Below are 57,028 nucleotides of genomic sequence, written 5' to 3' on the forward strand. Positions count from 1 at the left end.
AAACCAGTAATCGCGGTACGTCAGGCAGACCGCGTCAGCCGGACTCACGACTGCTATGCAGCCGAACGCAGCCTCGCAGGCTCGGCAGCTGCTACAGATCGCATTACCGCTTAACTGACTGGCATTAGCCATATGAGCCGGTTTCTTTGACTTCCTGATACCCACGCGCACAAAAAACCCCCTCACAAGGAGGGGGTTTGATGTTTGAGCGGTTCAGACGATTTCAACCGTCCTTTCCCGGATTCTCGTCAGCTCAGCGCAGCGCAGGAATTCCCGCAAACATCCAGGTAGATTCCTGAACCGGCGTTGCTTCGTTGCGCTTACGCGCCCACTGGGTCAACGCCACCATCATCGCAAAGCCGAGCACGATCAACACCGGATAGGCCATCAGCAACTCGGTCAGCGAATACTTCCAGGCCAGCGGTCGACCGACACCAAGCATGGCGGCATACAACCAGGACACGCCCGACAGTGCGCCAGAGAACAGGGCAAACATTCGTACATTGACCTGAAGATCAAGCAAAGAACCGGCCTTCAACATTGCAGGCAATACATAACGGTGCAACAACATGCCGTTGAACGTCAGCAACAATACAATAATAACTTTTGCTTGAAGTTTCGGATTGGCAAAATAGGTCATGCCTTTATCAAGGTAATCAATACCTATAATCGCAGCGCCCGTCACCCACAAGAATATCAACGCATTGGCAACAGACTTCTGCAGACTGGCCATATGTTCATTATCGTGACCCGACGACACGCGACCTTTCAATAGATCCTTGACCATGGCGGCATCGCTCGCAAACACCAGGCCAATGGCCACGCAGCACGCCAACAGATGAACGTACACAACACCTAAACGCAAAAACTCCATGGATTCTTTCTGGCCGATCAGGCCAATCATTGTATTAATATCCAAAACTACATCTCCACTTATAGCAGCAGTGCAAATTGACCATGCCCCAGGCAGGCGAATTATTTATTCGCACCTGCAAGGTCAAGTTGGCAAAGATTGAAGCAACTAAATAATTTGGTATTACAAGAGAGAGCGACTCGCCCAGCGAGTCAGTGATGACGGCATACTATCACTCCAGGTCTCAGGTAAAAAAAATCCCCATGCGCATTCCATTCAATGCAGATGAGGTATACGTCCATTTTTCTAGTGAGTGCAGCGCGTCCCGAAGGATCCGCCTGCTGGAAAATCAGAGCCCAGCATATCCCGATCGTTCAATTTTTGAACAAAAACATCGACAAACGGTACTGTTTCCAGGACCTGGGGACGCCTGCCTCTTTGGCTGAAACCCGCGTTGCTACGCCGCTGAATCGTTTCTGGTCGTATGCCGAAAAAAAATCGCTATTTCGCTGAATTTTTGTCTCCAGACCCGATCAACGGCGAAATTTCTTACCACGAAGACCTGCGCAAATTTGCGAAAACGGGCCCGCTGGACGTTTTCGACCAGGCCGTCGGCAAGTTCTCCATCGCCTACGCCAATCAAATTGCGAAAGACCATGCCGCGCTGATAACCGTGGAAAATCAGGGCGTATCTATGATCAGCGCCCTTCCAGTTTTTTCACGACCTCATCGGTGGTCATCAGGCCGTTGGCGATGTAGCGGAAACTGACCAGCGCGCTCCCGTATCCGTCGCCGTCAGGCAGCCACAGGAACTGCGTCGCAGCGCCCGTCAGGCAAAAGGCAATGGGTCCGGGAAAAAGGTCGATCCATCGCCCGCGTAAGGGCAGACACGTACACATCCCGGACCTGGCTCAAGCCAACAACTCGGTAATCCACCGGGCCTGCCGCGCGATGTCCTGCACCGTCTCCTCGGGCACGGCCTGCTGCGCCCGGGCGAAGTGGCTCAGGGTCTTGTGTTTCTGGCGCAACTTGCGCTGCCACTTGACCAGGAACGCTGGAGTGCGGGCCTGCATCTGCAACGGACCGAAGTACAGCTCTTGGGCGGTGTAGATCACCGGTCCGGAGCGCTCGGCGACGATGATTTCGTAGTCGAAACGATTTTCCCGCAGCACTTCCTCGCAGAGGATGCGGTAGCCATTGTCCATCAGCCATTGGCGCAATGGCTGCTCGCCGCCGTTGGGTTGCAGGATCAGGCGCTCCTGACCGCTCAGGTACGCCTTGCCGCTGTCGAGGATGTCGCGGATGGTTTCGCCGCCCATGCCGCAGAGGCTGACCGCCGTGATCCCGTCTCCCGGTTCGATTGCCGCCAGGCCATTGGCCAGGCGCACGGTGACCTGCGAGTCCAGGCCGTTCTCGCGCACGGTGCGGTTGGCCGCGTGGAACGGCGTCAACGCCACCTCGCCGGCCACCGCCGCCACAATGGCGCCACGGCGAATCAGCGCCACCGGCAGGTAGCCGTGATCCGAGCCGATATCGGCCAGGCGCGCACCGGCTGGCACATGTGCCGCCACGCGCTCCAGGCGCATGGACAATGTCTGTTCGTTCAACTGCGGCCCCTTTTCACCACGAACGTCCGGCGCCTTTGGCCGGATCGGGGCGTGATTCTGTCGAGCAATGCCGTGCATTTCAAATTTATGTGACCAGGGTCATGGCCCCCTTTACGCAATCACTCGCGCATACACCGACCTGTCGACGTTGCCACCGGACAGAATCACCCCCACCCTTTTTCCCGACATGGCTTCACCCTCCGAGATGAGCGCTGCCAACGCCGACGCACCGGCCCCTTCGGCAAGGTTATGGGTATCGGTGTAATACACACGCATGGCTTCGGCGATCTGGTCATCGCTGACCGATACGATCCGCGCCGCACCCGCCGCGTAGACGGCAAAGGCTTCTGGAATCGGCTTGCGCACGGCCAGGCCGTCGGCAAAAGTGTTGGCCGAGGCGGTTTCGCATATCACGCCAGCGTCAAACGACAACTGTGCGGCCGCGGCCTGCGTGGAAACCACGCCAACCACCTCGGTTTGCAGACCCAGCGCATCGCGGGCGGCGATTACCCCGCAAATCCCCGATCCACAGCCAATCGGTACATAAACGGTGTCCAGGTCCGGCGCGGCGTTGAACAGCTCCAGCGCATAAGTGGCGACACCTTTGACCAGTTCGGTGTGAAACGGCGGAACCAGGAACAGGTCATGCGCCTGCGCCAGGCGGGCAGCCTCTTCACGGGCCTCATCGAAATCCCGGCCATACTCGACCACTTCAGCGCCAAAGCCGCGCATGGCGTTGTTCTTTTCTACCGAGTTGCCTTGCGGCACGACGATCAACGCCTGCAGACCCAGTGTGCGAGCCGCCAGTGCCAGGCTCTGGCCATGGTTGCCGCGGGTAGCGCTGACAATGCCCTTCGCGCCTGGGTGCTCGCGTTTAAGCCAGTGCATGAACGTGATCCCGCCGCGCACTTTGAAAGCACCGGTAGGCGTGTGATTTTCGTGCTTGACCCACACCGTGCAACCCAACCGTTGAGCCAGCAAGGGCCAAGGGTACTGGGCGGTGGCGGGCATGACCTGGTAAACCTGGCGAGCGGCCTGTTCGATATCGTCGCGAGTCAGTCTGTGCATGGGTGGTCCCCCTGAGATTTTGCCCAGTCTGAACAACGGCGCCGTATTGCGGCTTTCAAAAAACCGACCTGACTTTTGTCCCCTCTCTTCACTACTATGGTGTCCATGAGTCATCGAAACCGCCCGCCGCCACCACTGCTGTCCGAACCGGTCCGTCGTATCGAGGCCGGTCCCTGGACGATCGAATTGCTCCCCGGTTGCGCCTACGCGACCCGCTATGTCGCGACCCAGGCGGGAATCGGCTTTGCCTTTGACAGCCAGCGAGGCCTGCACGCCATCGGCAGTGACCGCATACGCCCCTTCGATGCCGTGCCCAACGGCCTGGCGTTCGTCCCCGCCGGATGTGACGTGTTGTCCGAATCACCCCAGGGCGGTGAATACCTGCGGGTGATTCGCACCGACGGTATGGCGTTGGAGGGGGATCGTGCCTTCAACAATCGTATCGACCAGCAGGCCACTGCCCTCGCCTGGCGAATGCGCGCAGCGCTATTGCTGCCCTCCATGGAGGATGATTGGGAAGTCTGGGCACTGGCATTGTCCGAGCGGGCGACCGGTAGCGAAGCGGTGTCGACAGCAGCCCATGGCGCGATAACCGGCAGCCGGATGCGCTTGCTCGATGAGTTCATTGATGCAGGCCTCGAAGGCCCAATGAGCGTACCGGCGATGGCGGGCCTGCTTGGATTGTCCGAAGGGTATTTCATGCGGGCCTTCAAAAACGCCACCGGCAAAAGCCCCCACAGTTATCTGATCGACCGACGCCTCGCCAAGGCCCGCGCGCTGATGCGCAATCCGACCGCCACCCTGACGGAGATCGCCTACGCCTGCGGTTTCAACTCCCAGGCGCACATGGCGACCACCTTCAAGCAACGCCTTGGCGTGAGTCCGGCGCAGTTGCGTCAGTCTTTGGGGGTTACGTTAGCGTCTGGCTAACAGCCGGCTTTTTCGCCGCCTCATGAGACAGCCTTACCTGCAATCCCTGGCCCGCTTGCGCGCGGCCTTAGCAAACAGCCAGTAGAGGACGAGGAGCAAGGGTGTTGGCAGGACCAGCAGCAGCAATGCGCGAGTAACGTTCGACAGGTCATTGCCAGCGAAATTATTGTCGAGTTCGGCCAATGGAATCATGATCATCACAACCGCTCCCAGGTTGCACATGCAGATGGCCATGACCCTATAAAAGATTCGCCATGGTTTGGAGGGATGGTCGATGTTCCTGGTAGATGGCGGGATAACGCCGGGGCTGGGCATCACGATACAAGTAGCAATGCCCCCGGCAATGGACTGAAAGAAAAAGACGAACATTGTCAGTGTCATGAGGGGTCAATCAAGTAGGTGAAAGCGCGCATAAAGAAAGCGCATTCGGTCAGAACACAACGACAGGGACATGTTCTGTCATGACCCTGTAGCTGTATTTTCAGAATTGCTTACCAGCGCATGCCTTTAAACGGGTTCCATCCCTGTTCGCCCTTTTGTTCCTTGAGGTAGTAGGCGTAGTTGGTCGAGAGGGCATAAAGCAGATTGAAAGCGAAGCCCACGGCAAAGTTGACCTGCTTGGCGAAGCCAAAGTCGACCAGTGCGAATACAGCGTCCAGAGCGAAGGAAATGGCAACCATGATCGCAATCAGCGTCAGGTTCTTTTTCCAAAGTCCCAGCACAAACAGGTAAATCGGCCCGAAGAAGAACGCAATGATGTTTGCGTTGATGCTCATCTTCTGTTTCAGGGGAAGTTGCTGCAGTGCCGGTTTGTAACCCGGTGCATTGGGCGCACCGTGAGCATCGAAGAAGGCAAAACGCGCCTGCCATTTTGCGCTGTACTTGCTGCTGCCTTGCACTTGATCTGTAGTGTTCATTCGATAAGTCCTTTAGTCCCTGAATGGTGTGTTGCTTCCGGATTTCCTTGGTGTTGCTCCATGCCTGGCGAGGCAGGCATGTCGAGTGGCCACCAGGACAGCCTATGGAGGCGATTTGCGAAGTAAAGTTCCCACGCCAAAGCGATTTTATTAAACACCCGTTACAGTTAACAGCGTAAACGTGCCGCTGTCGGCCAGGCACGGCCTTTCAGGCGATGTTGAAAATACTCTGGAACCCAGGGAATCGAACGGTGTCGTTGCGGTCCAACACGCGGCAGGACAATGGGCGCAAGATGCCCAACGTATCGCCTGCCGACCGCCATTGCCCTTTGGAGAACCGATTGTCAGCTGTATTTTTGCGTCAAGTTTTCCGGTTAGCGATCGTGCTCCTTTGCGCAGGCACCTCGTCCTCGGTTTTCGCCTGCCCGGCCGGCCAGTCCCAGATCTGCATGGTCGCTTGTTTTTGTGCCCCTGGTTCCGAAGAGGAAGCTGGAACGATCTTCGACGACATGAACAAGATGGCGGCCTCTGGATTGCAGAACTGGATTGTGCAATCGCGCAACTCCGCGGCAACGGGCGATATCCGGCCAATCCCGTTGAATATCCGGGCCCAGCTCGAACCCTGGTATGACATTCAAGTGCTCGATTCGGCGCGCTACAAGGTCGGCGATGATGTGGAGCTGAACGCCGCACACACCATGCTGCAGAATCCCGATGTACGTGCGGTCACCCTGATAGACATCATCGTCTTTCGAAATCCCGAGGATGCACTGAACGATGTCGCGCTGTGGGCGCACGAGTTGAAGCACGTGCAGCAGTACCAGCAATGGGGTGATCGCGAGTTTGCCACTCGTTATACCCGTGACTACGAAGCCGTCGAGGCGCCTGCCTACGAGATTCAAGCCCAGGTCTCCAGAACGCTGCGAGCCAGCCAGGCTCGGGCAGAATCGACTCGACTTCCCTGAGTTCAAAGGGTCAAGCCTGGTCAGGTAACCATGGAAAGCTGGCACCGCCCCCCTCTCACGCTGATTGTCTGCGCCAGGTGCCGGTGGATGTGCCGAACTGGCGTTTGAATGCGCGACTGAACGCGGCTTCGGGCAGCGAAGAAAGCAGCGGACTGAAGGGTGTTTGATAACCAAGGAATCCGCACAGCAACTGCGTGGCCTCACCGCTCCCGCCGTACTTGATCCGTGAAATGGCGCCGAATTCTGGCGGCTGGATGACGTCCCTCGCCGGCATGGGCGCAATACCCAGGTCGCTGCCAAAAGAATGTACGTCGTTGCGAGGAAGCAGAACGAGTTCGCCAGCCCTTACCTCGGTGCCCGTCAGTCCTCTAAACGCCCCGCGCGCGCTCGATCGCGCTCGTAGTGTCGGGTGAGCGCGAACGCCGGCAACCAGGCCTCTCGTCGCACAGTCCAGATTTCGTAGGTTGGCGTCAGCTGGTCAGGGGTATCCAGGGATCCGAGGTTCACTTCGATTTCGTCTGCGCTGCGTGAAAACACCGAGGAACCACACAACGGACAGAAATGCCGCCCGGCGTAGTCATGGGTTTCACCTTCGATCGTCACGGCATCCTGATGAAATATCGCGGACGCGTGGAACAGCGCCCCATGATGTTTGCGGCAGTCGAGGCAGTGACAAACGCCAACCCGGAACGGGCGCCCCGACGCGACAAGGCGCACCTTGCCGCACAAACAACCGCCGGTGAATCGGTCCATGGGGTGCCTCCTCCAGGCCGTGCGAAACGGCGTATCAGCGTGGAAACAGGAACGTCACGGCGGCGCGAAAGCCCCAGCCTTGCGGGCCGTCCTCCGGGCTGTCGAGCCAATAGCGCGGGCCGGCCTGCACCGTCAGCGGTTGACCGCCGATCCTCAGCAGTTGGGTGACCGTCAGGTTGACCGGTACCGACCATTCGCGCGATTGCCAATTGTAGGTCGACTCGGTGTTTACCCCGTAGGTCGTGTACGTATGAGTGGTGTACGAGAGGAAGGGTTGCAGGAAGGTCTGGTTGACCTTTTCCTTGTCGTCCGGCGGGCTATCGTCCAGGCCCCAGATATGGTTGGCCAGAATGCCTCGGGTCCAGCCATTGGACTGTTTCAACGCCACCGCCGTCGGGCCCAGTCCCCATTGCTCGCTGCCGAGCAATTCATCACTGCCGGTCGGTATCAGCAACGCCGGGCCGCCACCGAGTATCCAGCCACTTTCCGTGGGTTTGGTCGGCGAGAAGAAAAAACTCTGGGTGATATCGCCGGTGCCGGATTTGTCCGCCGCGCCATCGGGGGCCAGGCCGTGCTGGTCGATGATCGGTAGAATGGTCCGGGAAATGAGGTTCCAGTCTTCGTTCAAGGCGAACGGCAGCACAGGCTGGATATTGGTGACGCTGTGCATGCCCTCCCCGGTAGGCCCCATTTTCTGGTCCCAGTTGTACTGCACCGGCAGGCTGTACATCGCCGCTACCGGGTTGAGGGCTTTCTTTGCCAATTCTGCCGAATCATCGGCCTGAGCCATCGGGATGAAGCCCAACGCAACGAAGAATGTCGACGCGGTACCCATCCATTGTTCTCTCAAATCCATTTCACTCACCTGTAGACGCCAAAGCCGGCATTGCTAAGGGTTAGCGTAGGCAACAGTGATCGATGTGCAATTTTACCGGCCCCGTGTTTGACAGTTTTTGAGAGTTATTGATTCGGATTATCCCGCAACTACGGGCAGCATTCGGCCCGCATTGTCCGGCGTGCAAGCACCTGCTTTGCGTAACCGACCGGCAAGTATCAGTGCCTGAAAACAAGGCGTGCGGACCAATGCCCGGGGCCAGGTCGGAACCTGAATGACAACTTTCATCACTTGAGAACCAAAAACATGGGCATGTCGAATAAATGGATTGCGGGTATTGCTTTGAGCTGTGTATTTCAGGTCGGCTGTGTCTCGAAAGTCGCGCAGCAAGAGCAATACTCGGGCTTCCTGGGCAATTACCAGGGCCTGGAGGAGCAAACTACGCCGAGTGAGCAGAAAGTATTGCGCTGGGTATCGCCAGGGTTCGATCCTCGCGCGTATTCCACGGTGGTGTTCCGGCAGGTGGAGCTGTATCCATCGCCGCAGCCGACCGCGCGCGTCAGCCTGAAGACCCTGCAAGACCTGCAATTGATGACCAGCAACAGCGTCAAGACCGCCTTTGCCCGTCGCTATGCGATCATCCCTTATCCGCAGCTGGCGCCGACCGATTCGCGGTCACTGATCCTGCAGGCAGCGATCACTCACGTCAGCGCCAACAACGAAGGCATGCACTGGTATGAGGCTGTTCCAATCGGGGCCATTGTCGGGGCGACACAAGCAGCCACCGGGCATCGGGACCAGACCGCCGAGATGTACATCGAAGCCAACCTGATCGACGCCAAGACCGGTATGCCGGTCGCGAAGATCGTGCGCAAGGTATTCGGCGAGACCATCAAGAATGCCGAACAGCCGATTGTTGCCAATGACTTCAAGGTTGCACTCAAAGGCATGACAGACGATATGGAGGCCCTCCTCCTCAAGCGTTGACGTTCAGGTAAACCCCATCGCAAGCAGACCGGCATGGGGTTTCAATGTGATACCCCGCCGCGCTTTCCCTCTGACAAACCGTTAGCCGTACCAACGCCTGACGCGAGACTCAATGATGAAAATTCCGGCCCAAACTCTGGCGATACTGATGCTGTTGCTGAGCACCAGCGCCCTGGCTGCAACAGTGATTCCCCTCAAAGGCCAGACCTCCCAGACCATCCAGCAGGACACCAGTGCCTGCCAATCCCAGGCCAACGCGCAACATCCGGTGCAAAGCACCGTGCCTTCCGGTGGTCGGGTCAAGGGCGCCGCAACCGCCGCGGTAGCCGGTGCGACCGCGGCAGAAGTTCGCGGCCGCCAACATGAAAACCTCTATGACCAGATTGACGACGATACCCAGCAAGACTATCGCCAGAACCGCGCACACAGTGCCGCGGTTGCCGGCGCCGTCGTGGGGGGCTCCAGGCAACGTCAGGATCGCCGGCAGAATATGAATGAGAGCGAACAAGACATCACCGCCAACAACTCCGTCTACAGCAGCTGCCTGCAACAACGTGGCTACGATGTCTTGCCTTGATCGGCGACGACAATGGCATGACGTGTTTATGTCCTTGTCGTTTTGCTCGCGCCCTGGCTTCTGGCCAACTTCGTCCGCTCAAAAAAAGCCCCGGGCCCTTCATGAAAGGACCCGGGGCAAAGCCGTAGAACGAGAGGTGAGGATCGTTTACGCCGCGACAAACAAATCATGAACGCGATGTGCGTCAACGCTCCTCGAGAGCCATTTAAGTCGGTAACGCCCCCGGCTCAAAGCTAATAAGAATCAAAAATAATCTTTAGCAAGCCAAGTGCGCAAAAATACAATCATTGATTTGTATCTTGATAGTTCAGGCTGAATTTGAAGACTGTCGGCACAACGAAATTAGTTCATTCAGGCTTGGCTGCGCGCAAACCCGCCTGCCCGAGCTTGCAGTTTTCGGATAGCGCAGTTAATCCATTCCAAGCATTATTCATGGTGTCCAAATCGAAAACCATGGGTCATCCAGCAATGCTTTTTCTTTGTTTGATTGAACTGATACCTTTGGCAGGCCGGGCTGTTTGCCGAACCGCACGCCTCTGAAACGAGACAGTCCGGCATTGTAAATGCGACACGCAGTGCACCTTCCGCCTGGCCCTCATCTTCGTTCACTTCCCAGACCAGAATGTACCGAGCCAAATCCGGCCCCTATACTCAGGCCAACACCGCCTGAACGGAAGATTTCTATGAGCTACACCTTCAAGTTGAAAAATGGCGCCATGGCGGTATTCGACCCCGAGAGCGCCATGCTTTCCATTACAACACCCCATGGAGATGTACAGAATTCCACGCTAGGTAGAGCTGAGTCGCGTCTGCTGGACCTGCTGCTCATGGAGCCAGGTGTCACTAAAAGCCGCGATGAAATCATTGACTACACCTGGAATGACCGCGTGGTTGCCTCCGGCAGTTTGAATCAAACGGTTTTCTCACTGCGCAATATTCTCAATGACAGTCGGGATCACGAGATCTTGATGACTGTTCCTCGACGAGGATATTGCTTCAACCGGCAATGTGTCGTCGATGCGCAAGCAGATATACCGACACCCCCAGTAGAAACAGCGCAACCACCCGCGCCCATCATTGAGCAACTACCGCCACCGAGTGGTGATGAGCAACTGGCCCCTCCAGGGAAAACCAGTAATTCCACCCGCATTACAAAGGCCCAACTGGTCGGTTATTTTGTTACGTTGGCAGTCGTTGCCTTTACTATTTTTCAATTCGACTTCGACGCGCCAAAAATTGAAATTTCCAGTATCGACAAGAATGGACTGGTCATACACGCCGTGGGCAGCGATCTTGCCGAGGCTCAAGCGCTGATGGATCTGTCAGTCAAACAAACTGAACAGCTACCGCCAAACCTGAAGGGCCAGGTCTGGATCAACCTGTATAAAGCCAATTATTCCGTTTCGTGCATCCGCCAGGATCAAAGCACTGTAAATCTGCAGTTGAACAGCAGCGAAAGAGACCTCGCCTTGATGATTCGTCAATGTCTGGAAGTCACCTTATGAAGTTCGGAATTCCGCAAGCCGCTCACTGGCCTCTTATAGGCTTGATCAATGCACTGTGCATTTTCTCTTTTGTCTATTCACCTTCGCACTACATGGAAAATACCAGCTACCAGACAAAATCCCGACAATGGCTGGAGGATCTCAACCAACTCAACACCGAAGAGTACCTCACTATCGGGCATGGTCGACTCACGGGGACCACACTGGAAAGCCTGAATGGAAAAATCCGCAACGCGACCATCTCGGCGAATATAATCGGAGAAAACAATACACACGTCGAGATCAAGGTCAGCAATATCAAGCTCAGCCAGGACAATGAACTTTTTGCCATTGAAAAGACCCCTGACCTGTTCTTCAGGCGTCAGTATGTCTTGCAAGAAGGCGCCATTCTAAACTACGAGTTGATCCCGACCCAGGATAAAAACGCCGTGTGTTTTTACATCCATGAACTTGGTCGCTTGCGCTGCATGAACCATTAATCAGCCTCCCGCAGCGACTCGACACCCGCCTGGTCCAGGTTCACATCAAAGAATTTTCAAACAAAAATAATACTTATTGATTTGAATCAAACGTCTCTCCTGACAAAAATCCCTCGCCGATAATCCTTGGAATCGAGCCTGCTTGATTCTCGCCCGGGACAATGCCCTATACAGGAGAATCAAGTGAAAACCATGCATTTCCTGCGAACCCACAAGTCGACGACTTTCGGATTCATGACGGTCTTTTTTCTGTCTGCCATGCCACTTTATTCGTTGGCGCACGACGAGCGCTCCGTCGAAAGCACGACCATTGAATATTATGAAATTGAAACAAGCCCGGATGACAGCCAGAAACTGTCGCATCTGAAGATTCAAAGTGAGAATGAGTATCATACGGACGAGCAGAACAGTGATTCTGCTCTCCCTGCCCCACCACAAAGTGATACCGGCATGAGCTACGCCAACAGGCTCATACTACTTTGAGGAGCGCTGTATTCGCAGGGGAAAACGTTGACTGGCCTCCTCCGGTGACCTGGAAAATATGAGTTATTGACTTTGGCAGGCACCATCGAAGTGAGATTGTTTGCAGCCCAAGTCGTGGCAGAGATGAAGCTGACATTCTGCTCTGCCTGAATAAACTGTTAATAAGGAATCGCCTCGATGCTACTGAAAAACTTCGTCACCGTGTCGTTTGGTTTATTGCTTTCCCTCAAGGCCATGGCCGACGACAAGGGCGTCTACAGTGCCAAATTGACGAATGTCGAAACCAACAAGAAGGTCCCAAGCACCGTGAAAACTGGCTATCAGGTAAAAACCGGTTATCGTATTGACGACTTTTATTCCTTCACGGCAGCAGCCATTGACCCGATGAAACCCCAATCGCAGATTTTCAGTTCGAAAATCGATCCGCGCAACATTCAACGCCTGGATGACTCACCGTCGGACAGCAAGTACGCATTTTCGGCAGAACTGGAACTGATCCGGGGACTCTGACAACCCGTTCAAAGCCAATGGAAACGGGGTCGAACTCACCGACAGAATGAACGCCCGATCGCGTATCTTCTCCATGACTGCCCGTCAGGCTTGACCTTAATCATTTAACAGATGAGCCTTCAATTTCATGAGTATCGCACCGCCCGACGAGATCTTTCATTTGTCTTCTGCCTTGCCGAGCCAACTGAATAGAACAATAGGCAAATGGGAAATGAGCCTTATTCCGACCGAGCATGAAGCGCGCATTCGGCAACACAAACTCTTTCACAGTCCGCAACTGCAGTGCAGTCGCCTTGAGTTCGACTCATCCGTAACCCTGGTCAGTTCTGTCCCTGCCGGATGCGTGACATTCGCCATCTCCCAGGTCCCGATTGGGCGCCCCGTCGTAAATAATCACAAACTACGACCTGACGAAGTCATCGTACTGCACAGCGATGAATCGGTGCATTACACCTGCGAACCGAATGAAACACTGTTCACCATCACCACGACACTGGAAAACTATAACCGGTGCCGCCAACATCACCCTGTCATGGATATTCTTGCAAACCGGACACAACACAGCTTCCAGGCTGAAAACTTTCAATTCATACAATCGGCCATTCAAGCCATCAGCGCTTGCTGTGACGACATCAATGACGCTGCTTCAGCACAACGCAGCGAAGCAGAGGGTTCGGTGATTGAAAGTGCGGTACTCGCTTCTCTGTTGCAGTCGTTGACGCCCGCAGGCGGTGTCAGCCGCAAAGTCCCGACAAGAAGAAAGGTGGCGATAGAAGCCATCCAGTACATCCATGAAAACACAAAAAAAACGCTCACTATAAAGTCGCTCGTAAGACAACTTGAAACCACCACGCGCACCCTGCATTTTGGCTTTATTGAAACGTTCGGGATATCGCCAATCGCCTATATCAGAAATTTGAGACTCGCAAGTGCCCGTCGCGATCTGATCAATAAAACCTGGCCCACCGTCACAGAAACCGCGATGTTCTGGAACTTTCACCATCTGGGCCGGTTCTCCAAGGCGTATCAGATCGCTTACGGAGAGACGCCGTCGGAAACGGCCAGGCGCAATTCAGCCAGACCCAGGAACATGACCTCTCCCGTTTACAATCAGGTCGCTGGCGATAGAAATCATCGCTAACAGGCCTTTATCAAAGCCCTGTAAATGATGATTAATGATTTTCCTTGATTAACAACAGCTATCCAGAATTGCTTATTTGCCTACTCAAGGAGATAAGCATGCATCATCGAATAAACACACTGCCACTCAAGCAGAAGATCGCACTGTGCATTGCAGTCTATGCAAGCGGCATCTTATTGGCCTGGGTAATTGACTCGTACTGAAGACGCTTAAACCGCGACTACAGGAAGCACAGTGAAATAATGATACCTCGGGGTTTATCGATGGTTGCCGCATTTAAAGCGTTACTTGGAAGGCACGCAGTCACTGTCTGTCTGATTGCTGCAGCGGGCTGGGCCGCATGGCTCTGCGCTGGTGGACTGGCGGAGTCATTCACTGCACGGAAGTTGAATAACGTTTATGTCGATCTGCGCGCAGCACAAGTGGAGCCCAATGCGCAGATCGACAAAGTACTGAAAACCCTCGGCGATCTTGATCGTTCGGGTCAAGCGTGCTCCGCCGAGCAATACTCGCAACTGGCTGACCTGGTCAAGAACCTGCGATTCGTCGATCAAGCGGCAATCGAGTTGCCCAACGGCAAGATCTGTTCCTCCTACGGACAAGAACTCCCGTCGATACTGACCGGTAACGACAAACGCAAGTTCTCCGTTGGCAAGCGAACCTACTGGGTGGATTCCGGCCACACAGTTTCCGCGGACACCGACTTTATCATTGTGTCGGAACAGTCAACCTATGTCTGGGCAAACAAGAAAATCCTGCTCGACAATCTGAAGTTTCCCGAGGACTTGCAACTGGACCTCATCGGCCCCGGCGGCGCAGTGCCCATTGCCTCTACGGGTCCCAGGCCGTTGATGATGCGCAAGCCCTTCCACCTGGAAGAACTGGTTATCTCGGCAGACAAGGCCCTGATCGCCTTTGCGGGCAACCGAAATGAACTGATCTCTGTCGTTTCTCTTCCGTTGAGTTACCTGACAAGTCTCAAATTCAAATTATTCATTGGCCTTGCGTGCGTGTTCGCCGCGCTGCTCTTGCTCGCAAGGTGTATTCAACGACATTACACCTCTACCGCTGTACGGCTGCGCAATGCCCTGAAAGCCAACACCCTGGGGGTTCACTATCAGCCAATCGTCAACTTGACGACGGGCTATCTGGTGGGCGCCGAATCACTTTCCCACTGGAACGACAACGGCACCCAAGTGCCTGCGGATGTTTTCATCCCGGTGGCGGAGAAGTCTGACTTGATCCGCAAACTTACGCGCTCGGTGATTCGACAAGTGGCGGAGGATTACAGCACCTATCTCTGGGCCTGCAAGGACTTCTACATTACGGTCAATCTTTGCGCCCAGGATATTCAGGACCCGAGCTTCCCGGACTATGTGGCCGACGTGCTGGCCACCTACAACATGCCTGTGTCCGCCATGGCCTTTGAAATCACCGAAAGGACCCTGCTCGACCAAAAGCCTGCCGCCCAGCAATTGCGACGGCTTCGTGCGTGCGGACACCGCATTGCCGTGGACGACTTCGGTATCGGCTACTCCAACCTCTCGCTCCTCGATTCAGTGCCATTCGACATTCTGAAAATAGATCGCTCATTCATCGCAGACGACAAGATCGCGGCCAAGGACGCCTTGTGGCGCCATATTGCCCAGTTGGCCAAGTCGCTGAGACTCAAGGTCGTGGCCGAAGGTGTGGAGACTCAGGAGCAACTGCCGCATCTGGTTTCGGAGGGGGTTCTACTGGCGCAAGGCTGGCTGTTCTCCAAAGCGCTGCCCATTCAAGCGTTGGCAAGACGCTACTTTCAATGCCCGGCAAACATCCCGCCCTATGACTCAAAAATATCAATCAATGACTTCTATTAACCCCTCACGGCCCCTCAAATGCTCGCCGAACCCTAACACCAGACAAACCTGTACAAGGACTCCACCACACATGCTACTTCGAAACCTTGGCTTCGCTTCACTGCTATCGCTGCTGTCTTTTCAAGCGCTCGCCGATGACAAAGGTTTATATCTTGGAGCCGGCGTAAGCAGCATACAGACCGACGAATCCAGACTGGACGACGACGACACCAGCTACAAGGTTTATGCCGGGTATCGCGTCAATAGTTACCTGGCCTTCGAGGGTGCCTACGTCGACCTGGGTCAATTCAAGGACAAGAATGTCGATTTCGAAGGCAAGTCGGCCCAGGCTGCCGCCCATGTGGGCTTTCCATTGGGCGATCGGATGCGGGTGTTCGGCAGTGTCGGTGCTCACGCCTGGGACGCCGACGGCAATGCCACCGACGACGATACCGGGGTTGACCTGACCTACGGTGTCGGCCTGGAGGTCGATGTGTTTCGCAATATCGGCCTGCGCGCTGAATACGAAGTCCTGGAGGTCGGAGAGATCGACCTGAATCAGACGACCGCATCCGCCTATATGCTTTTCTGACACCGCTACAACTGAGCGACCGCCCCGGTCGCTCATCGCACTTGCCGCAATGCGCGTCCTCGCCCTGTCAGCCCCCCGCCATTACTTCAACGTCTCCTTCGATTCCTGCGCCGGCGCCATGTACCACTTGTCCCTGGGCACCCATTTTTCCTGTTGCGGATCACCCAGATAGTGCGGCGACATGATCTGTACGCCGTACTCGTTGAACACATCCTGGATGTTGGCGTGCAGCATGCTCAGCAGCACCGCCCGTGGCCGAGGCTGACTGGGGATGGCCTGGGCCACCAACCGGTACTCGGGGTAGAAATTCGACAACGCCGTCTGAAACACCTGCGGCCAATGCCATCTGTAGGAGCGAGCCTGCTCGCGATAAACCGGAGAGCACCGCGGGGCACCTGCCAACCCGCGTTATCGTTGACGACCATCGCGAGCGAGCTCGCTCCTGCAGTTACAGGGTGTTCAGTACCTGATTCAAGGATTGACCTGGTAACCCTTGCCCTGCAAACAGCTGGTGTAAGCCGACGTGGTGTTCGCCTGCGTGGTTTTCGATTGCTCCCGGCGTTCCTGGCGCTGACGTGACGCACCGACCACGGCACCGGCTGCCGCCGTCTCCTTGGCGCGGTTCTGGCGATAGTCCTGTTTCGTGTCATCGTCGACACGATCATAGACCTCGTCACGTTGATTGCCGCGCACCTGGGCCCCAACCGCGCCAGCGGCAGCCCCGGCAGCAGCGCCCTTGATCCGCCCGCCGGAAGGCGTGGAAGCCGTCGAGGTGCTTTGGCTGGCGGCGATGCTGTTGCATTCGTTGATGTCGGCCTGGGTTTGTTGCGAACTTTGCCCTTTCATCGGCACCACCGTTTGCGCCCATCCCGGGGCGCTCAAAACCGACAAGGCGAGACACAGACTGATAGGTGACAGTTTTTTCATGATGACCTCCGGATGAACCTGGTTCACCCCCAACAGGAGTTTAGATCAGCCCCCATCAGCCACCCGGTTACTGACCGGCGGTGAGTTCAATCTCCATGACCAGTTGGTCTGCGATCCAACGTACCGGCACGGCCTCCAGTTGCGCGCCTTTACACGGGCCGTCGATGCAGTGCCCGTCGTCGTAACGAAACATCGCGCTGTGATGGGCGCACATCAGGACCTTGCCGCGCCAGGTGCAGAACTGCTGCGGATTGAAGTCCAGCGGCACCGAGAAATGCGGGCAGCGGTTGATGTACACCCACACCTGTTCGCCCTGACGCACCGCCACCAGCCCGGCGGGATGCAGTTGCTGGTGCTGTGGCAATCCCAACGCCCCGCCGTCGGCGATGTCGTCCAGTCGGCACAAGGAAATGCTGGTCATGGAAAACCGCGCAGTTCCGGATTGCCCAGGCTCCAGTGCCAGGGGCGAATCTGCAGGCTGGCGAACAGTCCCGCCCGGACATAGGGATCGTCGCGCATGAACGCCTCCACCTCCGGCAGGCTGCCCGCCTCGATGACCAGCAACGTCCCCGTCATCGCCGCGCCGGCATCATCAAGGATCGGGCCGCCGAGGCGTACGACCACCCGATGATCCCCGGTCGCACGCAAATGCGCCTGGTGACTGGGCCGCAGACGCTGGCGCAGCGCCTGGCAGTCCGAGTGATCAGTGGCAAACACCGCAAAGAACTGACCCATGATTCACGCACATTCCATGACAAATTCATAACACGCACGCTTGAACGGCACGTCCATACCCAGCCTGGCGGACACATCGTCGTGGCAGGTCAAGTCTTCGTAAATCACCTGCAACGACTGTTTCACCCCAAACACTGCATCGGATTGCAGATACGGATCATCGTGGTTGAACAGGTGCGTCACCAGTTTGCGATAGCCCGGCACCTCGATCATGAAGTGCAGATGCGCGGGCCGCCACGCGTGGCGGTTGGCGGCATCGAGCATGCGCCCTACCGGGCCATCGGTCGGTATCGGATAGGCCACCGGGACAATGGTGCGAATCGCAAAGCAGCCATCCGCGTCGGTGCGATAGCGCCCGCGCAAGTTGCCGAAAGGCTGTTCGGTGTCTTGTCCGGAATACATGCCGTTGTCGGCGGTCTGCCACACGTCCAGCACCGCGCCGGCCAAGGCATTGCCATGAATGTCGACCACGCGTCCGCGTACCAGCGCCGTTTCCCCGGGCGTGAAGGCCATGTTTTCGCCGAACTCGCGATCCGGCATGCCATCGATGTAGAACGGCCCAAACACCGTGGTTTCGGTGGCCATTGCGCTGTGGCGATGGTTGATCGCGTCGACCAGCATCGAAACGCCAAGGGTGTCCGACAGCAGAATGAATTCCTGACGCACCAGGCCATCACATTTGTGCCCGGTATCGGTCAGAAAGCCAATGCCTTCAAACCACTCCTGTTCGGTCAACTCGACCTCGCTGACAAACCCATGCAGGTGGCGCACCAGGCTTTGCATGATCTGTTTGTAACGCGCGTTGGGCGCGTCGTTGAAGCTGTTCACCGCCTGTTGGGAGATCAGTGACTCTATGGCTTTGTCTTGATCGGTCATTGTTGTTATTCCGACGAGGATAAAAGTGGCCGGCAGATCAGGCTGGGGCCTGACCTGTCAGGGCACGGTTCAACAACGCCTCAATCGGGCCTTGCTCGAACGGCCGCGGGTTGTAGTAAGGGCTGGCACAAGCGATTTGCGCAGCTTCGGCCGGGCCGTTTGCCGGAAAGCCGATGTCCGCCAGGGCCAGTGGGATGCCCAGTTTCTGGTTCAGCGCGTACAACAAGGCACCGACCTCACTCGCTTCGCTCCCACCCAATGCGCGGGCGGCCCGTAGCAAAGGCCCGGCCGCTGCTTCGCGGTTGTAATGCGCGGCGTGGGGCAAGACGATAGCGTGCGCCTGGGCATGGGGTAAATTGAACGTGCCACCCAAGGTGTGACAGAGTTTGTGGTGCAAGGCCATGCCGACCGAACCCAGGCAAATGCCCGCCAGCCACGCGCCATACAACGCCTGGCTACGCGCCTGGGGGTCATCGGGATTGCTGACAACGCCCGGCAAGGCCTGCGCTAGCGAGCGAATCGACTCTTCGGCCATGAAGCCGATGATCGGGTTGGCGTCCTGGGCGTACAGCGCCTCGACCGCGTGGGCCATGGCATTCATGCCCGAACAGGCCGATATGTGCGCTGGCAGGGTCAGGGTCAATTGCGGGTCGTAGATCACGGTCTTGGGTAAAACCCGAATATCACGTCCGGTTTTTTTCAGGCGGTTTTCGGTCAAGCCATAGATCGGCGTCATCTCGGAACCGGCGTAGGTGGTCGGCACCGCCACGATGGGCAGGCCGGAATCCATCGCAATCGCCTTGCCCAGGCCGATGGTCGAGCCACCGCCGATGGCCACGCAGCAATCGGCGTCCAGTCGCGCCGCCTCGACGCGCGCCGCTTGCGCCACTTCCAGCGGGACGTGCATCACGGCCTTTGGATAGACACCGGCGGCACGATCACCGAGCAACGCCGCGACCTTTTCGCCGAGCCCGTGCTGTTCCGGTGTGGTCAGGATCAACGCACGCCGCGCATCCAGCCGTTCAATTTCCTCGGCCAGCGCCGAGAGCTTGCCCCAGCCGAACACCACACGGGTCGGCAGGCTTTGGTAAACAAAAGGATTCATGGCAGGCCTCAACGCTTGTAATACGGCGGGATGTTGGCGTCGACATTGACCCAGACCGAACGGGCTTCGGTGTAGTCGTGGATCGCTTCGAAGCCCATTTCCCGGCCATAGCCGGACTGACCGACACCGCCAAACGGACTGCCGGGGTTGACCCGTTTGTAGCAGTTGATCCAGCACATGCCCGCATAAATCGCGTCGGCCATTTTGTGTGCGCGGCTCAGGTTCTGCGTCCACAGGCCGCTGCCTAATCCGTATTCGCTGCTGTTGGCGATGGCCAGGGCTTCTTCGTCAGTGCCAAAGCGCACCACGGTCACAAACGGGCCGAAGACTTCCTCCTGGCAAACACGGTCACCGGGCCTGGCCTCGATCACTGTCGGCTCGACATAAAATCCATTGGCGAACGCTTTATCGTCCGGTGCCTTGCCGCCGGCCAAGACCTTGCCGCCCTGCTCGATGGCGATGTCGATGTACGCCATCACTCGGTCGCGGTGCAACGCCGAAGTCAGTGGCCCCATTTCGGTGTCCGGGTCCAGCGGGTCGCCCAGGCGAATGGACTTGGCCAACGCAATGAAACGCTCAAGGAATTGATCAGCGATGTCTTTGTGCAGAATCAGCCGCGAACCGGCGATGCAGGCCTGGCCCTGGTTGTGAAAGATCGCCCACGCCGCGCCGTTGACCGCTGCGTCCAGGTTGGCGTCCTCAAACACGATGTTCGCGCCCTTGCCGCCCAGTTCCAGCTGGATGCGCTTGAGGTTGCTTTTGGAGGCTTCGACGATCCGACGCCCCGTGGCGGTCGAACCGGTAAAGGCAATCTTGCCCACGTCGAGGTGTTCGGCCAGCGCTTGCCCGGCGGTATGGCCGTAGCCCGGCACCACGTTGACCACGCCCTTGGGGAAGCCGACTTCGGTCATCAGCTCGACAATGCGCAAAGTCGACAACGGAGTGATTTCCGAAGGCTTGATCACGATGGTGTTGCCCGCCGCCAGCGCCGGGCCCATTTTCCAGCTGGTGAACATCAGCGGGAAGTTCCACGGCACGATCTGCCCCACCACGCCAATCGGCTTGCGTTGCACGTAGTTGAGGAACCCCGCTTCGACCGGAATCACCGAACCTTCGATCTTGTCGGCCATGCCGCCGAAATAACGGAAGCACGCCGCCGTGCGCGGTACGTCGAGGCCACGGGAATCGCGGATCGGGTGCCCGGTATTGAGGGATTCGAGCTGCGCCAGTTCTTCACCGCACGCTTCGATCCTGTCCGCCAGTTTGAGCAACAGGCGTCCGCGTTCGGCGGCGCCCAGCGCCGACCAGGCCGGGAAGGCGCGCTTGGCGGCGGCCACGGCGAGGTCGATGTCAGCAGCTTCGGCTGCTGCGATGCGGGTGATCAACGAACCGTCATGGGGCGACACGACGTCGATGGTGCCGCCGCCGACGGCATCCACGAAGCGGCCATCAATATAGAGCTGATTTTGCATAATGGTTTCCTCGCACCGCGCGGCTGGCGCAGTGTTTGACGAAGTGGTTCCTGAGCGCTTTGCCCGGCGCTGGGCCGGGCCGGACGCGAGGTCCTAGAACTCGATTGGATACGGCTTGAGCTCACCGCTTTCGTAGCGTTGCGGCAGGTTTGGCGTGGCGTTTTCCCAGACCATCAGCATCGAGCGTTTGGTCGAGTAGCCCTGGTGACGGATGTCCGCGGGCATGGCGCAGATGTCGCCGGCACGCATGGTGATGCGCGCACGGGGATTGCCGTCGTCCTTGTCGCCGACGTCCCAGATGATTTCGTCGGACATCTGCAAGAACCACTCGATGCGGTCGTTGCCGTGGAATACCGGCAGGATGAACTCCTCGGTGGTCGGACAGAACAGGCTGGCCTTGCACACCGAGGTCACCGACGGGTTCCAGGTCACGTCGGAGCGCGACAGGTACTTGAACAGGTTGAAGGCATGCAGTTCGCCTTCGAAGCCTTCGGCGGCGTGGACCTCCGGTTCGTCCTGCGGCACATCGATGAACTGGCGGTTGACCGGCAGGTCGTCACGTAGCGGCGAGTCATCCTTCAGGCCCGGCATGCGTTTGGTGGCGATGCGCGAGCGCTCGATGGCTTCGATGTTGTTGCCGTTCTTGCGACCGAATGCGCTGCCGGTTTCTTCCGGGGCGGCAAAGGGGTCGAAGGTGGCATTGGTCCAGTCGCGCAGGATGGCCTTGAAGGTGGCCATGATCAGTGGCGTTTCGAAGTTTTCGGTGTAATTGACCCCGGCCGCCTTGAGCGTGCCGTTGAAGGTGCCGGCGTACAGGTCGACCTTGCCGTAGTAATTGCGGGTGCCGATGACCTGGTCAAAGTTGACCCAGCCATAGAAAAAGCCCCAGGCCACGTCGCGCATCATGGCGCGCAGGAAGGCGTCGACCGGAATCAGGTGCGAGCGGGTCTGGCCCTTGGCCGGCCAGGTGATGCGGGCGAAATACTCGTCGCGCGACAGCTCGAAGGCGCCGAGTTTGAATGAGCGGTAGCCGGTGACGGCATGGGGCGCGCTGGCCTGGACTTCATCGTCGGCAAGGTGGGCGGTGTCGGCAGCGGTTTCAAGCATGGCCATGGCGGAATTCCTCTTGTTGTTGTGGGGTGGGCGGTCGGGTGTGGCAGATCACTTGAAGCAGATGTCGGCCCATTTCTCGACCGACAACGGGCCTTTGATGGTCTGCTGCAGGATCACACCCGGGCGGCTGGCTTCGAAGCGATAAGCGGTGCCGACCGGCAACAGGCACTGATGGCCGCGCTTGAGCAACACATAACCCATCGGTTTGCCGGCAGGTACGTCACCGGCCAGATGCGTGCCCTCGCCGGCTTTCAACGGCGCATCGAGCTTGAGGAAGTCCACGCGAACCTCACCGTCCATGACGATGACGAATTCGTCGTGTGCTGCGGTGTACCAGGGCGACTGGCCTTCGGCACGGATGGATTCAACGACGTAGCCGAGGTTGAAACCCACCACGACTTTTTCATAAGGGCGGGAAAGATCGGCCACTTCGAAAATGTTGGAAAAGGCGTAGTGGCTGGCCTGGCCGCTGATGATTTCAACCGACCCTTTGGTGTAGTTGTCCAGCGAGCCGAAGACCGTTTCGATTGCAGCGCTACTCATGGTTTTCACCGTTTTGTTGTTGTAGTAACAGTGAGCCAACAGTACGTCGCAGCACCTTGGCGAACAATTAGAGGACCGGCGACAACAGTGTTTGCGAAACGCGAACATTGAAACCAGCGCAATACTTGTGGGAGCGGGCTTGCTCGCGAACAAGATCTATCAGTTGACTCAGATGGCGACTGACACACCGCTTTCGCGAGCAAGCCCGCTCCCACAGGTTTAGTGTATTCGCCAGGGCCCTGCCTTTCAGCGCACCCAGCCGCGCTCCAGCAGGGGCTTGTCCCAGCATGGCTCATCGCCGAAGTTGTCCACCAGAAAGTCGATCAACGTACGCACTTTCAAGGCCCGGCGCTGGGTGGCGGGATACACCGCCGAAAAATTGAAAGAGGACAGTGCGTAATCCGGCAACACCGGAATCAGCCGGCCACTGAGCAAGTCATCACTGGCCACCAGTGTCGGCAGGCAGACAATGCACACACCGGTCTGCGCGTAATCGCGCAGCAAGTGCACGGAGTTGGAGCGCACCTGGCCCGGCAGGCTCAGCTCCACTTGCTCGTCGTCGCGGGTGAAGATCCAGCGGTTGCGCGACGGATAGCCTTCGTACAGGGCGATCTTGTGTTGCAACAATTCCTGGGGATGGGTCGGTACACCGAACTCGCTGGCGTAATCCGGGGACATGCAGAACAATCGGCGCACGCTGAACAGCTTGCGCTCGATCAGGGTTTCGGCCATGGGCGGGAACATCTGGAACGCCACGTCGAAGCCTTCTTCGATGGGGTCCACCACCCGGTCATTGACGATCACGTCCACTTCAATGTCCGGGTACAAGCGCGTGAACTCGGCCAGCATGCGGCCGAAGTGACCAATGGCAAAACCCGGCAGCATCTGCACCCGTAGCTTGCCGGTGGGCTTGGCCCGCAGTTCGCGCATGTGTTCGGTCAGCGAGTTGAACCCGGCGACCATGTCGGCGCATTCCTTGTAGTAGGTCTCGCCCACTTCGGAAAGCCGCACATGGCGCGTGCTGCGGTGGAACAGCGGCGCGTTGATGAATTGCTCCAGTTGCTGGATACGGTGGGTGATTACCGAACGGGTCACCCCCAGTTGCTGGGCCGCCTTGGCAAAGTTGCCGGTTTCGGCAACCCGCACAAAGGCTTCGACACTGAGTAAACGATCCATGGGGGCAGGTTCTCTGGAGGATGCCAGTCAGTTAAGCAGTTGCTGTCGTAATGCATTTTTTTTGTAGCAACTGGCGCAGCCTGCGTTCGGCTGCGCAGCAGTCGTAAACCCAAACAACACCGTCTAACAGGTAAACCACAAACGCAGGCTTCGCCAGCTGCTACGGATTACCACGCGCTCCAGCAATTGTTGTCGCATCCCCCTTTTTGTAGCAGCTGGCGCAGCCTGCGTTCGGCTGCGCAGCAGTCGTAAACCCAAACAACACCGTCTAACAGATAAACCGCAAACGCAGGCTTCGCCAGCTGCTACGGATTACCATGCGCTCCAGCAATTGTTGTCGCATCCCCCCTTTTTGTAGCAGCTGGCGCAGCCTGCGTTCGGCTGCGCAGCAGTCGTTAACCCAAACAACACCGTCTATCAGGTAGGCTGTACAGATAACCGTCGCTGCATCGGGAAAACCTGCCAGCCCAGGCGTTCGCTGATCAGCCCCCACACCCCTTGCGGGGCCTTGAGCATCATCACCACCGCGACCACTCCGAGGATAATCATGTACACCGCACCGTACTGCGCCAGGCAACCGCGCAATACGAAGTAAATCAGCGTGCCGATCAACGGGCCTTCCAGGGTGCCGATGCCACCAATGATCACGATAAAGATCACCACAGCGGTCCAGTCCTGCAGGTTGAACGCCGCATCCGGAGAAATGCGCAGCTTTTGCAGGAAGATCAACGCTCCAACCACGCCCGTACAACCGGCGGCCAGTACGTAGACCATCAGTTTGGTGCGAAACGTATCCACACCGAGGCTGCCGGATGCCGGCTCGGAATCGCGAATCGATGCCAGCGCCAGGCCCTGACGCGAGCGCAGCAGAAAAAACACGGCTGCCACGGCGGCAATGGCGATGGCCAGTGCAGTGAAGTAGATCAGCGTTTCGCGTCCGTCCCGGTCATTGCCGATCTGCCGCACAATAGCCGCCGGCAGGCTTTGCCCCGACCCGCCACCCAGGCTGCTCATCTGCGCCAGGCCCAAACGGAAGACCTCCGCCACCACCCAGGTACCGATGGCGAAGTAGGCGCCACGCAGACGAAACACGATCAGCGCCGTGGGAATCGCCAGCAACGCCACCAACACGCCTGAAAGCAATACCGCCACCAAAGGCGGCACACCGAATTGGCTCGCCAGCATAAACAGCAGATAGCCCCCCAGACCGACGAAGGCCTGCTGCCCTACCGAGACCATGCCGGCGTAGCCCGCCAGCAGGTTCCACATTTGCGCCAACGCCAGGTAATAGGCGAACTCCACCACCAGACGCAGGCTCGCCCGGTCGGCCCACAAGGGTGCACTGAACAAGATCAATACGCACAGGCCCAGCAACGACAGGCCTATGGTGCTGCTGGTGGTCGTGCGTTGTACGCGAAACCTGAGCGCGGGGTTGTTCAAGGCATTCATCAGTCGACACTCCGGGGAAACAGGCCACGCGGACGCACGACCAGGATCAGCAGAAACACAAGGTGACCGGCGAGGATTTGCCAGCCGGGATCGATTTTTGCCCCCAGGGTTTGCGCAACGCCGAGAATCACCCCTCCGGCCAGCGTGCCCCACAGGCTGCCCAGGCCACCGATGATCACAGCTTCAAAGCCGTACAACAGCCGCGCCGGCCCGACCGTGGGATCAAAACTGGTGCGGATCGCCAGGAACACGCCGGCAATCGATACCACGGCCATCGCCAGCGCCATGGCCAGGCCGAAAATGTGCGCGTTGTTGACGCCCATCAGCCGTGCGGTGTGCTGGTCATCAGAGGTGGCGCGAAACGCCCGGCCCAACGATGTTTTGTAGAACAGCAATTGCAGGCCGCCGATGATCAGCAACGCACTGCAGAACACGATCAGCGGCATCACGCCGACGCTCAGGCTGCCCATGCCGACGCTGGCCACTTCAAGGTCGCCTTGAGCCAGTTTTTGGCTGTCGGCACTGAAAAATTCCAGCAGCACGTTCTGCACGATGATCGACAGGCCGAACGTCACCAGCAACGGCGGCAGGATGTCCGTGCCCAGCGTGCGGTTGAGTAACAGCCGTTGCAGCAGATAGCCGAAACAGAACATCAGAGGCACCACGATCAGCAGACTCGCCAACGGGCTGAAGCCCAGATGATTGACCACCACCAGCGCCAGGTACGACGCCAGCACAATGAAGTCGCCATGGGCGATGTTGACCAGACGCATGATGCCGAACATCAGCGACAGCCCCACAGCGAACATCGCGTACAGGCCACCGAGCAACATGCCTTGAAGCAAAGTATTGAGCCATTCCATCACTAGATCCCGAAATACGCGGCTTTGATTTGTGCTTTGTCCGCATCCCCAGGCCGGCCGGTGAGGGACACCCGCCCTTCCTGGAAGCAATAGAAGCGGTCGCACACACTCAATGCCTGATTGATGTCCTGCTCGACGAGAATCACTGTGGTGCCGTCGGCCTTGATCGAGGGCAATGCGGCGTAGATGTCCTTGATCGTCGTCGGCGCCAGGCCCAGGCTGATTTCGTCGCACAACAGCAAGTGCGGGTTGGCCATCAGGCCCCGACCAATCGCGACCATTTGCTGCTGGCCGCCAGACAGCGCGGTGCCCGGTCGCTTGCGCAGTTTTTCCAGCACCGGGAACAGCTGATAGATGCGCTTGAGCGTCCACGGTCCCGGGCGTTTGCTGTAGGCGCCGATCAGCAGGTTTTCTTCAACGCTCAGGGACGGAAACAACTTTCGGCCCTCCGGCACCAACGCGATGCCGCGCTCCAGCACCCGATTGGCTGCCATGTCGCCAATGGCCTGCCCCTTGAAAGTAATGGCGCCAGGCTGGTTCTTGATCAACCCGGCCAAGGAGCGCAGGAACGTCGACTTGCCCGCGCCGTTGGAACCGATGATCGCCACGGTTTCACCGGCCTCAAGGGTCAGGCTGATGTCGAATAGCGCTTGAAAGTCGCCATAGCCGGCGCAGAGTTTTTCGATGGTCAGCATGCGTCAGCTCCCGATGCCCATGTAGATGTCCTGGACCCGAGGGTCGGCCATCACGCTGCGCGGTTCGCCTTCGGCCAGCTTGGCGCCGAAGTTGATCACCGTCAGGCGACTGACCACCGCCAGCAAGGCGTGCACGATGTGCTCGATCCAGATGATGGCAACGCCGGACTTGTGGATGCCTTGAATGGTTTCCACCAGCGCCAGGCATTCCGGTTCGGTCAGGCCTCCGGCAATTTCGTCGAGCAGTAACAGGCGCGGCCGGGTCGACAAGGCCCGGGCCATTTCCAGGCGCTTGCGGTCGAGCAAGGTCAGTGAGCCGGCCAGCACGTTGGCCTTGCGCATCAGGCCAGTGAGTTCCAGCGTCTGCGCACACCACTGACTGGCTTCGTTGTCACGCAGCCGTGCACCAAAGGTTGCGCCCACCAACAGGTTCTCGAACACGGTCATTTTCACGAACGGATGCGGAATCTGATGGGAACGGCCGATGCCCTGCTGACAGCGCTTGAACACAGGTTCGCGGGTGACGTTGCGGCCTTCGAAATGGATCTGTCCTTTATCGGCCACCACGCCACCGGCGATCAGGTTGAACAGCGTGCTTTTACCCGCGCCATTGGGACCGATGATGCCCAGGGCTTCACCGGGTTGCAGGGTCAGGTCGATGGCGTCCGTGACCTTCACCGAGCCGTAGCTTTTGTGCACATCGGTCATTTGCAGAAGTGGTTGTTGCATGGTGCACCCGTGTCCTGTTGCGCGATCAATACGTAATGGCCTGCATCTCGCCGCCCAGCGGGATCACCGGGGCGGTGGCATTGCTGGTCACGATCAGGTCGTATTTATTGTCCTTGCCCAGTCGCCACTGGCCGCTGACCAGAGGCGTCTTGGCGACGTTCTTCACCGGTCCGCCATTCCAGTTGATCGGGCCGACCACGGTGTTGAGGTTGGTCTTGAGCAAGGCATCGCGGACCGCTTGGGCGTTGCCGATTTCTTCAGTGCGCTTGAGGATGTCCACTGCCAGTTCGAACAGGGCATGCACGAAGCCCAACGGTTGCGTCCACTGCTTGCCGGTGGCCTGGGTGAAACCCTGGGCCAATTGGCCGGCGCTGGCGCCGGTCAATGATGAGCTGAACGGGTGCGTCGGGCTCCACCAGATTTCGGTCGACAGGTTGTTGCCGGCCTTGCCCAATGCCTCGACTGCCGTCGGAAACAACAATGCCTTGCCCACCGACACGGCTTTCGGATTGAAGCCTTGCTGCCGGGCCTGGGTCCAGAACGTGCTCAGGTCCGGCGGGATGACCACGCCGGTGACGATCTCGACATCAGCCTTTTTGAACGCGGCAATCTGCGCGGAAAAATCGTCGGTCAGACTCTGGAAGCGGCCAGGGTCGACCAGTTGAAAGCCCTTTTGCGCGAGTACCGGTGGGAACCCGAGCTTCTGGTCGCCCCAGGCATTGCCGTCGCCATCGTTGGGGAACAGACCGCCGACAACTTTGTTGGACGGCATCGCCCCCCACATGGCGCTGTAAGTACCGATCACCTCTTCCAGGCCCCAGAAGAAATGGTAGGTCCACTCGAAGCCCTGCTCCGGCTTGCCGCCCCGGGTGAAAAACCACGGCTGCCACGGAGCTACCGTGGAGATGCAGGGGATCTCGTTGATTTCGCACTGGTCGGACACCGGGTTGGTGGTCTCCGGGGTCGACGACACCAGCATCAGGTCGACTTGATCCGAGAGAATCAGCTCGCTCGCCACTTCTGCCGCGCGGTTGGGGTTGGACTGGCTGTCCTTGACGATAACTTCCAGGCGATAGGCCTTGCCTGCGACATTGATCGAGTTCTTCAAGACTTGCTTGAGCGACTCGATGATGTAGTTGTCGGCCGCCGCAAACGGCGCCAACGGTCCGGTCTGCGGGCTGACATAGCCCAGCTTGATCACCCGCTCACCGCCGATGGCAAAGGTGAACGGCATGCTTGCCAGTGCCACGCCACCGGCGGCAATACCGGTACTGCGCAGGAAGTCACGGCGGGAGAAGTCGCGGCCTAACAGGTTTTTATCGTTGTTGTCTGTCATGTAAGTACTCCAAAAGCCTGGACGAACAGGGTCGCCACGTGTGGCCGGGCCATCACGCAGGGTCAGGGGGCAAGCAGGGAAATCCGTTTAGAAGAAGAAACTGACGTCGAACGACGCGACCACTTGCGAATCCTTTTCGCCGTCGGCATAGGCATCGCGGCCGGGGCCTGAATGGATGTCGTAGCGCAGTTCCGGGCGCAGGCGCACGTTGGGTGTCGGCGTCCAGGCCAGGTTGGTGGTGACGCCGTAGAAACTGCCCCAGGTCGGGTCGGGAATCCCGGTGTTCGGGTCGATGTTGGCCATCATCACGTGGACCGGGGCGTCGGTGTAGAACCACTCGGCGCGACTGTTCCACATCAGGTTTTCGCTGAGCTTGTGGTACCAGTTCACGTCCGTGCCATACCAGGTCGCGTCGTTTTTATTGGCGAACCCGGCGAAGGCGCCCTGCTCCTGCTTGCCGTAGTTCAACTCCAGCGCCACGCGGTTGTTCGGGTCGATGACTTGCGACAGGGTCAGGTAAGACGCCAGGCGCTTGTAGTCGTCATCCTTGGTGCCCGCCGGCAGCGGCGAGCCACAACTGCATTCGGCGAAACTATCGCCAGCGCCATTACCGTAGATGTTTTCCCAGTCGATCCAGGTGCCGAAGTCCGCCGAGCGCCAGCGCACGTTGGCGATCACGTCCGGCGAGTGATTGGGATCCTGCAGGTTGTTCCAGCCCTGAACCACCCCCAGTTCGAAGCCGAGCATGCTTTCGCCCGGTTCCGAAGGCAGTTTGAACGAGTACAGTGCACCGGCATGTTTGGCCGGGCCGTGCATGAATGAATAGGTGTGGGAGTAGAAGTCAGTCGGGGCCGGAGATGGCAAGGCGAAACCGATTTCGTTTTCCAGCGGCGTGTGGAAAATCCCGATCATCAGCTCAGAGCCGCCGAGCACGGGGAAGTAGAAGTTGACGTAAGCCTGGGCGACGGTGAACGCCGGATCTTCAGGCTTGTTGTCGCGGTTGACGCTCAGGTCTTCGTCCCAGCCGTAGGTCTTGAAGAAGCGCGCATCCTTGCCGTACAGCGCCGTGACGTTGAAACCCCAATCAGCTTCTTGCGGCATCGCGCCGGGAAACGGTCCGACGCGGCCGATCACATTGCTCTTGGGTTTCTTTTCCACGGCCAGGGCGAACTGGTTGAGGTTCACACCTTCGTCGGTATTGAAGAAGCTCTGTTTGCTGACGTCATCCGTGCCGTTGTTGTTATAGATCACACCGGCCTGAGCCCAGCCGTAGATCTTGATCCCGTGTTCGCGCTCAAGGCTGTCGCCGAAGACATTGCGCACCAGCGAACCCATGGGATCGTCTGCTGCCAGAGCCATAGAGGGAAACAAAACGTCGGCACCCAGAACGGGCGCGAACAGGGTTGCTGCGCAAACCCATGCACGAATACTCATACCTGCCTTCCTTATTTTTATTAGGCGCCAATCCCCCGAAGGGGCATGAGGCCGAAAGCAAGGTATGACGTCTTGATGAGCCCTGGCTTGAGCTCCACCCGGTCGTTGGCAGATCGTGGTGTTCGGCGTAATGGAGGCTACAAGCCCGCCACTGCACCAACAATTCCATTCTCGGCGACTTCAGTGTTTGCGTATTCAGAACAATGCAGGTCTTTGTGGGAGCGGGCTTGCTCGCGAAGGCGGTGTATCAGTCAACATAGATGTTGAAGCTGATGCCCTCTTCGCGGGCAAGCCCGCACAGAGTCTGTGCTGGTACACAGGCATCTGCGGCAGCGCCGATCATTGTGGGAGCGAGCTTGCTCGCGATGGCGGTGGCTCGGTCAACATAGATGTTGAGGCTGATGCCCTCTTCGCGGGCAAGCCCGCTCCCACAGGTTTTGCAGTGTTAGTCAGGCATTGGTGGTCAGCGGATAGAGCTTGTCATCGAACTGCGAAAGCTTCGGAAACACCAGTGGTTGGTCGTCACTCAGGTGCTGCAAGCGCTGGTCGTAGTCAACCAGGAACTGCTGGCGCGCCTCTTCGCTGATGTACGGCACATGCCAGGCCACGAACGGTTCCAGTACATCAAAACCAACATAAGCCAGGGTTCCGCGCAGGATCGGGCGCAGCATGTCCTCCAGCGGGCCGTGAATCGCGCCCTCACCGAACATGTGTTCCCGACCGCCCAGGGTCACCGTCACCAGTGCCTTCTTGCCGGCCAATCCACCCTGATCGTAGAAGCGCTTGCCGCCGTAGCAGATGCCCGACACCAGCACCCGATCAATCCAGCCCTTGAGCATGGCCGGGGTGGAGAACCAGAAGATCGGGAAGTTGAGAATCAGCAGGTCGGCCCACAACAGCTTGTCCAGTTCGGCCTGAATGTCCGGCGCCAGCGACTGGCTCTTCACGCCCAGGCGTTGTTCCAGGGCATAGACCAGGTACTCGGGGTTTTCCCGATTCGAGAAGTCGGCGTCGCTGGCCACCGGGTTCCAGTTCATTTTGTACAGGTCACTGACCTGCACTTCGTGGCCCTGGGCTTCGAGGGTGGCGACGGCCTGGTCACGCAGGGCGGCGGTGAAGGATTGCGGCTCCGGGTGAGCGTGGACGATCAGTACTTTCATGGTGGTTCCTTAGACTTGTTCCAGCGAATCGGTTGAAGGTGTGCAAGCGCGTGTGGCCAGCAAGCGGTCGAGCCAGTCGGGGTCCATTTGCGGTTCGGAAGAAAACAGCAGCCCGGTGTAGTCCTGGTGCGGCGGGGTGAAGATCTGGCTGCGCGAGCCGTGGTCCACCACCCTGCCCCGTTGCATCACCAATACCTCATCGGCGATCGCCCGCACAGTAGCAACATCGTGAGTGATGAACAGATAGGCGACACCCAGTTGTTGCTGGATGCGGTTGAGCAATTTCAGTACGCCTTCGGCGACCAGTTGGTCCAGGGCCGAGGTCACTTCATCGCAGATGATCAGTTGCGGATCCGCCGCCAGGGCCCTGGCGATGCAGATGCGTTGTTTCTGCCCGCCCGACAGCTCCCGGGGCTGGCGCTCCATGAAGGTCGCCGGGTCGAGTTCGATCATCTCCAGCAGTTCGGCGACCCGGGCACGCATGGCCTTGCCCTTGAGGCCCAGATAAAACGTCAATGGCCGACCGATGATGTCGACAATGCGCTGACGCGGGTTCAGCGCCGTATCGGGGATCTGGTAGATCATCTGGATGCGCCGCAGTTGTTCCTTGCTGCGTTGGCGAAAGTCCGCGGGCAAGGGTTCGCCGTCGTACAGCACCTGGCCGTAAGTCGGCGGCAGCAAGCCGGTGATCAGCCGTGCCGTGGAGCTCTTGCCGCTACCGGATTCGCCGATCACCGCCAGGGTCTGGCCGCGATACAGCTTCAACGATACGTCGTGCAGCACCGGTTGCCGGCCATAACTGGCGCAGCTGTTGCGCAGCTCCAGCAGCGGTTGTTCCTGTTGCGGACAAGCCTTGGGCTCGGTGCGGAAACTGCGCACCGCCCAAAGCGACTTGGTGTAGTCCTCTTGCGGGTCGCCGAGCATCTTGCGGGTCTCGGCCTCTTCCACCAGTTTGCCGTGGCGCAGCACCATGATGCGGTCGGCCATCTGCGCGACCACCGCCAGGTCGTGGCTGATGTAGATCGCCGCGCTGCCATAGGTCGCCACGGCGTCGCGAATGGCGGCGAGGACTTCGATCTGGGTAGTGACGTCCAGCGCCGTGGTCGGTTCGTCGAAGATGATCAGGTCCGGGTGACAAGCCATGGCCATCGCGGTCATGACCCGCTGCAACTGGCCGCCGGAGACCTGATGCGGATAGCGCTGGCCGATGGTTTCGGGGTTGGGCAGGCGCAGCACCCGATACAGTTCCACTGCATCACGCATGGCCTGTTCGCGGCTCATGCCGCCGTTTTTCACAGCGGTTTCGACGTGCTGGTCGATCAGTCGATGGGCCGGGTTGAACGAAGCCGCCGCACTCTGTGCCACATAGGCAATACGCAGCCCCCGCAGTTTACGCAGGGCTTCAGGCTTGGCGTTGAGCAGGTCGATGCCGTCGAAGTGCACCGAGCCGCCGGTGATCCGGCAACCGTCGCGGGTGTAGCCCATGGCCGACAGGCCGAGGGTCGACTTGCCCGCGCCGGACTCGCCGATCAGCCCCAGCACTTCGCCCCGTTGCAGGGTCAGGTCGATGCCCTTGATCAGCGGATGCCAGGCGTCTTCGTAATGGCCTTCGATGTGCAGGTCGCGGATTTCCAGCAAAGGTTTTGTGGTCGTCATGTTCAGCATTCCTTGAGACCGCTGGATTTGTGCAGCATCCAGTCGACGACGAAATTGACGCTGACCGTGATCAACGCCACGGCCAGGGCAGGCAGCAACGGACTGATGTCGCCGAAGGTGATCAGCACGGCGTTGTCGCGCACCATGCTGCCCCAGTCGGCGGTGGGCGGTTGAATGCCCAGGCCGAGGAACGACAAGGCACTGATGAACAGGAACACGAAGCAGAAACGCAGGCCGAACTCGGCAATCAGCGGCGCGGCGGCGTTGGGCAACACTTCGCGGGTCACCAGCCAGCACAGGCCTTCACCACGCAGGCGCGCGGCTTCGACGAAGTCCTGCACCACCACGTTCATCGCCACCGCGCGCGACAGGCGAAACACCCGGGTCGCATCCAGCAGCGCAATCACCAACACCAGCGACGTTGCCGTGGTGCCGACCACGCTGAGGATCAACAAGGCGAAGATCAGTTGCGGAATGGCCATGAGGATGTCCACCACCCGCGACAAACCCTGATCGACCCAGCCGCCCTTGATCGCCGCAATCAAGCCGCAGGACCCACCGAGCAAAAACGCCAACACCGTCGTGAGGAAGGCAATGCCCAGGGTGTTGCGCGCGCCATAGACCAGGCGGCTGAACATGTCGCGCCCCAGGTTATCGGTGCCCAACAGGAACTGCCCGCCCCACGGCGCAAAGCCCTCGCCCACCACCTGGGTTTCGCCAAACGGTGCCAGTACCGGTGCGAACACCGCCACCAGCACGTAAAGCAGGATCATCAACAAACCGAACTGGGCGCTCAGGGGCGCCCGCCACACGTGTTTTAACAGGCTCATGGTCTACCCCTTCGGATGCATCAGGCGTGGGTTGCTGGCAATCGACAGCACATCGGCGCTGGTGTTGAGCAGGATGTAGGTCGCGGCGAAGATCAGGCTGCAGGCCTGCACCACCGGGATGTCGCGCTTGGCCACCGAGTCCACCAGCAACTGGCCGAGCCCCGGATAGACAAACACCACTTCGACCACCACCACGCCAACCACCAGGTACGCCAGGTTCAACGCCACCACGTTGACAATGGGCGCCAGGGCATTGGGCAAGGCGTGGCGGAAGATGATCCGCGACTGGCTGATGCCCTTGAGCCTGGCCATTTCGATGTACGGACTGGCCAGCAGGTTGATCAACGAGGCGCGGGTCATGCGCATCATCTGCGCGATCACCACCAGGCTCAGGGTCGCCACCGGCAACACCGAGCGCTCCAGTACCGTGCCCAACGAAGCGTCCGGCGCCAGGTTGGAAATGCTCGGGAACCAGTTGAGCTTCACCGCGAACACCAGGATCAGGATGTAGGCAACGAAGAACTCGGGGAACGACACCGCGCTCAGGGCCGAGGTGTTGAGCAAGCGGTCGAACCAGCTGTTGCGGTACAGCGCGGCGAGCATTCCCAAACACAATGCCAGCGGCACCGACACCAGGGCCGCCAGCAAGGCGAGGCTGAAGGTGTTTCCCAGGCGCGAGCCGACCAGTTCGGCGATGGGCCGCTGGTTGGCCAGCGATACGCCAAGGTCACCGTGTAACAGCTGCCAGATCCAGTGGCCGAAACGGGTGAGCGGCGGCAAATCCAGCCCCAATTGCGCCCGGTAGGCCACCACGGTTTCCGGGGTGGCCGACTGGCCGAGCATGGCCTGGGCGATGTCGCCCGGGAGCATGCCGACCGCCAGGAAAATGATCACTGACACCGCAAACAGCGATAACAGCCCCAATGCCAGACGCTGCAACAGCAGCTTGAAAATACTATTCACCGCACAGTTCCTCGCGTGAGTTCGCAGGACTTACGGTGCTGCGCAACCTGTAGCAGCTGGCGAAGCCTGCGTCCGGCTGCGAAGCAGTCGTAATTCCTGCTTGCCCGATTAATCTGAAACACCGCGTGCTTTGAAATGGCGACGGCTTCGCCGCCGAACGCAGGCTTCGCCAGCTGCTACAAAAGCAATGACAGCTTTACGCCTGCCACCAGCGCTCGATCACCCGCAGGCCGTCCAGCTCGCCGTACGGCGCGGTCTGTCCGCCGTGGACGACGCGGTTGGAACGCGCCGCCACGGAGCTGGCGAACAGCGGCACGATCGCCCCGCCCTCGTCCCGGCACAGCGCCTGCATTTCGTTGTACATCTCGCGGCGCAGCGGGTCGTTCATTTCGCCGCGGGCGGCGTTGAGCAGTTGATTGAAGCGCGGGTTGTCCCAGTGGGTTTCGTTCCAGGCCGCACCCTTGGCGTAGCCGATGCTGAACATGCGGTCGGCGGTCAGGCTGCTGTACCAGAACGAGGTGGTGAAGGGTTGCTTCATCCACACGTTGGAGAAGAAGCCATCGGCCGGCTCGCGCACCACGTCGATGTCGATCCCGGCGGCACGCGCCTGTTCCTTGAACAGCACCGAGGCGTCTACGGCGCCGGTGTAGGCCGCATCGGAGGCTTGCAGGCGCACCTTGAGCGAATCCAGACCGGCCTTCTTCAGGTAGAAGCGCGATTTGTCCGGATCGTAGGTGCGTTGTTCCAGCGCAGTGTTGATGAAGCGACTGCCGGGCTGGATCGGGTGGTCGTTGCCCACCAGGCCATAGCCGTGCAGCACCGAGGCCAGCAGGGTTTCGCGGTTGATCGCGTGTTTCATGGCCAGGCGCACGTCGTTGTTCAGGAATACCTGGCTGTCGGTGAGCATCGGGAAGGTGTAGTGCTGGGCGCCTTTGGTTTCTTCGATGACCAGGTTCGGGTTGCGCTTGAGCAGCGCGACGGTTTTCAGATCGACCTTATTGATCACATCCACCTGCCCGGTGACCAGCGCATTGACCCGTGCCGCGCCGTCGGAGATCGCAATCAACTCGGCGCTGGCGAAGTGCGCGCGGCCCGGTTTCCAGTAATCGGGGCTGCGTTCCAGGGTCATGCGCACGCCCGGTTCGAAGTCCTTGAGGCGATAGCCACCGGTACCGGCGCCAGCCTGCCAGTCCGCCGTGCCGTCCTTGCTCGGCATGATCGCCAGGTGGTAATCGGCAACCACATAGGAGAAGTCGGCGTTGCCCGAGTGCAGTTCGAATACCACGCTGTCGCTGCCGATGGCACTGACTTTGGCCACGTCGCCCAGCACGGTCTTGGCGGCCGAGGTGGATTTCTCGCCGAGATGATGCTGGATCGACGCCACCACGTCCTCGGCGGTCAGGGTCTTGCCGTTGTGGAAGGTAACGCCTTGGCGAATCTTGAAAGTCCAGACACGCGCGTCCGGGGTCGAGGTCCAGCTTTCGGCCAGTTCGGGGATGGCGGTGCCGTCGACGGCAATTTCGGTCAGGGTGTTATAGACCGCCGAGAAGCCGACGAAGGTGAAGGTGTCGGACCAGGAACCCGGATCTTTCGAGTCCGTGGTGCTGCCACCCGCCAGGCCCAGACGCAACACGCCACCCGGTTTTGGTGTGGCCTCCCCGGCAAAGGCGCCAAACGGCAGCCCCATGGAGAACGCCCCGGCCACCGCCGCGGCTGCCGCGCTGTACTTCAAGAAGTCCCTGCGCGGGAAGCTGAATTCATGGTTCGCTTGAGTAATCTTGTTTTTGTTATCGCTCATTGCATTGCCCCTGATCAAAAAGCTAATGAATTACCGGTTCAAAACCACGCAAGACACCGGGCCAGGGCCCGGTGCATACAACGTTTGAATCGCCAACCGTCACACCTGGATCGCCTTCACTTCGACGAACTCGTTGAGCCCCTCCTCACCCCACTCCCGGCCATTGCCCGATTGTTTGTAGCCACCGAACGGCGCCTGGTAATTGAACGCCGCGCCATTGAGGAAGCACTGGCCGGCGCGCATCTGCCGGCCCAGGTGCAAGGCACGCTCGGCACTACCGGCCCAGACGCCACTGGACAGGCCGAACGGCGAGTCATTGGCGATCTGCACCGCTTGCGCCTCGTCGGTGTAGGGAATCAGGCACAGCACCGGGCCGAAGATCTCTTCCTGGGCGATGCGCATGCGGTTGTCGACATCGGCGAACAGCGTCGGGCTGACATAGAAGCCGCGCTCGAATGCCGACGGCGCGTCACCGCCGCACAGCAGCCGTGCGCCTTCCTGTTGGCCGACCTTGATGTAATCGAGCACGGTGCGTTTTTGCCCCGTTGAACACATAGGTCCCAGGAAGCTTTGCGGGTCCAGGGGATCGCCCATGCGCAGGCTCAGGGTCTCCTGCAGGGCGATTTCCACGGCTTCGGCATAACGGCTGGCCGGCAGCAGCATGCGGGTCAGCGCAGTGCAGGTCTGGCCGGAGTTGATCATCACGTCCTGCACGCCGTAGCGCACGGCCGCGTCGAGGTCCGCATCCTCGGCAATCAGCAGCGGCGACTTGCCGCCCAGTTCCAGGCACACCCGTTTCACCGAAGGCGCCGCCGCTTGCGCGACGCGAACGCCGGCGCCGGTGGAGCCGGTAAACGACACCATGTCCACGTCCGGGTGTTTGGCCAGCGCTTCGCCGACTTTCGAGCCCGGCCCGCTGACCAGGTTGAACACCCCGGCCGGCAGGCCGATGTCCTCGATCATCTGCGCCAGCAGGAACGCGTGCAGCGGGGTTTCCTGGCTCGGCTTGACCACCACGGTGCAACCGGCGGCCAGGGCCGGGGCGAGTTTGCCGATCAACTGGTGCAGCGGGTAATTCCACGGGTTGATGAACGCGCAGACGCCCACGGCCTCGCGGATCACCAGCGAATTACCGACTTCGCGCACCTCGTCCATGAGATGAGCCAGTTCGACGTACTGCTCAAGGCCAGCGATCGGCCCGTCGACCTGCACCGAGCGGCACCACTGCACCGGCATGCCCAATTCAGTGGTGATGACAGAGGCCATCTCATCGGCACGATTGCGCAGTCGATCCGCCAGCGCACGGATATAACCGGCACGCACGCTGGACGGCGTGCGCGACCATGAAGCGAAGGCCCGTCGTGCAGCCGCCACGGCGTTTTCGACATCGAGTTCATCACCCAGCGGAACGCTGCCGCAGACTTCCTCGGTGGCCGGGTTGATCACCTCGGCGATGCCCTGCCCCGACGGGGTTTGCCAGCGACCATCGATAAACAGTGTCTTGTGATTAAGCATGATCCTGGGTCTCCATCAATTCCTGGGCACAACGGGCAATGCGCTGGCAGGCATCGCGCAACGGTTCGGCACCGACCACCAGACCGAGGCGAATATGCCCCGCCGCGCTCGGACCAAAGGCCTCGCCCGCCAATACCGACACACCGTGGCGATCGAGCAGACGGTCGGCAAACGCCTGGGCACTGAGCCCGGTCTGGCGGATATCGAGCATCACGAACATGCCGCCATCGGGTTTCAACGCCCGCACGCCGGGGCAATCGGCCAAGCTGTCACACACCAGATCGCGACGCTGGCGATAGGCTTCGCGCATCGCTTCGAGTTCCGGCAGGTTGCTTTCCAGGGCCACCACGGCGGCGTCCTGAATGAAGTCCGGCGAGCCGTAGAGCATGCACAGCGCGAGGTTTTCCAGGTGCGCAGCCAGGGATGGCGGCGCCACCACCCAGCCGACACGCCAGCCGGTCATGGCGTGGGATTTCGACAGGCTGTTGAGGGTCGCGGTGCGCTCGGCCATGCCCGGCAGGCTCGCCGGGCTGACGTGTTCGCCTTCGAACAGCAATTCGCTGTAGACCTCGTCGGAAATCAGCCACAGGTCGTGGGCGATGCACAGTTCAGCCAAGGCAGCCCAGGTGCTGCGCGGCAGACTCGCGCCGGACGGGTTGTGCGGGCTGTTCAGTGCCAGCGCCCGGGTGCGCGCAGTGATGCGCGCGGCGACATCTTCGGGCAGCACGCGGAAACCGTTTTCCGAGCGCACCGGCACCGGCACCACCACGGCGCCGCAGGCCCCGAACACCGCTTCGTAAGTGACGTACATCGGTTCGGCGACGATCACCTCGTCTCCCGGATTGAGCACGCATTGGGCCACACTGAACAGCGCACATTGCGCCCCGGCCAGCACGGTGACCTGATCCGCCGAAACGAACTGGCCGCTGCGTTGATGGTGACGCCTGGCAATGGCTTCGCGCAGGGCACGCTTGCCGCGCACCTCGGCGTAGTGCGTATTGCCGCTCAGCAAGCTGTCGATGGCGCCCTGCACGATAGGCTGTGGGGTGTCGAAATCCGGGTCGCCCACGGACAACAGCAGAATGTCTTCACCCTGCTCGCGCTTTGCCAGGGCGCGGTAGTGGATATCCCACGCGGCGGCGCCGTCACCGGCGATTCGTTGAGTCAGATCGGAAAAGCGCATGTCTTCATCCCCTTGAAATACAGATCAATGCGCACAGGCATGCTTGAGTTCGATCAGGGTCACACCGTCGCGCTTGAAGCCTTGGCGCAAGTCGGTCTGCAACTCGGCGAGGCTTTGCGGCTCAGTCACGGTGCAGCCGAAGGCACGCGCCAGGGCAGCGAAATCCGGGTTGCGCGGCAGCACGCCGATGGGCTCGATATCCAGGCCGAGCATGTCGTCGCGGATCTGCCCCAACGCGTCGTTGTTCCACAGCAGCACCACCAGCGGGCTGTCCAGTTCTTCCACGGCGGTGGCCAGTTCCTGGGCTGTGTAGAGGAAACCGCCGTCGCCCACCAGCACCAGGCCCGGCCGCTGCGGTGCGCCGAACTTGGCGCCGATCCCCGCCGGCAGGCCATAACCCAAGGTGCCGTAGCCGGTCGGGTGCAACCAGCTGCGGATGGCCAGGCTGTCGAAGGCGTAGTTACCCGTATACGCAAGCTGGGTCATGTCGGTGCTGATGAAGGCGTTGTTCGGCAGCTCGGCGGCGATGCGGTCGAGGATCGATTGATGGATCGACTGCAACGGGCCGTGGCCGGCCTTGAGCGCTTCACGCAGTGCGGCGACCGAGGCAATCGCAGCGCTGGCATCGCGTACGTCGGATGGCAGGCGCTCAAGCACACCACTGAGGGTTTGTTGTGCATCGCCATGCAACGCTACCGCGCACGGGTAGAAGTCGTTGAATTTGCGCGGCTCGATGTCGACCCGCAGCAGTTCGCCATTGAGCGGCAGGCGTTCGCGCCAGAAGTCGGTGTCAGCCATTTCGGTGCCGACCGCCAGCACCACGTCGGCCTCGGCGATCAGTTTCCAGCCCGGTTCCACGCATAGGGATGAACCGGCGTTGAGCGGCGCGTCCGGCGGCAGCAGGCCCTTGCCGGCGACGCTGGTGAACAGCGGCGCAGCGAGCCGGGTGCTGATGTCTTGTAGTTGCGAAACGGCGTTCAGCGCACCGCCACCGGCGATGATCATCGGGCGCTTGGCAGCCTTGAGTTTGGCCACGGCTTGATCGATGGAGGTGGCAGATGCCGGGCCGCGACCTGGGCGACGCACAACTTCATTACTCCAGTCACGGGCAATCGGCGCCGACAGCACGTCCAGCGGCACCGAAATGTGCACCGGGCGCGGACGCTCGCTGTCGAACACCGCATAGGCACGGGCGATCAGTTCCGGCAGGTCTTCGGCGGTCAGCGCCACCGCTGAGAACGCGGTAATCGGCGCAGTCATCGCCCGTTGGTCCTGGCACTCGTGCAGGCTGCCCCAGCCCTTGCCGAGGCTGGCGCTGTGGTTGACGCTGGAAATCACCAGCATCGGAATCGAATCGGCGTAAGCCTGGCCGATGCCGGTGGCGGCGTTGGTCACGCCGGGGCCGGTAATGACGAAGCACACGCCGGGTTTACCGCTGACCCGGGCATAACCGTCGGCCATGAAGCTGGCGCCTTGTTCATGGCGTGTCAGCACGTGGCGAATGCCGCTGCCGGGCAAGCCGCGATACAGTTCCAGGGTGTGTACACCGGGGATACCGAACACGGTATCGACGCCGTAGTTGGCCAACAGACGCACCAGGGCCTGGCCACCGGTCAATGTCTTGCTTTGCATTTTCATGTCCTCACTCCTGGCCGAGGCGAATCAACGCATCGACCGCAGTCGTGCCATGGGCACCGACCAACAATGGGTTCACATCGAGTTCCAGCAGATGCGCGGCGTTCTCGCACGCGTAGTCGGCCACCGCGCGGATCGCGGTCACCAAGGCGTCCAGGTCCGCTGCCTCGCGACCTCGGAATCCTTGCAGCAACGGCGCGCTGCGCAGGCTGAGCAAGGCATTGCGGATCGCGCCGTCGGTGGTCGGCAGCAACAGGCTGCGACTGTCCTTGAGCAACTCCACCAGAATGCCGCCCGCGCCAATCACCAAGGCCAGGCAAAAATCGTTTTCGCGTTTGATGCCGACGATCAGTTCGGCCAGTGGCGGCTTGGCCATCGGTTCCAGCAACAGCTTGTCGAAGGGTACGCCCGGGGCGTAGGCGGCAATGCTGGTGCGCATCTTCTCCAGCGCAGCGCTCAACGCCGCGCCGTCCTTGAGGTTCAGCGCCACGGCACCGGCCTCGGTCTTGTGTGGCAGTTGCGCGCTGACCGCTTTGAGTACCAGCGGATAGCCCAAGGTTTCGGCGTCCTTCAGGGCCTTGTCCGGGGTGCTCAACACACCGTTCGGCGTTGGCAGGCCAAAGGCTTTCAACGCCTGTTTGGAATCCCACTCATTGAGCAAACGCCCCTCGCCTTCCAGCGCATGCGGGCACAACGGCACCAACGCCGATTCGCCCAACGCCAGTAACGCCTGGCGATTGCGCTGATAACCGGCGATGCGACCCCACGCGGCCAAGCCGTCTTCAACACCTTGCAACGCCGCAACGCCTTGGGCGTGCAAACGCTCGCGAGCATGGGCCGGCAACAGTTCGGGGAAGGCCGAGGTGACAAAACCGGTCTTGCCGTGACGTTGCAGTGCCGCGCAGTACAACTCCAGCAGCAGGTCGCATTCCTTGCGCTCGCCGGTGAACTCCGACGGGTAGTCGAGCACCAGCATCGCCCCGTCGGCTTCGGTGCGCAGTGCACTGTCGAGCATGCGGTTCAAGGCTTCGCCGTCGCCCCAGATCGCCGTGGTGAAATCCAGTGGGTTGACCAGGTTGGCGTAGGTCGGCAGCACTTGCGCGAGTTCGCCGACCTGCCCTTGATCGAGTTTCGGCAGGCTCAGGTCGCTGCGTTCGGCGTAATCGGCAATCAGCCCGGCGTCGCCACCGGAACAGGCCAGCGCGATCAGGCTGTTGCCCGCCGGCAGGTTGCCGCAGGCCGCGGCCTTGAGGGTTTCGACAAAACTCACCGGGCCGCTGACGCGGATCACCCCGAGACGATCAAACAGCGCGTCATACAGTGCATCGGAACCGGACAGCGAACTGGTGTGACTCAGGGCCAGTTCGGCGCCGATCTGCGACACGCCGGTTTTCAGGGCAATGATCGGGATGCCCTTCTCAAGCGCCTTGTGTGCGGCGCGGGCAAAACCCGGCACGTTTTTAAGGCCTTCCAGGTGCAGGCCGATGGCGGTGACCCGAGGTTCGTCGAGCAACACGTCCATCAATTCGGCCACGCCCAGTTGCGCCTGATTGCCCACCGAGGCCATGTAGGCCACCGGCAGCGAGCGGTCGCTCATGGACAGGTTGTAGGCGAAGTTGCCGCTCTGGGTCAGCACCGCCACGCCCTTCTCCACCGCTTTGCCGCCATGGGCCACCGGCCACAGCGCGCAGCTGTGCAGGTAATCGAGCAGGCCGTAGCAGTTGGGGCCAAGCAAGGCCATTTCGCCCGCAGCCTTGAGCAGTTGCTGTTGCAGGGCCTGGCCTTCGACGCCGGTCTCGGCGAAGCCGGAGGCGTAGCAGATCGCCCCGCCGGCACCGATGGCGGCCAGTTCGGCCACGCAGGTCAGGGTCAGTTCGCGGTTGGTGGCGATGAACACGGCGTCCGGGCCGCAAGGCAGGTCGGCAACGCTGCGCACGCACGGTACACCTTCAAGGTTGTCGTGCTGTGGATTGACCAGCCACATTTGCCCTGGGTAGCCGCCTTCGGCACAGCGCTTGAGGGCGCGGGCCATGCTGCGGCCGCCGACGAACGCCACGTGTTGCGGCGCGAGCATGCGTTTGAGGTTGTCACGAATGGTTTGGGACATGGGGATTCTCCGGGCCGATCAGCGCAGCAGCGGCCGCAGCAGCTCGCGGGAAATGATGTGGCGCTGGATTTCCGAAGTGCCTTCCCAGATCCGTTCGATGCGCGCGTTGCGCCAGATGCGCTCCACCGGCCCCTCGTCCATCAGGCCCATGCCGCCGAAGATCTGCACCGCTTCATCGGCGGTACGGCCGAGCACTTCACTGGCGAACAGCTTGGCCATGCCGGCCTCGCCATCGGTCATGGTGCCCTGGTCCATTTTCCAGGCGGTGTGCAGGGTCAGCAGTTCGGCTGCACGAATCTGTGTGGCCATATCGGCCAATTTGAACGACACGCCCTGGTAAGTGCCGATCGGCTGACCGAATTGCTTGCGGTCCGCCGCCCATTGCAGCGACACGTCCAGTGCGCGCTGGGCCTGACCGACGCAGTTGGCCGCCACCATCACGCGCCCGGCGGTCAGCCAGGCATTGGCCACGTCCCAACCCTTGCCGACTTCGCCCAGCACTTTGCTGGCCGGTACGCGGCAGTCGTCGAAGAACATTTCGAAGGTGTGATAGCCACGGTTGCTCACGCACTTGGGCCCACGGCGGATGGTCATGCCCGGGGTGTTGCGGTCGACCAGGAACGAGGTCACGGCGTTACGCTTTTTGCCGTTGTGTTCGTAGGTGTCGGTCACGGCGAAGACAATGGCGAAATCTGCATGGCCGGCGTGACTGATGAAATGCTTGCTGCCGTTGAGAATGAAGTCGTCGCCTTCACGCACGGCGCGGGTCTTGATCGCATTGGCGTCGGAACCGGCACCCGGTTCGGTCAGGGCGAAACAGTCGATCTTTTCGCCCTGGATGCACGGCAACAGGTAGTCGTTGATCTGATCGCCGGTGCAGGCCATGAGGATTTTCGACGGCCGCGCGACAAACACATGCAGCGCCCAGGACACCTTGGACAGTTCGCGTTCGATCAGCGCCTGGGACAGGTAGTCCAGGCCACCACCGCCCACTTCTTCGGGCATGTTGAAGGCGTAGAACCCGGCGGCGATCGCCTTGCCGCGAATCTGCGCCGCCAGTTCCGGGGACACCTCGTCGGCACGGTCGACTTGCTCTTCATAGGGCAGCAACTCCTTCTCGACGAAGCTGCGTACCGAGTCCACCAACATTTCTTGTTCTTGGGTCAGTTGGAAATTCATGCTGCTACCTGTTGTTCGTGTGCTTTAAGAAGTGTGGAGAATCAACGACCAATGAAGCGTGCCGGGCGTTTTTCCATGACGGCGCGCAGGGCTTCGGTGCCGTCTTCACTGCGACCGCAGAGCAGGCCCGCGGCGAGTTCGGCTTGCAGTTGTTCCGCCAGGCTGCGATCGGCGCCTTCACGCATGAGTTTTTTGGTCTGGGCGAAGGCGAAGGTCGGGCCGACGGCCAGGCGTGCGGCCAGTTCGCTGGTGACCGTCAGCAGTTGATCGTCGGCACAGACATCGCCGACCAGACCGGCGTCGAGGGCACGGTCAGCACCCCACAGTTCATCGAGGAACAGCAGGCGCTTGGCCTGTTCGCTGCCGATCAAACGCGGCAGGTGCCAACTGGCGCCGGCGTCCGGTGAGTACGCCATGCTGGTGTAGCCGGCCTTGAAGCGTGCCGACTGGCCGGCAATGCGCAGGTCGCAGCACAGGGTCAGGTCCATCCCGGCGCCGACAGCTGTGCCGTTGATGGCGGCGATGGTGGGTTTTTCCAGGCTGTGCAGGCGAGTCATCAAGGCGTGGGCGGTTTCGGTCCAGCCGTAGGTTTCCAGGGCGCCACGGGCTTCGGCTTCGGCCCATTCATCGAGGTCGGCGCCCGCGCAGAAGCTGCGGCCACTGCCCGTCAATACCACCACACGCACCGCTGGATCGGCGTTGAAACCGTCGAGCAAGGCGTGCAGGTTTTTCAGCGTCGGAATGTCCAGCGCATTGCGCTGGGCAGTGCGATTGAGGGTGATCCAGGCAACGCCTGCTTCGACCTGGCTGAGCAGCGACGATTGAGTGGTCATGGGAATCCTCGAATTATTGTGATTGGTCTGAGGTGATACGACTTGAGGCCATACTAAACGAGTGTTCAGTAAGGCGGCAATCGGCGGGGAAATGAGCTGTAACAAGCCTAAAAACTCTGTAACGCATTGGTTTTATTGAATTATTTATAGATTGGCGAGCGTAAGCCACTGGCGTTGTTACAACTTCGAACAACTGGCGACACTCGGTGTGCCGCAGCTTTCCCGCCCATCACAAAACAACTGTGGGAGCGGGCTTGCTCGCGAAGAGGCACTGTCAGTCAACATTTATGGTGACTGACACTCCGCTTTCGCGAGCAAGCCCGCTCCCACAGGGGGGGGAAGTGTTTAGCTCAAGGTATCAGGCCGTCGGCAAGCTCGGCGCCAGCACGCCCTGACGCTTGCGATGGATCAGGAAGTACGCGCCATAGCACAGCGCAATGAAGCCAAAACCCCAATACAGCGACGGACGCTGGGTTTCATCCAGGGCCAGGAACACGAACAGCGAGCAGCACAGCGTGATGCACATCAGTGGCAATACCGGGAACCACGGTGCGCGGTATTTCAGGTCGCTGAGTTTGCCGCCGTCACGCAGATACGCCTTGCGGAACTTGTACTGCGCCAGGGCGATGACAATCCAGGTCACGGTGCCGGACATGCCGCTCACCGCCATCAGCACCATGAACAAGGTGTCGGCGGCGACGAAGCTGGTCATCAGCGACACCAGCGCGAAGCACAGGGTGATGCTCAAGGCGCGCAATGGCACGCCACGCTTGCTCAATGGCGACAGGCTTTTCGGCGCCATGCCGGTTTTCGACATCGCCCACAGGATGCGCGTCGAGGCATACAGGCCGGAGTTGCCCACCGACAGGATCGCAGTGAGGATCACGAAGTTCATCAGGTCGGCGGCGTAGGGAATGCCGACCATGTCGAACACCTGCACGAACGGGCTTTCCATCAGGCCGGCCTGCTGCCACGGCACGATGGCCGACAGCACGATGATCGCCAGCACGTAGAAAATCAGCACGCGGAACACCACGTTACGCACGGCCCGGGGAATGCTCTTTTCCGGCTGGTCGGTTTCACCGGCGGCCACGCCCATGATCTCGCACCCCTGGAACGCGTAGACCACGGTCATCATCACCGCGAACACCGCCGACAGGCCGTTGGGGAACAACGAATCGCCGATCAGGTTGGTCGCCATCGGCGCCGGTGCGCCGCTGCTCAGGGGCATCACGCCGAAGATCACCAGCACACCGACCACGATGAAACCGAGAATCGCCGCAACCTTGATCCCCGAAAACCAGTATTCGGCTTCACCAAAGGCGCGGGTCGCCATGGCATTGATACCGAACAGCACCACCACGAACAGCGCCGACCAGTACCAGATCGGCACCGTCGGGAACCAACGGGTCATCAGCATGCCGGCGGCGGTGAACTCCAGGCCCACGGTGGTGGCCCAGCTCATCCAGTACACCCAGCCGATCATGAACCCGGTGGCCGGGCCGATGTATTTGGTGGCGTGGGTCTGGAACGAACCGGACACCGGCATCTGCACCGACAATTCGCCCAGGCAGACCATCACCAGGTACATCAGGAAGCCCGCAACCAGGTAAGCCAGGATCGCCCCCACCGGGCCGCCCTGATTGATGGTCACGCCGGAGCCCATGAACAGCCCGGTGCCGATGACGCCGCCCAGGGACAGCATGAAGATGTGCCGGCTCTTGAGGGCGCGGGTCAGCTGGATGCCTTTTTGATGGGTGCTGCGATCAGTGTTTTCGTTCATGTCGGCACCTCAGCAATCGTTGAGGTGAACAGCGCGCGACAGGACGTCACGGCGCAGGGAGGGATCAGCTTTACGGCAATTCATTATTATTATCTCCAATAAGCTTCGAAGACCGCGCTGCGGCGGTTGCGTCGATTATTGGAAAGCCATGTAAGTTCGCGTTGACCGTAAAGATCGAAGTTGTACAAAGTCGTAACAAACTTGTACGTCAGCTCTGCAACAGGCCTTTGAGGGTATCGAGCGAGTGCTGCAATTGCTCATCGAGCACCGGGCCCATGCGCTGGATCGCCGATTCATCGTTTGCCAGCGCCAAGGTCTCCAGCGTCCTTAACGCTGTGGCCAAGGCCCGAAAACCCAGCGAGTCGCAACTACCGGCCAGACGGTGAGCCAATTGCGCGACCTCTGTGCAGTCGTCGGCGGCCATCGCTTCATTCAGTGCGTCGCGGTGCTGCAGGATCGAGTCACGCAGTACCGCCAGCAGGCCCTGGACCTTTTGCGCACCGAGCAGGCTGCGATGGGTCTGCAACAGCGGCCAGTCCATTGTTTCATCGCTCGGCAGCGACTCGGCCGCACGCGCCTGCCCTTCCAGCACCTGGCGCAGGTTCTCCAGCTTCAAGGGTTTGGCCAGGACACCGTCCATGCCGGCCTCCAGATAACCGCGCACCAGTGCCGGCTGCACGCTGGCGGTCAGGGCGAAGATGCGCGTATGGCGGTTCGGCCCGTCGCTGTGGCGAATCTGCCGGCATAACTCGACACCGCTGATGCCCGGCAGGTGCACGTCCAGCAGCATCAGATCGAACACCTGCGCCGCGCAGTGTTTCAGTGCCTGTTGCGCATCTTCGGCGAGCCACACCCGGTGGCCGTCCCGTAGCAGCAAGCCCTTGACCACTTCGCGATTGAGCGCCACGTCTTCGACCACCAGGATGTTCAGTGCCGGCCCCGCCGCCCGCACCGGCGGGGCCTCAGCCACGCCGCTGGCCGGCTGCAAGGACAGTTCGAACCAGAAGCGACTGCCGCGCCCCTCTTCACTGTCCACGCCGATGCAGCCGCCCATCTGCTCCACCAGGTGTTTGCAGATCGCCAACCCCAACCCGGTGCCACCAAAACGTTGCGCGACTTCTTCGCTGGCCTGGGTGAAACGCTCGAAAATCTTCGCCTGCATCGCCGGGGCAATGCCGATGCCGTCGTCCGTGACACTGACCCGCAGCCGCTGCCCCGTCTGCTCACCGGTTTCGCTGAGAAGTGCTACCTCGACGCTGACTTCGCCGCCTTCGGTGAACTTGATCGCGTTGGCCAGCAGGTTGCTCAGTACCTGACGCAGGAACTGCTCGGCACCGTGGTGATGCTCGGCAATGCGCTGATCGATACGGCAACTGAGGATCGTGTCGTTGTTCAGCGCTCGCGGTTCCAACAGTGTCAGCACCTCGTCGAGCAACTGGCGCAGCGAGAAATCCACCGGTTCGGGGTGGCTGACACCCTCCTCCAGCTTGGCGAAATACAGCACTTCGTTAAGGATCGTCAGCAAGCCTTCGCCGGCCTTGTGCAAGGCATCCAGGCGTTTGCCGTCCCGGGCATCCAGGCGCGCGCCGCGCAGCAATTCGGCCATGCCGAGGATGCCGTTGAGAGGTGTGCGCAGTTCGTGGCTCATGGTCGCCAGGAACCGCGACTTGGCGAGATTGGCCGCTTCCGCTTCATCCTTGGCGCGCATCAGGCTGGCGGTGCGGCGCTCGACCATTTTCAGCAGCTCGTCACGGTTGTCCTGCAAGGCCAGGCGATCGGTTTCCCGGCGCTCGATATCTCGCAGGATCGCCCGGCGCATGTCGTCCAGTGCATGGGCCACGGTGTCGATTTCGTCGCTGCCGCGACGCTTGTCCAGGTGCAGGGGTTCCTGCCATTCACCGGCGGCAATACGCCGGGCAAACTCGGCCATGACTTTCAGGTGCCGGGTCACCAGTCGATAAAACAAGCCCGACAACGCCACGGCCAGACCGCAGAGGAACACCGCCATCCACAACAGGCTGGTCAAACCGGTGGCGTAGAGACGCTGGTACACCGCCCCCAGATCGGTACTGACCTCAAGCTCGCCAAGGTGGCGCAACGGACCGGACGGCGGCTGATAGTCCAGGGCAAAGCGCACGATACGCAGCGGTCCGGCAGGGTCCGGATTGCCCTGTACCAGGTCGAAATCGGCGCTGGTCAAGTGCACCCGCGCGACGTCGGAGAAGTCCACCAGCCCGCGCAACTGCACATTCAGCTGTTCCTGGTTCAAGTCCCAGAGGCTGCGTTCCAGGCTGGCCAGGTAGCCGGCGCGGATCAGTTCCATGCGCGAATCGATGTCGCGCATTTCCCGTCGATACTCGATGTACAGCTGCACGCTGCTGGCCAGCACCGTGAAGCACAGGCTGAACAACAGAATGAACAGCAACAGGCGCCGCAACAGTCCACCGGGACGGGCGCGAATCATTGCGCATCCGCCGGCAGGTTGATCATGTCGCGGTAGGTCACTTCGCTTTCGTTGAGCCAGCGCTCGATGTCGCCAGCATCGACCATGCGTTGCAACTGCGCATTGATCTCGGGCATGCGAGTGGCCAAGGGCGAGCGCCGCGACACGGCGACCCGCAGATAATCCACATTCAAGGCCCTGGGCAAGGCGACGATGTCCTGGCCTCCGGGCAGGTTTTCCACGTACAACTGGCCGGTGCGTCGCTCCTGGGTGATGAAATCGATACGCCCGCGAATCAGCTTGCCGAAGTTCTGGCGGCTGTCGGAAACCCATTCGATATTGTTGTTGCGCGCAACCATGCGATCGAACTCCACACCGTAGCTCTCGCCGAACAACAGGCCGCCACGGTAGCCGGCCAGGTCGTCCAGTTGTTCGAATTTCACCGGATGCTGGCGGTTGATGAACAACGCCACTTCTTCACGCAAGACCGGCACCGTCGAGAACAGCATGCTTTGCTCCCGTTGCGCGGTGCTGTAGGCCAGCACCACATCGACCCGGCCGTCGGCGGCGTCCAGCAGGCAGCGTTTCCAGTTGCCCAGCACGACCATCTCGACCTCGTACCCCAACTGGCCGAACAGGTTTTTCACCACATTCGGCGCCAGGCCGCGCACCTGCTTGCCGTCGCTCCAGGAGACCGGCGGGTACACCGGGTAATCGCAATAGCGAACCTTGTCCGCCGCGACGGCATGGCCGGCCACCAGCATCGCCAGCAGGCAAAGCCATCGCGCCATCGGGTTCAGGCCGCCACGCTGGCGGTGAACAGGTAACCGGCGCCGTGAATGGTGATGATCAACTGGGGTTCGGCCGGATCGTCATGCAACTTGCGGCGCAGGCGCCCGACCAGCACGTCGATGGAGCGGTCGTTGGGCACCCATTCGCGGTTGCGGATCTGGTCCATCAACTGATCGCGGCTGAGGGTGTGGCCGCTGTTGCGCAGGAACACACTGAGCAATTGGTATTCGCCGTGGGTCAGCAGGGTTTCGCTGCCGGATTGATCGATCAGGCGACGGCGGTCGGTATCCAGCGACCAGTCGGCGAATTGCTTGACCGGTTTGGCCACCGCGACGGCAGGCTGTGGCGTTTGCGCATGACGTACCCGGCGAATCAGGTTTTTCGCCCGGGACACCAGCTCCCTTGGATTGAGGGGTTTGATCACGTAGTCATCGGCGCCGCATTCGAGGCCGACGATGCGGTCGATTTCATCATTGCGCCCGGTGATCAGGATGATCCCGACCTCCGAACGCACCCGCAGTTCGCGGGTCAGGGTCAGGCCGTCCTTGCCCGGCAGGCGGATGTCGAGCATTACCAGGTCGACGCTCTGGCTGGCCAGGTAGGTTTCCGCCAGCTCCGCCGTGGCGGCGCAATGGACGTCGTAGCCTTCCTGGGACAGGTAGGCGTGCAGCAGATCGCGAATCAGCGGATCGTCATCGACGATCAATACCCGAGGAGTCATCGCTTGGTGTCCGGCTCAGGCCCGAAGGCCAGTTTCTTATTAGAGTGTTTTCCTGCATCGGCGCCAGAGAGTATCGATTGCTGAACGACTGATCAACAGTCGCTCGTCTGCACGCAAAAACGCTGGCGTCCGCCGGCCTGCAAACCGTCGACCCAGGCCTCGCAAATCTGGATGCCCTGCTCCGGGGTGAAGGTGCCGGGGTTCAGCCCGGACTCCAGCCACAAGCCATCGAGCAAGGCGCTGAGGCTGATGGCGGCAAGGTCGGCGTCGAAATTTTCCCAGCCCTCTTCCCGGGCCAGTTCCGCCAGCACCTTGCGCAGGATGGCGCGATACTCGCCATAGGAATGATCGTGGGCCTTGTTGATCGCCTCGGCGGTTTTCACCGCGCCCCAGAACGCCAGCCAAGCATCGATCAGTTGCGGATCGAGCAGTTCGGCGGAAAACGATCCGCGGAAAAACGCCGACAAACGCTCCCGGGCATTCGGCGCGGCTTGCTCCATGGCATCGCGCAGCAGGGTCATGACCCGCCCGGTGATCGCCATGTAGGCCTCGGCCACCAGTTCATCCTTGCCCGAGTAGTGATGGCTGATCAGCCCCACCGAGACCCCGGCCTCGGCGGAAATCTTGCGGATCGACGCGCCCTGGAAGCCGTGACGCTTGAGGCACACCAGTGTCGCCTCGATCAGGTTGGCTTTACGCAACTCCGGTTCCATGCGGGAAAAACGGGCTTCCTGATTCATGGGCGACACGCTCCTTGGTTCAATCGTTTAGGCCTGCGCGGGTTGGCGGCGGGCTGAACGACTGTACAGCAAGAGTGGGCCTTGTCTCCAGTCAGTTGCCAGTCTGGTAGACCGTGGCGCGCCCTTCGCGAGCAAGCCCGCTCCCACAGGGTTTTGTGTTGGTCACAGATTTTGCGTACACCCACTAACCCTGTGGGAGCGGGCTTGCTCGCGAAGGGGCCATACCATTCAACATCTTCTTTGCCTGACCCACCGCTTTCGCGGGCAAGCCCGCTCCCACAGGTTTAAGGGGTGTACGCGAAATCTGCTGGCAACCGAAATCACTGTGGGAGCTGGTTTGCCAGCGATGAGGCCAGCCTGAACAACCGAAAACTTCGATCAGCCCCGATACCCCGACGCCACCCGATCCAGCATCCGCAACAACGCCGCCCAGGCCAGTTGCATCGCATCCGGATCGCTCAATTCACCGTCATCCAACGGCCGCCCCGGATCATTGAACTGCCGCTCGGTGTGCGCGCAGACCTCGTGCGGCGGCAGAACAACTTCACCGGCAGCTTGCGCCGCCAACTGAATCTCACAGGCCTTTTCCAGGTAGTACATGCGCAGGAACGCCTGGCTCACCGTCTCGCCCACCGTCAGCAAACCATGGTTGCGCAGCATCAGCACCGACTTGTCGCCCAAGTCCGCCACCAGCCGTTGTTGCTCACCCAAGTCCAGCGCTACCCCTTCGTAGTCGTGATAAGCGACGCGGCCATAGAACTCCATGGAAATCTGGTTCACCGGCAACAGTCCGCACTTCAACGCCGCCACTGCGCAACCGGACTTGGTGTGGGTGTGCAACACGCACTGCGCATCTTCACGGGCGCCGTGGATCGCGCTGTGGATCACGAAACCGGCCGGATTCACCGGGTACGGCGACGGCTCCACGGCGTGGCCATCGAGGTCGATCTTGACCAGATTCGACGCTGTGATCTCATCGAACATCAGCCCGTAGGGGTTGATCAGAAAGTGATGTTCCGGCCCCGGAATGCGCACCGAGATGTGGGTGAAGATCAGATCGGTCATGCGAAAGTGCGCAATCAAACGGTAGCAGGCCGCCAGTTCCTCACGCAGGCGCTGTTCGGTAGCGCTGCGTTCAGGGGCCAGGTGGCTGGCGATGTTGTTCATGGTTGTGGTTCTCCAGGCTGATCAGCTGGGGCAGACAGTAAGGCTGGACGCTTGGACACGTCCAGCCGTGCGTGTTTATTTGCTCGCCCAGGCGTTGAAGCGCTCTTCCAGCTCTTCGCCATGATCGACCCAGAATCCGACGTTCATCGATAACGCGCCCTTGAGGTTCTGCGGCGCCGTGGGCACCCATTGCGCCAGTTTGTCGTCCAGCCGTGCGGCGGCCTGGATGTTGGTCGGGCCGTAGGGAATCTGCTGTACATAGTTGACCTGGGCGTCCGGCTGGTTGGCGAAGGCGATAAAGCGCTTGGCCTGATCCACATGCCTGGAGCCTTTGATGATCGCCCAGTAGTCCATGCCGTACAGGCTGCCGGGCCAGACCAGAGCGAGGGGGCTGCCTTTCTGCGCGGCGTCGGCGATGCGTCCGCTGTAGGTCGAGGTCATCACCACATCGCCGGCGGTCAGCCACTGGGGCGGTTGCGCGCCGGCTTCCCACCACTGGATGTACGGCTTGAGTTCAGTGAGTTTGGCGAATGCCCGGTCCACGCCTTGCGGGGTGCCGAGTACTTTGTAGACGTCTTCGGTTTTCACGCCGTCCGCGAGCAAGGCGAATTCCAGGTTGTACACCGCGCGTTTACGCAGCCCGCGCTTGCCGGGGGTTTTCTTCACGTCCCAGAAGTCTGCCCACGAGGTCGGGGCCTGGGCCAGTTTGTCGGTGTCGTAGGCAATCGCCACGCTCCACACCAGTGCGGCGGAACCGCATTCCTGTGCAGCTTGCGGGATCAACTGGTCGGCGTGGCCCAGGCGGGTCCAGTCCAGGCGCTCGTACATGCCTTCCTCGCAGCCGCGCATCAGGTCCGGGCCTTCGATCTGCACCACGTCCCAGTCGACGTTGCCGGTGTCGACCATCACTTTGATCTTGGCCATCTCACCGTTGTATTCGCTCTGGATGACCTTGCTTTGATCCACGGCGGCGAAGGGTTGAAAGAACGCCACGTCCTGGGCTTTTTGTCCGGCTCCGCCGTATCCGACCACCACCATGTCCGATGCTGCCTGAGCGCTGCCCAGGCCCATGGCCACAGACAACACCAAGGGATAAAAACCGTGCTTGAGCGTGTGCGATTTCATCAGTGGTTCCTCTTGCAGGTGCCGCCCGGACAGAGGCCGGCGCAGCCCTTTTTATTGTTGTGAGGTACGGCCCGGGAGCGGGCTCGAAATGAAATTACTCCACGCCACAGTAAAAAAACAAGTTGATTTTTTACTGAAGGTAAATTTCTATAGCGCAATAATGACAACGAACAAAACCTGCTGCCTCTGTAGGAGCGAGCTCGCTCCTACACAGGTCAGCCTGCCTGGAGTATCCGCACCATGCCGACCTCGACACCTGCCTTCGCGCACCTGTTCGAACCCCTGGAAATCCGTGGCAAGCGCCTGAAAAACCGCATCATGTCCAGCGGTCACGACACCTCGATGCCCACCGACAATCTGGTCAACGAGCAATTGATCGCCTACCACCGGGCACGTGCCGAAGGCGGTGCCGGGCTCATCGTGCTGCAAGTGGCCGGTGTGCACGACAGTGCGCGATACACCTCCCACGTGCTGATGGCCACCGACGATGCGTGCATCGAGGGCTACCGCAAACTGGCGCAAACCTGCCATGCCCACGGCACCGTGGTGTTGTCCCAAGTGTTCCATCCGGGTCGGGAGATCATGGAGTCCAGCGATGGCCTGCTGGCGGTGGCCTACTCCGCCTCGTCGGTGCCCAATGAACGTTTCCGGGTGATGCCCCGCGCCCTCGATCAGGCCATGATCGACGAGATCGTCGCCGGTTATGCCGCTGCCGCCCGCCGCCTGCATCAGGCCGGGATCGATGGCGTCGAAGTGGTTGCCAGCCATGGTTACCTGCCGGCGCAATTCATCAATCCGCGGGTCAACCGGCGCACCGATGGTTACAACGGCGAGTTGGATCAGCGCTTGCGTTTCCTGCGCGAAGTCATCAAAGCCGTGCGTGCGGCGACCGACGAGCAGTTCATCATCGGCCTGCGCATTTCCGCCGACGAGCGCGACCCCGAAGGCCTCACCGAAGACGAATCCCTGGCCGCCGTACAGTCACTGCAAGCGCAGCTCGACTACGTGCACATCGTCGCCGGGACTTCGGCCTCTCTGGGCGGCGCGGTGCATATCGTGCCACCCATGGCGATCGAAGCGGCGTACCTGGCCAAGGAAGCCGGGACGTTCAAGGCCGGCTTGAACATTCCGCTGTTCGTCACCGGGCGCATCAACCAGCCCCAGGAAGCCGAGCTGATTCTGGCTCGCGGCCAGGCCGATGTGTGCGGCATGACCCGGGCACTGATCTGCGACCCGCAAATGCCCAACAAGACCGACACCGGCCACGTCGAAGACGTGCGCGCGTGCATTGCCTGCAACCAAGCGTGCATCGGCCACTTTCACAAGGGCTTGCCGATTTCCTGCATCCAGCACCCGGAAACCGGTCGCGAGCTGATTTTTGCTGAACGCCGACAAGCGATAAATCGCAAACGCATCATGATCGCCGGCGGCGGCCCGGCCGGGATGAAAGCCGCCGCTGTCGCCGCCCAGCGCGGACATGACGTGACCCTGTACGAGGCCGGTTCACAACTGGGCGGCCAGGTATTGCTCGCGCAGTTGCTGCCACGACGCAGTGAGTTTGGCGGCGCGAGCACCAACCTGCAGCGGGAAATGCAGCTGGCCGGGGTACGCGTGGTGCGCAACACACGGGTCGACCGGGCGCTGGTGGAGCAGGAAAAACCGGACATGGTGATCGTCGCCACCGGTGCCGAGCCCTACTGGCCAACCTTCGAACGTGGCGGTGAGTTGCAGGTGGTGGACGCCTGGCAGGTGTTGCGCGACGAGGTAAAGATCGGCCGCTCGGTGGTGGTGGTCGACTGGCGCTGCGACTGGATCGGCCCCGGCATCGCCGAGCGACTGGTACGCGCCGGGCATCAGGTGCAACTGGCGGTCAACGGCACTCATTGCGGGGAAAACCTGCCGCTGTACGTGCGCGATCAACTGGCCGGCGAGCTGCATAAACTGGGTGTACCGATCACGCCATACGCGCGGCTGTATGGCTGCGATGACAACACGGTGTACCTGCAACACACCGCCAGTGGCGAACCGATGCTGATGGAGAACATCGATACGCTGGTGCTGTGCCAGGGCCACCAACCGGTGGATACCCTGGGTGATGAGCTGCAAGGGCTGGTGGAGTTTCGCCGCATCGGCGACTGCCTGGCGCCGCGTACTGCCGAAGAAGCGATTTATGAAGGCCTGAAAGTCGCGTGGGAGCTTTAAGGCTGTTTATACTCCGGGGCTTTAACGGCTAACACCAACCTGTGGGAGCGGGCTTGCTCGCGAATGCGGTGGATCAGTCGCCATTTATGTTGAATGAATAACCGCATTCGCGAGCAAGCCCGCTCCCACAGGGATTGTGGTCTTTGGCTCAGCCCCCGGTTCGGAACTTTCCATGAGCAACAACAGCAAGACCCCGCCCGCCCCCGGCAACGCCGAACCGCATTTTCTCGGCACGCGCATTCGCGGCCTGCGCAAGCGCCGGGGCATGACCCTGGCGGAACTGGCGCAACAGAGCGAACTCACCGCCGGCTACATCAGCCAGCTGGAACGCAACCTTGCTTACCCGTCGATTCCGGCGCTGTTCAACATTGCCCGCAGCCTCGGCGTCACCATCCAGTGGTTCTTCGCCAGTGAAGCGGTCACCGCGCCCGAAGACGATGGCGTCGTGGTGCGCAAGAACAGCCGCCTGAATGTGCATTACGAAGACGGCATCGTCGACCAGTTGCTGACCCCGCAAGCCAACCGCCAACTGGAAATGCTCCACTCGCGCTTCCCGCCCGGCACCTACAGCCAGCAAAGCTACAGCCACGACGGTGAAGAAGCCGGCTACTTGCTCTCGGGGAGTTTCGAGTTATGGGTCGGCGAGCGCCATTTCCAGCTCAATGAAGGCGACAGCTTCAGCTTTTCCAGCCAGGAACCGCAC

54 protein-coding genes and 2 pseudogenes (1 of these 56 cut by a window edge) are annotated in these 57,028 nt (G+C 60.3%); 14 read left to right on the plus strand and 42 right to left on the minus strand.

The genetic code is table 11. The annotated features are described in order from the left end of the window. Positions 1 to 253 precede the first annotated feature (253 nt). Positions 254 to 904, minus strand: coding sequence for a hypothetical protein (locus AC07W4_RS17030; RefSeq protein WP_008053597.1), 651 nt, complete (start codon positions 902 to 904; stop codon positions 254 to 256). A 433-nt stretch (positions 905 to 1,337) separates the two neighbouring features. Between AC07W4_RS17030 and AC07W4_RS17035 the strand changes: the two genes are divergently transcribed. Further along, entirely contained in the window at positions 1,338 to 1,622 is a 285-nt protein-coding gene (locus AC07W4_RS17035; RefSeq protein ID WP_495033215.1) for a hypothetical protein, read from the plus strand. Positions 1,623 to 1,764: 142 nt separating this feature from the next. On the opposite strand, the gene AC07W4_RS17040 is transcribed toward AC07W4_RS17035, so the two are convergent. Together AC07W4_RS17040 and AC07W4_RS17045 are read right to left on the minus strand one after the other, a co-directional pair. Beyond that, positions 1,765 to 2,460, minus strand: coding sequence for a tRNA (adenine(22)-N(1))-methyltransferase (locus tag AC07W4_RS17040; protein WP_495033216.1), 696 nt, complete (start codon positions 2,458 to 2,460; stop codon positions 1,765 to 1,767). A 111-nt stretch (positions 2,461 to 2,571) separates the two neighbouring features. Beyond that, positions 2,572 to 3,528 carry a threonine dehydratase gene (locus tag AC07W4_RS17045; RefSeq protein WP_495033217.1) on the minus strand — a complete coding sequence of 319 codons (957 nt, stop codon included), beginning with the start codon at positions 3,526 to 3,528 and terminating at the stop codon, positions 2,572 to 2,574. A 96-nt stretch (positions 3,529 to 3,624) separates the two neighbouring features. Between AC07W4_RS17045 and AC07W4_RS17050 the strand changes: the two genes are divergently transcribed. Next, complete coding sequence (locus tag AC07W4_RS17050; protein ID WP_495033294.1) at positions 3,625 to 4,458, plus strand: helix-turn-helix transcriptional regulator; 834 nt, start codon at positions 3,625 to 3,627, stop codon at positions 4,456 to 4,458. Positions 4,459 to 4,491: 33 nt separating this feature from the next. On the opposite strand, the gene AC07W4_RS17055 is transcribed toward AC07W4_RS17050, so the two are convergent. After that, positions 4,492 to 4,827, minus strand: a complete 336-nt coding sequence (locus tag AC07W4_RS17055) for a hypothetical protein (RefSeq protein WP_495033218.1) — start codon at positions 4,825 to 4,827, stop codon at positions 4,492 to 4,494. 122 nt (positions 4,828 to 4,949) lie between these two features. Next, positions 4,950 to 5,375, minus strand: coding sequence for a DUF2628 domain-containing protein (locus AC07W4_RS17060; protein WP_495033219.1), 426 nt, complete (start codon positions 5,373 to 5,375; stop codon positions 4,950 to 4,952). A gap of 293 nt (positions 5,376 to 5,668) precedes the next feature. Here AC07W4_RS17060 and AC07W4_RS17065 point away from each other — a divergent pair, with 293 nt between their 5' ends. After that, positions 5,669 to 6,340 (plus strand): eCIS core domain-containing protein, encoded by a 672-nt coding sequence (locus tag AC07W4_RS17065; protein WP_495033220.1) that lies wholly within the window; start codon positions 5,669 to 5,671, stop codon positions 6,338 to 6,340. A gap of 130 nt (positions 6,341 to 6,470) precedes the next feature. On the opposite strand, the pseudogene AC07W4_RS17070 reads toward AC07W4_RS17065, so the two are convergent. The 3 genes and pseudogenes from AC07W4_RS17070 to AC07W4_RS17080 all read right to left on the minus strand — a co-directional run. After that, a pseudogene (locus AC07W4_RS17070) lies at positions 6,471 to 6,692 on the minus strand (cupin domain-containing protein); the annotation flags it as partial. An 8-nt stretch (positions 6,693 to 6,700) separates the two neighbouring features. Beyond that, positions 6,701 to 7,093, minus strand: a complete 393-nt coding sequence (locus tag AC07W4_RS17075; RefSeq protein ID WP_495033221.1) for a GFA family protein — start codon at positions 7,091 to 7,093, stop codon at positions 6,701 to 6,703. A 34-nt stretch (positions 7,094 to 7,127) separates the two neighbouring features. Further along, entirely contained in the window at positions 7,128 to 7,928 is an 801-nt protein-coding gene (locus AC07W4_RS17080) for a hypothetical protein (protein ID WP_050562117.1), read from the minus strand. Between the two features lie 306 nt (positions 7,929 to 8,234). Here AC07W4_RS17080 and AC07W4_RS17085 point away from each other — a divergent pair, with 306 nt between their 5' ends. The 9 genes from AC07W4_RS17085 (at position 8,235) to AC07W4_RS17125 (ending at position 16,040) form a co-directional block, all read left to right on the plus strand. Further along, positions 8,235 to 8,915: a DUF3313 domain-containing protein gene (locus tag AC07W4_RS17085; RefSeq protein ID WP_495033222.1), complete on the plus strand. Its 681-nt coding sequence runs from the start codon at positions 8,235 to 8,237 to the stop codon at positions 8,913 to 8,915. Positions 8,916 to 9,027: 112 nt separating this feature from the next. Further along, positions 9,028 to 9,492: a hypothetical protein gene (locus AC07W4_RS17090; RefSeq protein WP_495033223.1), complete on the plus strand. Its 465-nt coding sequence runs from the start codon at positions 9,028 to 9,030 to the stop codon at positions 9,490 to 9,492. A 683-nt stretch (positions 9,493 to 10,175) separates the two neighbouring features. Continuing rightward, complete coding sequence (locus AC07W4_RS17095; RefSeq protein WP_495033224.1) at positions 10,176 to 10,997, plus strand: winged helix-turn-helix domain-containing protein; 822 nt, start codon at positions 10,176 to 10,178, stop codon at positions 10,995 to 10,997. Further along, on the plus strand, positions 10,994 to 11,476 hold the full coding sequence (locus tag AC07W4_RS17100) for a hypothetical protein (RefSeq protein WP_008053583.1): 483 nt from the start codon (positions 10,994 to 10,996) through the stop codon (positions 11,474 to 11,476). Before AC07W4_RS17095 ends, AC07W4_RS17100 begins: the two co-directional genes overlap by 4 nt. A gap of 192 nt (positions 11,477 to 11,668) precedes the next feature. Beyond that, positions 11,669 to 11,959 carry a hypothetical protein gene (locus AC07W4_RS17105; RefSeq protein ID WP_032829909.1) on the plus strand — a complete coding sequence of 97 codons (291 nt, stop codon included), beginning with the start codon at positions 11,669 to 11,671 and terminating at the stop codon, positions 11,957 to 11,959. Between the two features lie 177 nt (positions 11,960 to 12,136). Continuing rightward, positions 12,137 to 12,469, plus strand: coding sequence for a hypothetical protein (locus AC07W4_RS17110; RefSeq protein ID WP_495033225.1), 333 nt, complete (start codon positions 12,137 to 12,139; stop codon positions 12,467 to 12,469). A gap of 127 nt (positions 12,470 to 12,596) precedes the next feature. Then, entirely contained in the window at positions 12,597 to 13,610 is a 1,014-nt protein-coding gene (locus AC07W4_RS17115; RefSeq protein ID WP_495033226.1) for an AraC family transcriptional regulator, read from the plus strand. Positions 13,611 to 13,873: 263 nt separating this feature from the next. Then, entirely contained in the window at positions 13,874 to 15,469 is a 1,596-nt protein-coding gene (locus AC07W4_RS17120) for an EAL domain-containing protein (protein ID WP_495033227.1), read from the plus strand. A 70-nt stretch (positions 15,470 to 15,539) separates the two neighbouring features. Beyond that, positions 15,540 to 16,040, plus strand: a complete 501-nt coding sequence (locus AC07W4_RS17125; RefSeq protein WP_046037049.1) for an outer membrane beta-barrel protein — start codon at positions 15,540 to 15,542, stop codon at positions 16,038 to 16,040. Positions 16,041 to 16,121: 81 nt separating this feature from the next. On the opposite strand, the pseudogene AC07W4_RS17130 reads toward AC07W4_RS17125, so the two are convergent. The 34 genes and pseudogenes from AC07W4_RS17130 to AC07W4_RS17295 all read right to left on the minus strand — a co-directional run. Then, positions 16,122 to 16,373: pseudogene (locus AC07W4_RS17130) on the minus strand (mechanosensitive ion channel family protein); the annotation flags it as partial. Between the two features lie 138 nt (positions 16,374 to 16,511). Continuing rightward, entirely contained in the window at positions 16,512 to 16,967 is a 456-nt protein-coding gene (locus tag AC07W4_RS17135; protein WP_008053573.1) for a YMGG-like glycine zipper-containing protein, read from the minus strand. 67 nt (positions 16,968 to 17,034) lie between these two features. Next, the gene (locus tag AC07W4_RS17140) at positions 17,035 to 17,388 is read right to left on the minus strand and encodes a Rieske (2Fe-2S) protein (RefSeq protein WP_495033228.1); all 354 of its coding nucleotides are present in this window, start codon (positions 17,386 to 17,388) and stop codon (positions 17,035 to 17,037) included. Then, positions 17,385 to 17,702, minus strand: coding sequence for a YciI family protein (locus AC07W4_RS17145; protein ID WP_495033229.1), 318 nt, complete (start codon positions 17,700 to 17,702; stop codon positions 17,385 to 17,387). The genes AC07W4_RS17140 and AC07W4_RS17145 overlap by 4 nt, the downstream gene beginning before the upstream one ends. Positions 17,703 to 17,705: 3 nt before the next feature. After that, positions 17,706 to 18,578 (minus strand): dioxygenase family protein, encoded by an 873-nt coding sequence (locus tag AC07W4_RS17150; RefSeq protein ID WP_495033230.1) that lies wholly within the window; start codon positions 18,576 to 18,578, stop codon positions 17,706 to 17,708. 37 nt (positions 18,579 to 18,615) lie between these two features. Beyond that, a complete protein-coding gene (locus tag AC07W4_RS17155; RefSeq protein WP_495033231.1) occupies positions 18,616 to 19,683 on the minus strand; it encodes a maleylacetate reductase in 1,068 nt (355 codons plus the stop codon). Between the two features lie 8 nt (positions 19,684 to 19,691). Beyond that, a complete protein-coding gene (locus AC07W4_RS17160) occupies positions 19,692 to 21,155 on the minus strand; it encodes an aldehyde dehydrogenase family protein (RefSeq protein WP_495033232.1) in 1,464 nt (487 codons plus the stop codon). Between the two features lie 93 nt (positions 21,156 to 21,248). Next, positions 21,249 to 22,268, minus strand: coding sequence for a hydroxyquinol 1,2-dioxygenase (locus AC07W4_RS17165; protein WP_104448232.1), 1,020 nt, complete (start codon positions 22,266 to 22,268; stop codon positions 21,249 to 21,251). A 48-nt stretch (positions 22,269 to 22,316) separates the two neighbouring features. After that, on the minus strand, positions 22,317 to 22,811 hold the full coding sequence (locus AC07W4_RS17170) for a cupin domain-containing protein (protein WP_495033233.1): 495 nt from the start codon (positions 22,809 to 22,811) through the stop codon (positions 22,317 to 22,319). Positions 22,812 to 23,057: 246 nt separating this feature from the next. Next, complete coding sequence (locus AC07W4_RS17175) at positions 23,058 to 23,987, minus strand: LysR family transcriptional regulator (protein ID WP_495033234.1); 930 nt, start codon at positions 23,985 to 23,987, stop codon at positions 23,058 to 23,060. A 417-nt stretch (positions 23,988 to 24,404) separates the two neighbouring features. Continuing rightward, positions 24,405 to 25,436 (minus strand): branched-chain amino acid ABC transporter permease, encoded by a 1,032-nt coding sequence (locus AC07W4_RS17180; protein WP_495033235.1) that lies wholly within the window; start codon positions 25,434 to 25,436, stop codon positions 24,405 to 24,407. Continuing rightward, on the minus strand, positions 25,436 to 26,299 hold the full coding sequence (locus AC07W4_RS17185) for a branched-chain amino acid ABC transporter permease (protein WP_008052244.1): 864 nt from the start codon (positions 26,297 to 26,299) through the stop codon (positions 25,436 to 25,438). The genes AC07W4_RS17180 and AC07W4_RS17185 overlap by 1 nt, the downstream gene beginning before the upstream one ends. 2 nt (positions 26,300 to 26,301) lie before the next feature. After that, on the minus strand, positions 26,302 to 26,994 hold the full coding sequence (locus AC07W4_RS17190) for an ABC transporter ATP-binding protein (RefSeq protein WP_495033236.1): 693 nt from the start codon (positions 26,992 to 26,994) through the stop codon (positions 26,302 to 26,304). 3 nt (positions 26,995 to 26,997) lie between these two features. Next, positions 26,998 to 27,723, minus strand: coding sequence for an ABC transporter ATP-binding protein (locus tag AC07W4_RS17195; RefSeq protein WP_495033237.1), 726 nt, complete (start codon positions 27,721 to 27,723; stop codon positions 26,998 to 27,000). Positions 27,724 to 27,748: 25 nt separating this feature from the next. Then, positions 27,749 to 29,059, minus strand: a complete 1,311-nt coding sequence (locus AC07W4_RS17200; RefSeq protein WP_495033238.1) for an ABC transporter substrate-binding protein — start codon at positions 29,057 to 29,059, stop codon at positions 27,749 to 27,751. An 87-nt stretch (positions 29,060 to 29,146) separates the two neighbouring features. Continuing rightward, on the minus strand, positions 29,147 to 30,493 hold the full coding sequence (locus tag AC07W4_RS17205) for an outer membrane beta-barrel protein (RefSeq protein WP_495033239.1): 1,347 nt from the start codon (positions 30,491 to 30,493) through the stop codon (positions 29,147 to 29,149). Between the two features lie 449 nt (positions 30,494 to 30,942). Further along, positions 30,943 to 31,653: an NAD(P)H-dependent oxidoreductase gene (locus tag AC07W4_RS17210; RefSeq protein WP_495033240.1), complete on the minus strand. Its 711-nt coding sequence runs from the start codon at positions 31,651 to 31,653 to the stop codon at positions 30,943 to 30,945. Positions 31,654 to 31,662: 9 nt separating this feature from the next. After that, positions 31,663 to 33,309, minus strand: coding sequence for an ABC transporter ATP-binding protein (locus AC07W4_RS17215; protein ID WP_495033241.1), 1,647 nt, complete (start codon positions 33,307 to 33,309; stop codon positions 31,663 to 31,665). Between the two features lie 2 nt (positions 33,310 to 33,311). Beyond that, a complete protein-coding gene (locus AC07W4_RS17220; RefSeq protein ID WP_495033242.1) occupies positions 33,312 to 34,139 on the minus strand; it encodes an ABC transporter permease in 828 nt (275 codons plus the stop codon). 3 nt (positions 34,140 to 34,142) lie between these two features. Further along, positions 34,143 to 35,102 carry an ABC transporter permease gene (locus AC07W4_RS17225; protein WP_495033243.1) on the minus strand — a complete coding sequence of 320 codons (960 nt, stop codon included), beginning with the start codon at positions 35,100 to 35,102 and terminating at the stop codon, positions 34,143 to 34,145. 196 nt (positions 35,103 to 35,298) lie between these two features. Further along, complete coding sequence (locus tag AC07W4_RS17230; RefSeq protein ID WP_495033244.1) at positions 35,299 to 36,900, minus strand: ABC transporter substrate-binding protein; 1,602 nt, start codon at positions 36,898 to 36,900, stop codon at positions 35,299 to 35,301. 99 nt (positions 36,901 to 36,999) lie between these two features. Then, positions 37,000 to 38,415: an aldehyde dehydrogenase family protein gene (locus AC07W4_RS17235; protein ID WP_495033245.1), complete on the minus strand. Its 1,416-nt coding sequence runs from the start codon at positions 38,413 to 38,415 to the stop codon at positions 37,000 to 37,002. Continuing rightward, positions 38,408 to 39,598: a pyridoxal phosphate-dependent aminotransferase gene (locus AC07W4_RS17240; protein ID WP_495033246.1), complete on the minus strand. Its 1,191-nt coding sequence runs from the start codon at positions 39,596 to 39,598 to the stop codon at positions 38,408 to 38,410. Before AC07W4_RS17240 ends, AC07W4_RS17235 begins: the two co-directional genes overlap by 8 nt. Positions 39,599 to 39,622: 24 nt before the next feature. Further along, a complete protein-coding gene (locus AC07W4_RS17245) occupies positions 39,623 to 41,230 on the minus strand; it encodes a 5-guanidino-2-oxopentanoate decarboxylase (protein ID WP_495033295.1) in 1,608 nt (535 codons plus the stop codon). 10 nt (positions 41,231 to 41,240) lie between these two features. Then, a complete protein-coding gene (locus AC07W4_RS17250) occupies positions 41,241 to 43,340 on the minus strand; it encodes an acetate--CoA ligase family protein (RefSeq protein ID WP_495033247.1) in 2,100 nt (699 codons plus the stop codon). Between the two features lie 18 nt (positions 43,341 to 43,358). Then, positions 43,359 to 44,519, minus strand: a complete 1,161-nt coding sequence (locus tag AC07W4_RS17255) for an acyl-CoA dehydrogenase family protein (protein WP_007981552.1) — start codon at positions 44,517 to 44,519, stop codon at positions 43,359 to 43,361. Positions 44,520 to 44,560: 41 nt separating this feature from the next. Then, positions 44,561 to 45,352, minus strand: a complete 792-nt coding sequence (locus tag AC07W4_RS17260) for an enoyl-CoA hydratase/isomerase family protein (protein WP_495033248.1) — start codon at positions 45,350 to 45,352, stop codon at positions 44,561 to 44,563. Positions 45,353 to 45,710: 358 nt separating this feature from the next. Then, the gene (locus tag AC07W4_RS17265) at positions 45,711 to 47,135 is read right to left on the minus strand and encodes an amino acid permease (protein WP_495033249.1); all 1,425 of its coding nucleotides are present in this window, start codon (positions 47,133 to 47,135) and stop codon (positions 45,711 to 45,713) included. A gap of 208 nt (positions 47,136 to 47,343) precedes the next feature. Then, complete coding sequence (locus AC07W4_RS17270) at positions 47,344 to 49,599, minus strand: ATP-binding protein (protein ID WP_495033250.1); 2,256 nt, start codon at positions 49,597 to 49,599, stop codon at positions 47,344 to 47,346. Next, positions 49,596 to 50,369 (minus strand): substrate-binding periplasmic protein, encoded by a 774-nt coding sequence (locus AC07W4_RS17275; RefSeq protein ID WP_495033251.1) that lies wholly within the window; start codon positions 50,367 to 50,369, stop codon positions 49,596 to 49,598. Before AC07W4_RS17275 ends, AC07W4_RS17270 begins: the two co-directional genes overlap by 4 nt. 5 nt (positions 50,370 to 50,374) lie before the next feature. Then, positions 50,375 to 51,091 carry a response regulator gene (locus AC07W4_RS17280; RefSeq protein ID WP_495033252.1) on the minus strand — a complete coding sequence of 239 codons (717 nt, stop codon included), beginning with the start codon at positions 51,089 to 51,091 and terminating at the stop codon, positions 50,375 to 50,377. A 92-nt stretch (positions 51,092 to 51,183) separates the two neighbouring features. Continuing rightward, entirely contained in the window at positions 51,184 to 51,831 is a 648-nt protein-coding gene (locus AC07W4_RS17285) for a TetR family transcriptional regulator C-terminal domain-containing protein (protein WP_495033253.1), read from the minus strand. Positions 51,832 to 52,209: 378 nt separating this feature from the next. Continuing rightward, on the minus strand, positions 52,210 to 52,998 hold the full coding sequence (locus AC07W4_RS17290) for a class II aldolase/adducin family protein (protein ID WP_495033254.1): 789 nt from the start codon (positions 52,996 to 52,998) through the stop codon (positions 52,210 to 52,212). 75 nt (positions 52,999 to 53,073) lie between these two features. Then, the gene (locus tag AC07W4_RS17295; protein WP_495033255.1) at positions 53,074 to 54,123 is read right to left on the minus strand and encodes an ABC transporter substrate-binding protein; all 1,050 of its coding nucleotides are present in this window, start codon (positions 54,121 to 54,123) and stop codon (positions 53,074 to 53,076) included. A gap of 240 nt (positions 54,124 to 54,363) precedes the next feature. On the opposite strand from AC07W4_RS17295, the gene AC07W4_RS17300 reads away from it, so the two are divergent. Both AC07W4_RS17300 and AC07W4_RS17305 read left to right on the plus strand, forming a co-directional pair. After that, positions 54,364 to 56,325, plus strand: a complete 1,962-nt coding sequence (locus AC07W4_RS17300) for an oxidoreductase (RefSeq protein WP_495033256.1) — start codon at positions 54,364 to 54,366, stop codon at positions 56,323 to 56,325. Between the two features lie 172 nt (positions 56,326 to 56,497). After that, positions 56,498 to 57,028, plus strand: the 5' portion of a protein-coding gene (locus AC07W4_RS17305; RefSeq protein ID WP_495033257.1) for a cupin domain-containing protein. Its footprint extends 66 nt past the window's final position; only the first 531 of its 597 coding nucleotides appear in the window; the start codon lies at positions 56,498 to 56,500; its stop codon lies beyond the right edge, outside the window.

The sequence above is a fragment of the Pseudomonas sp. GW821-FHT02A08 genome (genome assembly GCF_059422045.1).

Bases quoted from the DNA above. Each gene is read 5' to 3' on its own strand.
- AC07W4_RS17030 (WP_008053597.1), bottom strand. From the start codon at position 904: ATGATTGGCCTGATCGGCCAGAAAGAATCCATGGAGTTTTTGCGTTTA.
- AC07W4_RS17035 (WP_495033215.1), top strand. From the start codon at position 1,338: ATGCCGAAAAAAAATCGCTATTTCGCTGAATTTTTGTCTCCAGACCCG.
- AC07W4_RS17045 (WP_495033217.1), bottom strand. From the start codon at position 3,528: ATGCACAGACTGACTCGCGACGATATCGAACAGGCCGCTCGCCAGGTT.
- AC07W4_RS17050 (WP_495033294.1), top strand. From the start codon at position 3,625: ATGGTGTCCATGAGTCATCGAAACCGCCCGCCGCCACCACTGCTGTCC.
- AC07W4_RS17055 (WP_495033218.1), bottom strand. From the start codon at position 4,827: ATGTTCGTCTTTTTCTTTCAGTCCATTGCCGGGGGCATTGCTACTTGT.
- AC07W4_RS17060 (WP_495033219.1), bottom strand. From the start codon at position 5,375: ATGAACACTACAGATCAAGTGCAAGGCAGCAGCAAGTACAGCGCAAAA.
- AC07W4_RS17065 (WP_495033220.1), top strand. From the start codon at position 5,669: ATGCCCAACGTATCGCCTGCCGACCGCCATTGCCCTTTGGAGAACCGA.
- AC07W4_RS17075 (WP_495033221.1), bottom strand. From the start codon at position 7,093: ATGGACCGATTCACCGGCGGTTGTTTGTGCGGCAAGGTGCGCCTTGTC.
- AC07W4_RS17080 (WP_050562117.1), bottom strand. From the start codon at position 7,928: ATGGGTACCGCGTCGACATTCTTCGTTGCGTTGGGCTTCATCCCGATG.
- AC07W4_RS17085 (WP_495033222.1), top strand. From the start codon at position 8,235: ATGGGCATGTCGAATAAATGGATTGCGGGTATTGCTTTGAGCTGTGTA.
- AC07W4_RS17090 (WP_495033223.1), top strand. From the start codon at position 9,028: ATGATGAAAATTCCGGCCCAAACTCTGGCGATACTGATGCTGTTGCTG.
- AC07W4_RS17095 (WP_495033224.1), top strand. From the start codon at position 10,176: ATGAGCTACACCTTCAAGTTGAAAAATGGCGCCATGGCGGTATTCGAC.
- AC07W4_RS17100 (WP_008053583.1), top strand. From the start codon at position 10,994: ATGAAGTTCGGAATTCCGCAAGCCGCTCACTGGCCTCTTATAGGCTTG.
- AC07W4_RS17105 (WP_032829909.1), top strand. From the start codon at position 11,669: ATGCATTTCCTGCGAACCCACAAGTCGACGACTTTCGGATTCATGACG.
- AC07W4_RS17110 (WP_495033225.1), top strand. From the start codon at position 12,137: ATGCTACTGAAAAACTTCGTCACCGTGTCGTTTGGTTTATTGCTTTCC.
- AC07W4_RS17115 (WP_495033226.1), top strand. From the start codon at position 12,597: ATGAGTATCGCACCGCCCGACGAGATCTTTCATTTGTCTTCTGCCTTG.
- AC07W4_RS17120 (WP_495033227.1), top strand. From the start codon at position 13,874: ATGGTTGCCGCATTTAAAGCGTTACTTGGAAGGCACGCAGTCACTGTC.
- AC07W4_RS17125 (WP_046037049.1), top strand. From the start codon at position 15,540: ATGCTACTTCGAAACCTTGGCTTCGCTTCACTGCTATCGCTGCTGTCT.
- AC07W4_RS17135 (WP_008053573.1), bottom strand. From the start codon at position 16,967: ATGAAAAAACTGTCACCTATCAGTCTGTGTCTCGCCTTGTCGGTTTTG.
- AC07W4_RS17140 (WP_495033228.1), bottom strand. From the start codon at position 17,388: ATGACCAGCATTTCCTTGTGCCGACTGGACGACATCGCCGACGGCGGG.
- AC07W4_RS17145 (WP_495033229.1), bottom strand. From the start codon at position 17,702: ATGGGTCAGTTCTTTGCGGTGTTTGCCACTGATCACTCGGACTGCCAG.
- AC07W4_RS17150 (WP_495033230.1), bottom strand. From the start codon at position 18,578: ATGACCGATCAAGACAAAGCCATAGAGTCACTGATCTCCCAACAGGCG.
- AC07W4_RS17155 (WP_495033231.1), bottom strand. From the start codon at position 19,683: ATGAATCCTTTTGTTTACCAAAGCCTGCCGACCCGTGTGGTGTTCGGC.
- AC07W4_RS17160 (WP_495033232.1), bottom strand. From the start codon at position 21,155: ATGCAAAATCAGCTCTATATTGATGGCCGCTTCGTGGATGCCGTCGGC.
- AC07W4_RS17165 (WP_104448232.1), bottom strand. From the start codon at position 22,268: ATGGCCATGCTTGAAACCGCTGCCGACACCGCCCACCTTGCCGACGAT.
- AC07W4_RS17170 (WP_495033233.1), bottom strand. From the start codon at position 22,811: ATGAGTAGCGCTGCAATCGAAACGGTCTTCGGCTCGCTGGACAACTAC.
- AC07W4_RS17175 (WP_495033234.1), bottom strand. From the start codon at position 23,987: ATGGATCGTTTACTCAGTGTCGAAGCCTTTGTGCGGGTTGCCGAAACC.
- AC07W4_RS17180 (WP_495033235.1), bottom strand. From the start codon at position 25,436: ATGAATGCCTTGAACAACCCCGCGCTCAGGTTTCGCGTACAACGCACG.
- AC07W4_RS17185 (WP_008052244.1), bottom strand. From the start codon at position 26,299: ATGGAATGGCTCAATACTTTGCTTCAAGGCATGTTGCTCGGTGGCCTG.
- AC07W4_RS17190 (WP_495033236.1), bottom strand. From the start codon at position 26,994: ATGCTGACCATCGAAAAACTCTGCGCCGGCTATGGCGACTTTCAAGCG.
- AC07W4_RS17195 (WP_495033237.1), bottom strand. From the start codon at position 27,723: ATGCAACAACCACTTCTGCAAATGACCGATGTGCACAAAAGCTACGGC.
- AC07W4_RS17200 (WP_495033238.1), bottom strand. From the start codon at position 29,059: ATGACAGACAACAACGATAAAAACCTGTTAGGCCGCGACTTCTCCCGC.
- AC07W4_RS17205 (WP_495033239.1), bottom strand. From the start codon at position 30,493: ATGAGTATTCGTGCATGGGTTTGCGCAGCAACCCTGTTCGCGCCCGTT.
- AC07W4_RS17210 (WP_495033240.1), bottom strand. From the start codon at position 31,653: ATGAAAGTACTGATCGTCCACGCTCACCCGGAGCCGCAATCCTTCACC.
- AC07W4_RS17215 (WP_495033241.1), bottom strand. From the start codon at position 33,309: ATGACGACCACAAAACCTTTGCTGGAAATCCGCGACCTGCACATCGAA.
- AC07W4_RS17220 (WP_495033242.1), bottom strand. From the start codon at position 34,139: ATGAGCCTGTTAAAACACGTGTGGCGGGCGCCCCTGAGCGCCCAGTTC.
- AC07W4_RS17230 (WP_495033244.1), bottom strand. From the start codon at position 36,900: ATGAGCGATAACAAAAACAAGATTACTCAAGCGAACCATGAATTCAGC.
- AC07W4_RS17235 (WP_495033245.1), bottom strand. From the start codon at position 38,415: ATGCTTAATCACAAGACACTGTTTATCGATGGTCGCTGGCAAACCCCG.
- AC07W4_RS17240 (WP_495033246.1), bottom strand. From the start codon at position 39,598: ATGCGCTTTTCCGATCTGACTCAACGAATCGCCGGTGACGGCGCCGCC.
- AC07W4_RS17245 (WP_495033295.1), bottom strand. From the start codon at position 41,230: ATGCAAAGCAAGACATTGACCGGTGGCCAGGCCCTGGTGCGTCTGTTG.
- AC07W4_RS17250 (WP_495033247.1), bottom strand. From the start codon at position 43,340: ATGTCCCAAACCATTCGTGACAACCTCAAACGCATGCTCGCGCCGCAA.
- AC07W4_RS17255 (WP_007981552.1), bottom strand. From the start codon at position 44,519: ATGAATTTCCAACTGACCCAAGAACAAGAAATGTTGGTGGACTCGGTA.
- AC07W4_RS17260 (WP_495033248.1), bottom strand. From the start codon at position 45,352: ATGACCACTCAATCGTCGCTGCTCAGCCAGGTCGAAGCAGGCGTTGCC.
- AC07W4_RS17265 (WP_495033249.1), bottom strand. From the start codon at position 47,135: ATGAACGAAAACACTGATCGCAGCACCCATCAAAAAGGCATCCAGCTG.
- AC07W4_RS17270 (WP_495033250.1), bottom strand. From the start codon at position 49,599: ATGATTCGCGCCCGTCCCGGTGGACTGTTGCGGCGCCTGTTGCTGTTC.
- AC07W4_RS17275 (WP_495033251.1), bottom strand. From the start codon at position 50,369: ATGGCGCGATGGCTTTGCCTGCTGGCGATGCTGGTGGCCGGCCATGCC.
- AC07W4_RS17280 (WP_495033252.1), bottom strand. From the start codon at position 51,091: ATGACTCCTCGGGTATTGATCGTCGATGACGATCCGCTGATTCGCGAT.
- AC07W4_RS17285 (WP_495033253.1), bottom strand. From the start codon at position 51,831: ATGAATCAGGAAGCCCGTTTTTCCCGCATGGAACCGGAGTTGCGTAAA.
- AC07W4_RS17290 (WP_495033254.1), bottom strand. From the start codon at position 52,998: ATGAACAACATCGCCAGCCACCTGGCCCCTGAACGCAGCGCTACCGAA.
- AC07W4_RS17295 (WP_495033255.1), bottom strand. From the start codon at position 54,123: ATGAAATCGCACACGCTCAAGCACGGTTTTTATCCCTTGGTGTTGTCT.
- AC07W4_RS17300 (WP_495033256.1), top strand. From the start codon at position 54,364: ATGCCGACCTCGACACCTGCCTTCGCGCACCTGTTCGAACCCCTGGAA.